The organism is Nocardia sp. NPDC051570, from assembly GCF_044454005.1.
GTDB lineage: Bacteria > Actinomycetota > Actinomycetes > Mycobacteriales > Mycobacteriaceae > Nocardia.
The window spans coordinates 1-56178 of sequence record NZ_JBITDI010000015.1; the positions used below are offsets into that span (position 1 = coordinate 1).

Annotated in this window: 54 protein-coding genes and 1 pseudogene (1 of these 55 only partly in view); 34 read left to right on the top strand and 21 right to left on the bottom strand. The window is 67.6% G+C overall.

Features of this window, described 5'->3' with window-relative positions; genetic code table 11:
- Positions 1 to 172 precede the first annotated feature (172 nt).
- Positions 173 to 1135 (top strand): NAD(P)H-dependent flavin oxidoreductase, encoded by a 963-nt coding sequence (locus tag ACIA76_RS31275; RefSeq protein ID WP_397157022.1) that lies wholly within the window; start codon positions 173 to 175, stop codon positions 1133 to 1135.
- Positions 1136 to 1274: 139 nt separating this feature from the next.
- Here the strand turns inward: ACIA76_RS31275 and ACIA76_RS31280 are convergent, their stop codons facing one another.
- Both ACIA76_RS31280 and ACIA76_RS31285 read right to left on the bottom strand, forming a co-directional pair.
- Positions 1275 to 1733 (bottom strand): SRPBCC family protein, encoded by a 459-nt coding sequence (locus tag ACIA76_RS31280; protein WP_397157024.1) that lies wholly within the window; start codon positions 1731 to 1733, stop codon positions 1275 to 1277.
- A gap of 3 nt (positions 1734 to 1736) precedes the next feature.
- Positions 1737 to 2075: an ArsR/SmtB family transcription factor gene (locus ACIA76_RS31285; RefSeq protein ID WP_397157026.1), complete on the bottom strand. Its 339-nt coding sequence runs from the start codon at positions 2073 to 2075 to the stop codon at positions 1737 to 1739.
- Between the two features lie 604 nt (positions 2076 to 2679).
- Here ACIA76_RS31285 and ACIA76_RS31290 point away from each other — a divergent pair.
- From ACIA76_RS31290 to ACIA76_RS31300, 3 genes are read left to right on the top strand one after another with little or no spacing between them, the layout of a single operon-like run.
- Positions 2680 to 3312, top strand: coding sequence for a TetR/AcrR family transcriptional regulator (locus tag ACIA76_RS31290; protein ID WP_397157028.1), 633 nt, complete (start codon positions 2680 to 2682; stop codon positions 3310 to 3312).
- 32 nt (positions 3313 to 3344) lie between these two features.
- Entirely contained in the window at positions 3345 to 4985 is a 1641-nt protein-coding gene (locus ACIA76_RS31295) for an NAD-binding protein (RefSeq protein WP_397157030.1), read from the top strand.
- A 13-nt stretch (positions 4986 to 4998) separates the two neighbouring features.
- On the top strand, positions 4999 to 5859 hold the full coding sequence (locus ACIA76_RS31300) for an alpha/beta fold hydrolase (RefSeq protein WP_397157032.1): 861 nt from the start codon (positions 4999 to 5001) through the stop codon (positions 5857 to 5859).
- Here ACIA76_RS31300 and ACIA76_RS31305 read toward each other — a convergent pair.
- Positions 5856 to 7907 (bottom strand): prolyl oligopeptidase family protein, encoded by a 2052-nt coding sequence (locus ACIA76_RS31305; protein WP_397157034.1) that lies wholly within the window; start codon positions 7905 to 7907, stop codon positions 5856 to 5858. The two genes, ACIA76_RS31300 and ACIA76_RS31305, sit on opposite strands and share 4 nt — an antisense overlap.
- Positions 7908 to 8000: 93 nt before the next feature.
- On the opposite strand from ACIA76_RS31305, the gene lpdA reads away from it, so the two are divergent.
- Positions 8001 to 9404, top strand: coding sequence for a dihydrolipoyl dehydrogenase (lpdA, locus tag ACIA76_RS31310; protein WP_397157036.1), 1404 nt, complete (start codon positions 8001 to 8003; stop codon positions 9402 to 9404).
- 97 nt (positions 9405 to 9501) lie between these two features.
- Here the strand turns inward: lpdA and ACIA76_RS31315 are convergent, their stop codons facing one another.
- Positions 9502 to 9900 carry a winged helix-turn-helix transcriptional regulator gene (locus ACIA76_RS31315; protein ID WP_397157038.1) on the bottom strand — a complete coding sequence of 133 codons (399 nt, stop codon included), beginning with the start codon at positions 9898 to 9900 and terminating at the stop codon, positions 9502 to 9504.
- A gap of 107 nt (positions 9901 to 10007) precedes the next feature.
- On the opposite strand from ACIA76_RS31315, the gene ACIA76_RS31320 reads away from it, so the two are divergent.
- A complete protein-coding gene (locus ACIA76_RS31320) occupies positions 10008 to 10865 on the top strand; it encodes an SDR family oxidoreductase (RefSeq protein ID WP_397157040.1) in 858 nt (285 codons plus the stop codon).
- A 55-nt stretch (positions 10866 to 10920) separates the two neighbouring features.
- On the opposite strand, the gene ACIA76_RS31325 is transcribed toward ACIA76_RS31320, so the two are convergent.
- The 3 genes from ACIA76_RS31325 to ramB all read right to left on the bottom strand — a co-directional run bounded on the left by ACIA76_RS31325 (position 10921) and on the right by ramB (position 14098).
- The gene (locus tag ACIA76_RS31325) at positions 10921 to 11793 is read right to left on the bottom strand and encodes an LLM class flavin-dependent oxidoreductase (RefSeq protein ID WP_397157042.1); all 873 of its coding nucleotides are present in this window, start codon (positions 11791 to 11793) and stop codon (positions 10921 to 10923) included.
- Between the two features lie 121 nt (positions 11794 to 11914).
- Positions 11915 to 12454, bottom strand: coding sequence for a carboxymuconolactone decarboxylase family protein (locus tag ACIA76_RS31330; protein WP_397157043.1), 540 nt, complete (start codon positions 12452 to 12454; stop codon positions 11915 to 11917).
- Between the two features lie 234 nt (positions 12455 to 12688).
- On the bottom strand, positions 12689 to 14098 hold the full coding sequence (ramB, locus tag ACIA76_RS31335; RefSeq protein WP_397157045.1) for an acetate metabolism transcriptional regulator RamB: 1410 nt from the start codon (positions 14096 to 14098) through the stop codon (positions 12689 to 12691).
- A gap of 93 nt (positions 14099 to 14191) precedes the next feature.
- Between ramB and ACIA76_RS31340 the strand changes: the two genes are divergently transcribed.
- The gene (locus ACIA76_RS31340) at positions 14192 to 15784 is read left to right on the top strand and encodes an ATP-dependent DNA ligase (protein WP_397157047.1); all 1593 of its coding nucleotides are present in this window, start codon (positions 14192 to 14194) and stop codon (positions 15782 to 15784) included.
- Positions 15785 to 15881: 97 nt separating this feature from the next.
- On the top strand, positions 15882 to 17132 hold the full coding sequence (locus ACIA76_RS31345; RefSeq protein WP_397157049.1) for a lipase family protein: 1251 nt from the start codon (positions 15882 to 15884) through the stop codon (positions 17130 to 17132).
- Positions 17133 to 17434: 302 nt separating this feature from the next.
- On the opposite strand, the gene ACIA76_RS31350 is transcribed toward ACIA76_RS31345, so the two are convergent.
- Positions 17435 to 17938: a DUF4254 domain-containing protein gene (locus ACIA76_RS31350; RefSeq protein ID WP_397157051.1), complete on the bottom strand. Its 504-nt coding sequence runs from the start codon at positions 17936 to 17938 to the stop codon at positions 17435 to 17437.
- 106 nt (positions 17939 to 18044) lie between these two features.
- On the opposite strand from ACIA76_RS31350, the gene ACIA76_RS31355 reads away from it, so the two are divergent.
- Positions 18045 to 18263: a ribbon-helix-helix domain-containing protein gene (locus tag ACIA76_RS31355; RefSeq protein WP_397157053.1), complete on the top strand. Its 219-nt coding sequence runs from the start codon at positions 18045 to 18047 to the stop codon at positions 18261 to 18263.
- 1 nt (position 18264) lies between these two features.
- Positions 18265 to 18612, top strand: coding sequence for a type II toxin-antitoxin system PemK/MazF family toxin (locus ACIA76_RS31360; protein WP_397157055.1), 348 nt, complete (start codon positions 18265 to 18267; stop codon positions 18610 to 18612).
- 67 nt (positions 18613 to 18679) lie between these two features.
- Here ACIA76_RS31360 and ACIA76_RS31365 read toward each other — a convergent pair whose 3' ends face one another.
- Genes ACIA76_RS31365 through ACIA76_RS31380 form a run of 4 tightly spaced genes read right to left on the bottom strand, consistent with a single transcriptional unit; the run spans position 18680 to position 22501 of the window.
- Complete coding sequence (locus ACIA76_RS31365) at positions 18680 to 19459, bottom strand: DeoR/GlpR family DNA-binding transcription regulator (protein ID WP_397157057.1); 780 nt, start codon at positions 19457 to 19459, stop codon at positions 18680 to 18682.
- The gene (locus tag ACIA76_RS31370) at positions 19456 to 20367 is read right to left on the bottom strand and encodes a carbohydrate ABC transporter permease (protein WP_397157059.1); all 912 of its coding nucleotides are present in this window, start codon (positions 20365 to 20367) and stop codon (positions 19456 to 19458) included. Before ACIA76_RS31370 ends, ACIA76_RS31365 begins: the two co-directional genes overlap by 4 nt.
- Positions 20364 to 21260, bottom strand: a complete 897-nt coding sequence (locus tag ACIA76_RS31375) for a carbohydrate ABC transporter permease (RefSeq protein WP_397157061.1) — start codon at positions 21258 to 21260, stop codon at positions 20364 to 20366. Before ACIA76_RS31375 ends, ACIA76_RS31370 begins: the two co-directional genes overlap by 4 nt.
- Positions 21257 to 22501 carry an extracellular solute-binding protein gene (locus ACIA76_RS31380; protein ID WP_397157063.1) on the bottom strand — a complete coding sequence of 415 codons (1245 nt, stop codon included), beginning with the start codon at positions 22499 to 22501 and terminating at the stop codon, positions 21257 to 21259. Before ACIA76_RS31380 ends, ACIA76_RS31375 begins: the two co-directional genes overlap by 4 nt.
- 118 nt (positions 22502 to 22619) lie before the next feature.
- On the opposite strand from ACIA76_RS31380, the gene ACIA76_RS31385 reads away from it, so the two are divergent.
- Genes ACIA76_RS31385 through ACIA76_RS31405 form a run of 5 tightly spaced genes read left to right on the top strand, consistent with a single transcriptional unit; the run spans position 22620 to position 27392 of the window.
- Positions 22620 to 23531 (top strand): SIS domain-containing protein, encoded by a 912-nt coding sequence (locus tag ACIA76_RS31385; protein WP_397157065.1) that lies wholly within the window; start codon positions 22620 to 22622, stop codon positions 23529 to 23531.
- 10 nt (positions 23532 to 23541) lie between these two features.
- Positions 23542 to 24468, top strand: a complete 927-nt coding sequence (locus ACIA76_RS31390; RefSeq protein WP_397157067.1) for an ROK family protein — start codon at positions 23542 to 23544, stop codon at positions 24466 to 24468.
- On the top strand, positions 24465 to 25628 hold the full coding sequence (locus tag ACIA76_RS31395; protein WP_397157069.1) for an N-acetylglucosamine-6-phosphate deacetylase: 1164 nt from the start codon (positions 24465 to 24467) through the stop codon (positions 25626 to 25628). Before ACIA76_RS31390 ends, ACIA76_RS31395 begins: the two co-directional genes overlap by 4 nt.
- Positions 25625 to 26554, top strand: a complete 930-nt coding sequence (locus ACIA76_RS31400) for a hexose kinase (RefSeq protein ID WP_397157071.1) — start codon at positions 25625 to 25627, stop codon at positions 26552 to 26554. Before ACIA76_RS31395 ends, ACIA76_RS31400 begins: the two co-directional genes overlap by 4 nt.
- 13 nt (positions 26555 to 26567) lie before the next feature.
- A complete protein-coding gene (locus ACIA76_RS31405; protein WP_397157073.1) occupies positions 26568 to 27392 on the top strand; it encodes a class II fructose-bisphosphate aldolase in 825 nt (274 codons plus the stop codon).
- On the opposite strand, the gene ACIA76_RS31410 is transcribed toward ACIA76_RS31405, so the two are convergent.
- Positions 27393 to 27626 (bottom strand): hypothetical protein, encoded by a 234-nt coding sequence (locus ACIA76_RS31410; protein ID WP_397157075.1) that lies wholly within the window; start codon positions 27624 to 27626, stop codon positions 27393 to 27395.
- 245 nt (positions 27627 to 27871) lie between these two features.
- Between ACIA76_RS31410 and ACIA76_RS31415 the strand changes: the two genes are divergently transcribed.
- From ACIA76_RS31415 to ACIA76_RS31435, 5 genes are all read left to right on the top strand, one after another.
- Complete coding sequence (locus tag ACIA76_RS31415) at positions 27872 to 28261, top strand: hypothetical protein (protein ID WP_397157077.1); 390 nt, start codon at positions 27872 to 27874, stop codon at positions 28259 to 28261.
- 66 nt (positions 28262 to 28327) lie between these two features.
- The gene (locus ACIA76_RS31420; RefSeq protein ID WP_397157079.1) at positions 28328 to 29146 is read left to right on the top strand and encodes an ABC transporter ATP-binding protein; all 819 of its coding nucleotides are present in this window, start codon (positions 28328 to 28330) and stop codon (positions 29144 to 29146) included.
- Positions 29143 to 29892: an ABC transporter permease gene (locus ACIA76_RS31425; protein WP_397157081.1), complete on the top strand. Its 750-nt coding sequence runs from the start codon at positions 29143 to 29145 to the stop codon at positions 29890 to 29892. The genes ACIA76_RS31420 and ACIA76_RS31425 overlap by 4 nt, the downstream gene beginning before the upstream one ends.
- Positions 29889 to 30677: an ABC transporter permease gene (locus ACIA76_RS31430; RefSeq protein ID WP_397157083.1), complete on the top strand. Its 789-nt coding sequence runs from the start codon at positions 29889 to 29891 to the stop codon at positions 30675 to 30677. The genes ACIA76_RS31425 and ACIA76_RS31430 overlap by 4 nt, the downstream gene beginning before the upstream one ends.
- 71 nt (positions 30678 to 30748) lie before the next feature.
- Positions 30749 to 31852 (top strand): ABC transporter substrate-binding protein, encoded by a 1104-nt coding sequence (locus ACIA76_RS31435; protein WP_397157085.1) that lies wholly within the window; start codon positions 30749 to 30751, stop codon positions 31850 to 31852.
- 1 nt (position 31853) lies between these two features.
- Here the strand turns inward: ACIA76_RS31435 and ACIA76_RS31440 are convergent, their stop codons facing one another.
- Together ACIA76_RS31440 and ACIA76_RS31445 are read right to left on the bottom strand one after the other, a co-directional pair.
- Complete coding sequence (locus ACIA76_RS31440) at positions 31854 to 32837, bottom strand: XdhC family protein (protein WP_397157087.1); 984 nt, start codon at positions 32835 to 32837, stop codon at positions 31854 to 31856.
- Positions 32838 to 32851: 14 nt separating this feature from the next.
- Complete coding sequence (locus tag ACIA76_RS31445; RefSeq protein ID WP_397157089.1) at positions 32852 to 33463, bottom strand: NTP transferase domain-containing protein; 612 nt, start codon at positions 33461 to 33463, stop codon at positions 32852 to 32854.
- 78 nt (positions 33464 to 33541) lie between these two features.
- On the opposite strand from ACIA76_RS31445, the gene uraD reads away from it, so the two are divergent.
- From uraD to ACIA76_RS31465, 4 genes are all read left to right on the top strand, one after another.
- Positions 33542 to 34054, top strand: coding sequence for a 2-oxo-4-hydroxy-4-carboxy-5-ureidoimidazoline decarboxylase (gene uraD / locus ACIA76_RS31450; protein ID WP_397157091.1), 513 nt, complete (start codon positions 33542 to 33544; stop codon positions 34052 to 34054).
- Positions 34051 to 34371, top strand: a complete 321-nt coding sequence (gene uraH, locus ACIA76_RS31455) for a hydroxyisourate hydrolase (protein ID WP_397157093.1) — start codon at positions 34051 to 34053, stop codon at positions 34369 to 34371. The genes uraD and uraH overlap by 4 nt, the downstream gene beginning before the upstream one ends.
- Positions 34372 to 34667: 296 nt before the next feature.
- Positions 34668 to 35489 (top strand): FAD binding domain-containing protein, encoded by an 822-nt coding sequence (locus ACIA76_RS31460; protein WP_397157095.1) that lies wholly within the window; start codon positions 34668 to 34670, stop codon positions 35487 to 35489.
- Positions 35486 to 38239, top strand: a complete 2754-nt coding sequence (locus ACIA76_RS31465; RefSeq protein ID WP_397157097.1) for a molybdopterin-dependent oxidoreductase — start codon at positions 35486 to 35488, stop codon at positions 38237 to 38239. The genes ACIA76_RS31460 and ACIA76_RS31465 overlap by 4 nt, the downstream gene beginning before the upstream one ends.
- Here the strand turns inward: ACIA76_RS31465 and ACIA76_RS31470 are convergent.
- The gene (locus tag ACIA76_RS31470; protein WP_397157099.1) at positions 38173 to 39312 is read right to left on the bottom strand and encodes a lipase family protein; all 1140 of its coding nucleotides are present in this window, start codon (positions 39310 to 39312) and stop codon (positions 38173 to 38175) included. The genes ACIA76_RS31465 and ACIA76_RS31470 overlap by 67 nt on opposite strands.
- A gap of 475 nt (positions 39313 to 39787) precedes the next feature.
- On the opposite strand from ACIA76_RS31470, the gene aceA reads away from it, so the two are divergent.
- The 5 genes from aceA to ACIA76_RS31495 all read left to right on the top strand — a co-directional run bounded on the left by aceA (position 39788) and on the right by ACIA76_RS31495 (position 45514).
- Positions 39788 to 41077, top strand: a complete 1290-nt coding sequence (gene aceA, locus ACIA76_RS31475) for an isocitrate lyase (protein ID WP_397157101.1) — start codon at positions 39788 to 39790, stop codon at positions 41075 to 41077.
- 350 nt (positions 41078 to 41427) lie between these two features.
- The gene (locus ACIA76_RS31480) at positions 41428 to 42297 is read left to right on the top strand and encodes a 3-hydroxybutyryl-CoA dehydrogenase (protein WP_397157103.1); all 870 of its coding nucleotides are present in this window, start codon (positions 41428 to 41430) and stop codon (positions 42295 to 42297) included.
- A 149-nt stretch (positions 42298 to 42446) separates the two neighbouring features.
- Complete coding sequence (metE, locus tag ACIA76_RS31485) at positions 42447 to 44774, top strand: 5-methyltetrahydropteroyltriglutamate--homocysteine S-methyltransferase (protein WP_397157105.1); 2328 nt, start codon at positions 42447 to 42449, stop codon at positions 44772 to 44774.
- 69 nt (positions 44775 to 44843) lie between these two features.
- Positions 44844 to 45083: a CopG family transcriptional regulator gene (locus ACIA76_RS31490; protein ID WP_397157107.1), complete on the top strand. Its 240-nt coding sequence runs from the start codon at positions 44844 to 44846 to the stop codon at positions 45081 to 45083.
- Entirely contained in the window at positions 45080 to 45514 is a 435-nt protein-coding gene (locus ACIA76_RS31495) for a type II toxin-antitoxin system VapC family toxin (RefSeq protein ID WP_397157109.1), read from the top strand. Before ACIA76_RS31490 ends, ACIA76_RS31495 begins: the two co-directional genes overlap by 4 nt.
- 17 nt (positions 45515 to 45531) lie before the next feature.
- Here the strand turns inward: ACIA76_RS31495 and ilvE are convergent, their stop codons facing one another.
- A complete protein-coding gene (gene ilvE, locus ACIA76_RS31500) occupies positions 45532 to 46470 on the bottom strand; it encodes a branched-chain-amino-acid transaminase (protein WP_397157111.1) in 939 nt (312 codons plus the stop codon).
- Positions 46467 to 47105, bottom strand: coding sequence for an O-methyltransferase (locus ACIA76_RS31505; protein ID WP_397157113.1), 639 nt, complete (start codon positions 47103 to 47105; stop codon positions 46467 to 46469). The genes ilvE and ACIA76_RS31505 overlap by 4 nt, the downstream gene beginning before the upstream one ends.
- A 316-nt stretch (positions 47106 to 47421) precedes the next feature.
- On the opposite strand from ACIA76_RS31505, the pseudogene ACIA76_RS31510 reads away from it, so the two are divergent.
- A pseudogene (locus ACIA76_RS31510) lies at positions 47422 to 47919 on the top strand (NAD(P)-dependent oxidoreductase); the annotation flags it as partial.
- A 62-nt stretch (positions 47920 to 47981) separates the two neighbouring features.
- Here ACIA76_RS31510 and ACIA76_RS31515 read toward each other — a convergent pair.
- From ACIA76_RS31515 to ACIA76_RS31525, 3 genes are read right to left on the bottom strand one after another with little or no spacing between them, the layout of a single operon-like run.
- Positions 47982 to 48923 carry a DMT family transporter gene (locus ACIA76_RS31515; protein WP_397157115.1) on the bottom strand — a complete coding sequence of 314 codons (942 nt, stop codon included), beginning with the start codon at positions 48921 to 48923 and terminating at the stop codon, positions 47982 to 47984.
- Positions 48920 to 49783, bottom strand: a complete 864-nt coding sequence (locus tag ACIA76_RS31520; RefSeq protein WP_397157117.1) for a TenA family transcriptional regulator — start codon at positions 49781 to 49783, stop codon at positions 48920 to 48922. The genes ACIA76_RS31515 and ACIA76_RS31520 overlap by 4 nt, the downstream gene beginning before the upstream one ends.
- A 9-nt stretch (positions 49784 to 49792) precedes the next feature.
- Positions 49793 to 50956: a Glu/Leu/Phe/Val dehydrogenase dimerization domain-containing protein gene (locus ACIA76_RS31525; protein ID WP_397157119.1), complete on the bottom strand. Its 1164-nt coding sequence runs from the start codon at positions 50954 to 50956 to the stop codon at positions 49793 to 49795.
- 233 nt (positions 50957 to 51189) lie between these two features.
- On the opposite strand from ACIA76_RS31525, the gene ACIA76_RS31530 reads away from it, so the two are divergent.
- The 4 genes from ACIA76_RS31530 to ACIA76_RS31545 all read left to right on the top strand — a co-directional run.
- The gene (locus ACIA76_RS31530) at positions 51190 to 52554 is read left to right on the top strand and encodes an FAD-binding oxidoreductase (protein ID WP_397157121.1); all 1365 of its coding nucleotides are present in this window, start codon (positions 51190 to 51192) and stop codon (positions 52552 to 52554) included.
- 101 nt (positions 52555 to 52655) lie between these two features.
- The gene (locus ACIA76_RS31535) at positions 52656 to 54203 is read left to right on the top strand and encodes a glycoside hydrolase family 172 protein (RefSeq protein WP_397157123.1); all 1548 of its coding nucleotides are present in this window, start codon (positions 52656 to 52658) and stop codon (positions 54201 to 54203) included.
- A gap of 15 nt (positions 54204 to 54218) precedes the next feature.
- Positions 54219 to 55163: a glycosyl hydrolase family 32 gene (locus tag ACIA76_RS31540; protein ID WP_397157125.1), complete on the top strand. Its 945-nt coding sequence runs from the start codon at positions 54219 to 54221 to the stop codon at positions 55161 to 55163.
- Positions 55164 to 55448: 285 nt separating this feature from the next.
- Positions 55449 to 56178: the 5' portion of an esterase/lipase family protein gene (locus tag ACIA76_RS31545; RefSeq protein ID WP_397157127.1), read on the top strand. 11 nt of this gene lie beyond the right edge of the window; the window shows 730 of its 741 coding nt (coding positions 1–730); its start codon is at positions 55449 to 55451; its stop codon lies beyond the right edge, outside the window.

The window sequence follows — 56178 nt, forward strand, 5'->3', positions numbered from 1 at the left end:
CATTCCGAACCCGGAAGCTAAGCCTGCCAGCGCCGATGGTACTGCACTCGCCAGGGTGTGGGAGAGTAGGACACCGCCGGAACATACATTCCCGAAAGGGCCCTGACACCAGTCAGGGCCCTTTCGCATTTCTCATGCCTATTGCGCACGAGGTCATGCCAAGCTCGTAGGCATGGCCTTGCAGACCTCGTTCACGAAGCTCATGTCCGTCCGGCACCCGATCGCCTCGGCACCGATGGGCGGTGAGGCGGGCGGAGCGCTCGCCGCCGCGGTATCCGACGGCGGCGGTCTGGGCCTCATCGGCGCGGGCCGCGGCGATCGCGAATGGCTCACACGGGAGGTCGGTATCGCGCGGCGGGCGACGACCGAGCCCTGGGGTATCGGATTCCTCGTCTGGGCAATCGATACGGATGCCGTGGCTCTGGCGCTGGAGTTCGAGCCCGCGGCGATCATGCTGTCGTTCGGCGATCCGACACCGTTCGCGCAGCGGGTCCGCGATTCGGGCGTCAAGCTGATCCTGCAGGTGACCGACTTGGACGAGGCCCGGCGCGCGCTCGACGTGGGCGCCGACATCATCGTCGCCCAGGGCGGCGACGCCGGCGGCCACTGCGGCGAGAACGGTATCGGCACACTGTCTTTCGTCCCGGCCGTGGTCGATCTGGTCGGTCCGACGCCGGTCCTCGCCGCGGGCGGGATCGCCGACGGCCGCGGCCTCGCCGCGGCCCTGACCCTGGGCGCGGCCGGCGCGCTCATCGGCACCCGTTTCCAGGCGACCCCGGAGGCGCTGGTGTCGCCCGAAATCGTCAAGGCCCTGCTCGACGCCGACGGCCAGGACACCGAGCGCAATCACACCCTCGACATCGCCCGCGGCGCCCCATGGCCACACCGCTACCCCGCCCGCACCCTTCGCAACGCCGTCCTCGACCGCTGGCGCGGACGAGACGACGAATTACGTTCGGACACAACGGCCCTCCAGGAGTACCGCGAGGCCGCCGCCCGCGGCGACCTGAACGTCCTCCCCGTCTGGGCGGGCCAAGCCGTCGGCCTGGTCGACTCCATCGAATCGGCCCGCGACATCGTCACCACGGTGACCACCGAGGCCGAACAAGCCCTCACCCGCGTCGCCCCACGGTAGAAAGTCATCCGGGGCACAGACGTTCGGAGATCTCGTGATCACAATCACGGGGCCACGGACCGCGACCTGGTGTCAGTTCACTGTGTGGCGTGTGGGGTTCGGTCGTGTGGGCCGCGGACCACTACCTGGTACCACAGGGTCACCGGGTGGTCGGGGCGGTCTCGAGTTCCTTTGCGAGGGCTGTCAATTGGTCGCCGGTGCCCTGTTCGCGCCAGGCGGGCTGTTCGTGGCCGTCCAGATAGGCGCCGTGTTCGGTCAGGACCAGGCGCGTACCCGCCTCGGTGGCAACGAATTCCACTGCGGTGAGGGAGACTGTGGCGACCGTGTCGCCCCAGTGCATCGTGGAGGTGTAGACGAGGCGCTCGTCGGGGACGATCTCCTGATAGATCGTCTCGAAGGTCATCTCGATACCGTCGTGGACGCCGCGGGCGGTTTCCCGGCCGCCGACGCGGAAGTCGAGTTCGTGCCGCGCGTTGCCGCCGGCGAACCAGCGGGCCTTGGTCGCCGGGTCCGACCAGGCGGCGAAGACCGTTGCGGGTGCGGCGGTGTACTCGCGCTCGAGGGTGAAGGTGGCGTGGGTGACGGTGTGATCGGACATGAGCTACTCCTCGTGATCGGTATGTTCGGCGAGGATCTCGCCGAGGGCGTCGAGGCGGTGTTCCCAACGGGTGCGCCGGGCACCCAGCCATTGTTCGGCGGGGCGCAGGGCCTCGGGCGCCAACTGGCAGGTGCGTACTCTCCCAACCTTTTCCGACCGCACCAGCCCGGCATCCTGCAGCACCTGCAGATGCTGGACCACCGCCGCCAACGACATCGTCAACGGTTCGGCCAGCGCGCTCACGCTCGCGGGGCCCGCGGTCAGTCGTTCGAGCAGGTGGCGCCGCGTGGGGTCGGCGAGTGCGCGGAAGACCTGGTCGAGATCTCCGGATTGGTTAAGCACATACTTAAGTATATGACCGCGGACCGGATGGTCAAGCGATGGCTTGACTATTGAGCCCATCCGGACCGGACGGTCGCGATTCCGTTTGGAAGGACTTGCCGCGTAGGGCGTTTCGCGTGTCGGGCCGAATGGCCCAGATTCGCAGGCCTGGACGGCGAACTGTTCGCTACTGCGGGCGGGGCGGCTGTCGAAGTCCGAACCGGGCCGCGGACGCGCGACCGCCCGCCTTCGGAGTGTCGCTCTTTGCGCATCGGCCTGTCGCCGCTCGCATCCGATTTACCGGCCGCTTTGTCGTATTCCCAGGTCTGGCCATATGTTCGGCATGCCGTATCAATCGGCCCGGGAGACGATTCACCAGGCGAAATATCATAACGCTGAGTATTTCCAAATAATAGTTAAAAAAATCCTCCAAAACCTCTTCCCTTGAACAGTTCCATCGACTATCGTCCGATTCGGCAAATCGCCAGTGACCTGCGGGCACAGTTTTCCGCCCGCACCCACGGTCAGGGAGACAACTTCCGGCTAACGCAGGAAAAGCCGGAGGTACAACCGATGAGCCCGATCTATGACGAGGGGATCGGGCCCTTCGGTAAAGTCTCGCGCAATGTCACAGGAAACGAACGCGGGCAGGATGTACGCCGGACAGCCCGTAGAAGACCGGCAGCGGCAGCGACGTGCGCGTTTTCTGGAGTCCGGATTGTCGGTGTTCAGCCGAGACGGCTATGCCAACAGCTCCGTCGGGGCCATTTGTAAAGATGCCGGACTCTCCTCACGACAGTTCTACGAGGAGTTCACCGGGCGCGAATCGCTGCTGCTCGAGCTCTATGAACACATCGACCGCGAATCGCGGGAAGCGGTATCGGCCGCATTGGCCGATCACACCGAACACAGCGCGGTGGAGGTCATCGACGCGGCCGTGCGGGCCTATGTCGAGGCCATCGGACGCGATCCGCGCCGGGCCCGGGTCGCCCTGGTCGAGGTGGTCGGTGCCGGACCGAAGGTCGAGAAGTTTCGCCTGGAGTTGCGCCGAGCCTGGGGATCGTTGCTGGCCAGCGCCGCGGAAGACGCTGCGCTACAGGGCGAGATCCCGCCCGGCGACTACGAGATGCGATCCATCGCGATCATCGGTGCGGTCAACTACGTCGTCGACGCGTGGAGCGGTTCGGAGCCGCGCCGGCCGCTCGACGACATCATCCGGGTGCTCCGCCGGGTGATCATCGGCGCCGTCAGCGCATAGCTGCCGCATCCGGTTCGCCTAGCATCGCTGCTATGCACGTCCACGAGGGGGACAGGGCGGCCCCCAGTTTCGTTGTCTGCGGGGATAATCCGCTCGTCTATCAGCTGGCGCTACAGCTGGTGACCCGGTTCGCGGACGCGATCGTGACGGTGGTCCTGCCCCACCGCGACGGTGGGTACGTGCCGCAGCTGGAGCGGTTGGAGCGGGTGCGGATCCAGTGCGCGGATCGGCTGGACGAGGAGACGCTGCGGCGGGCCGGGGTGGCGCAGGCCCGTGCGCTGGTGCTGGTGGATCAGGCGGATGTGGAGAACTTCCATGCCGCGCTGCGGGCGCACGAACTCAATGCGCGGATCCGGCTGGTGATCCGAATGTTCAACACCGGCCTGGGTTTTCGCATCCGCAGCCTGTTCGCCGACTGCGTGGTCCTGTCGATCTCGGAGATCGCCGCGCCGTCGTTCATCGCGGCGGCGCTCGGCGAGAAGACCCTGGACTATCTGCGCCTCGGCGAGCGGACGCTGTATGTCACCGGATCGTCGGACGCGCCGGCCGGGAAGATCGTCTGCGCGCTGACCGAGGAGACCGGGAACATCCGGTTGCTGCCGCCGGGTCGCGGCGGCGGGCGGGCCCTGGCGCTGGCGGATCGGGTCCTGAATCTGCCCAGCCGGCGCGGCCATTGGCTGCGGGTGGCCCGATATCTGATGCGCAACAACCTGGTTCGCCTGATGCTGGCGCTGCTGACGCTGATCGTCATCGTCTGCGCGCTGATGATGGTGATCGGAAATGCCTGGGGCGACGCGATCTACGAGACGCTGCTCGACGCCGCGGGGGCCGCGCAGCCCGAGCCCACCCGCTCGGGGATCTACAAGATATTGCAGGTCGGGGTCGTATTCATCGGGCTGGCGCTGACTCCGGTGGTCACGGCCATGGTGGTGGGCGGGGTGCTGCGCGCCCAGCTGTCCGAGCAGATCGGGCCGGATCCCGCGGATTTCACCGATCACGTCGTCGTCGCCGGGCTCGGCAATGTCGGCTCCCGCGTGATGGAGCAGCTGCGCGATCTCGGGGTGCGGGTGGTCGGGCTGGACTTCGACGAGAACGCCCGCGGTATCGCGCTGGCGCGCACGCTCGGGGTACCGGTGGTGGTCGGTCAGGCCACCTGGGAGGATTCGCTGCAGGCGGCCGGTGTCCAGCGCGCCCGGGCGTTGGTATTGCTGACCAGCAGCGATGCGGTGAATCTCGAGGCGGCGCTGCTGGGTCAGTCCTATCGCGACGATCTGCGGGTGGTACTGCGGTTATCCGATGACGATCTCGCCGAACGGGTCCAGAAGAGTCTCGGAAAGGCCGTGGTGCGCAGTGTGTTCCAGCTCGCGGCCGAGGGTTTCGCGGCGGCCGCGGCGCAGCAGCGGGTGATCGCGACGCTGTCGGTCAACGGCGACACGCTGATGGTCGCCGAAATCCCCGTCGAACCGGATTCGGCCCTGGTGGGCACGCCGATTCACGCCGCCGACCTGTCCGAACAGACCCGGGTCATCGCCCTGCAGCGCGCGGTGGGCGCGGAGCTCGAATGGCAGCCGGATCCGGAAACCGCGCTGGCCGTGGGCAATCAGCTGGTGGTGGTCGCGACCCGCACCGGCCTGCACGAATTGCTGTCGCGCAGCGTGGGGAGGCCGCAGTAGTAGCGTGCCGGTCATGGAGACTGTTCCGATTCAGGTGCCCGACGGCAGCACTGTGCCGGTGCGGTTGATTCCGGCGCGCGGCGCGCATCGCCATCCGATCACCCCGGACGCGCCCCGGGCGGTGGTCGTGATCATTCCGGGGTTGGGAGTACCGGGTGCGTACTACGAGCTGTTCGCCGATCATCTGGCCCGGCGTGGATTCGATGCCGCGATCGGTGAGTTGCGCGGAAACGGGGACAGCCGGCCCACGCCGAGTCCGGCCAGCGCCTACGGATATCAGGAGCTGGTGTCGGTGGACTTTCCGGCGATATTCGAGGTGGTGCGCGAGCGCTTCCCGGACAGCACGCCGATCCTGTTGGGGCACAGCATGGGCGGACAGCTGGGCGTGATGTACGCCGCCCGGATCCGGGGGCGCCTGGGCGGGCTGATCCTGATCGCCTCCGGCACGCCCTACTACCGCGGCTTCGGGGGCATTGCCCGCTCGGCCATGATGGCGATCCCGGCGGCCGTCTCGCTGACCGCGAATCTGGCCGGGTTCTGGCCCGGCGACCGTATCACCGCGGGCGGTTTCGGCCGCCAGTCCAAGGTGCTGATCTCCGATTGGGCGCGACTGGCCCGCACCGGCCGATTCGAACCGGCCGGTGCGGATATCGACTACGAGGAGCGCATCGGCAGGCTGAAGCTGCCGGTGCTGTCGATCACCGTCGCTGGCGACGATCTGGCCCCGCCCGGTTCGGCCGACCATCTGCTGGAGAAGCTGCCCAAAGCGCGCGTCAGCACCTGGCATCAGCCGGAGGCGTTGGGGCATAACGGCTGGATCGCCAGCCCCGCCTCCACGGTCGACCGGATCGAGCGGTGGATCAGGGACCGTTAGGGTTCCATCAGCATCTGGATGAAGAATTCGTAGATCAGGGTTGCCTGGAACGCCATCTGCTTGTTGTCCGCCGCGCCGCCGTGGCCGCCCTCGATGTTCTCGTGGTACCAGACCGTATGCCCCTGCTCCTCGAGCAGCGCGGCCATCTTGCGCGCATGTCCGGGATGGACGCGGTCGTCGCGGGTGGAGGTGGTCAGCAGGATCGGCGGATAGGACGCGTCGGCTCGGGCGTTCTGATACGGCGAATACTTCGCGATGTATTCCCACTCCTCCGGCTTGTCCGGATCGCCGTATTCGGCCATCCACGACGCCCCGGCCAGCAGTAGGTGGTAGCGCTTCATATCCAGCAGCGGTACCTGACACACGATGGCGCCGAACAACTCCGGATACCGGGTGAGCATCACGCCCATGAGCAGGCCGCCGTTGCTGCCGCCGACCGCGCCCAGCCGCGATGCGGTGGTGATGCCGCGGTCGACCAGATCGCGGGCGATGGCGGCGAAGTCCTCGTAGACCTTGTGCCGGTTGGCCTTCTGCACCTGCGTATGCCATTCGGGCCCGTATTCGCCGCCGCCGCGGATATTGGTCATCACCCAGGTGCCGCCGCGTTCGAGCCAGCCCATACCGGACGCGCCGCTGTAGGCGGGGGTGCGCGAGACCTCGAAACCGCCGTAGCCCGACATCACCGTCGGGCCGGGCCCGCCCTTGTGGTCGCGATGGCGAATCACGAAGTACGGCACCATCGTTCCGTCATCGGATCGGGCGAAGAACTGCTCGGTCTCGAGGCCGTCGGCGTCGAAGAATGCCGGTTCCTGTTTGAGCGGTTCGGACGATCCGCCCACCGAACTCGTCAGCAGGGTGGCGGGCGTGGTGAATCCGCTTGTGGTGAGCATGAATTCGTCGCCGCCCTCGAGGGGGTCGAGGTTCATGACGTTGGTGGTGGCCATGGGCGGGGTGTCGGCCAGCGGTTCGCGCACCCAGCTGCCCGTCCCCGGCCGGACGACATACAGTTTGGTCTGCACATCCTCGAGCGTGATGAGGATCAGATAGTTCTCGGTCCAGCCGTAGCCGTGCAGCGAGGTATGCGCGTCGGGGGTGAAGACGATCTCGAAATCCCGTGCGCCCGCGAGGAATTCCTCCAGATTCGCGGCCAGCAGCGCGCCCGCGGGATAGGTCTCGCCGCCCACCTCCCACGGCGTCTTCAGCCGCACCAGCAGCCAATCCTTGTACCAGGATTCCGAGGAGTCGCTCGGTACGTCGAGATGGCGCAGGCTGCCGTCGTCTTCGAGGAGATAGACCGATTCGTTGAAGAAGTCGGTGGCGCGGCCTACGTAGTGCCGCTCGTAGCCCGGCGTGCGGTCGTAGCCCGCCGACACCAGCACATCGCCCTGTTCGCCCTCGAATACCGTCTGCGCCTCGCTCAGTGGCGTGCCGCGCCGCCAGCGCTTGGCGATGCGGGCGTAGCCGGAGTCGGTGAGCGAACCGGGTCCGAAATCCGTTCCGACATAGACGGTGTCGGCATCGATCCAGCGGATCTGGGATTTGGCCTCGGGCAGATGGAATCCGCCGTCGGCCGGATCGCGGAATTGCTTGGTGGCCACATCGAATTCGCGGACCACCTTGGCGTCGGCGCCGCCGCGGGACAGGCTGATCAGCGCCAGCGACTGTTCCGGGCGCAGCACCGAGGCCCCGCCCCACACCCAGTTCTCGCCCTCGTCCTCGGCCAGCGCGTCGAGGTCGATGAGCACCTCCCACCGCGGATTGTCGTTGCGGTATTCGGCGAAGGTGGTTCGCCGCCACAGCCCCTTGGGGTGCGCGCCGTCGCGCCAGAAGTTGTACAGCCATGTGGCGCGCCGGGATGGATACGCGATGCGTGTGTCGGTGTCGAGCATGGCCAGAATGCGATGTTCCAGTTCGGAGAACCGGTCGGAAGTCGCAAACCGCTCAACCACCACGTCGTTATGCGCTCGCGCCCACTCGAGCGGCTGCTCACCGGTCACCTCCTCCAACCACAGATAGGGATCGGATCGCTGCTCTTCGACACCTGCCATGGTTGCCATTGTGGCTGAGGTTAGCGGCCTTCGGGGCCGCGAACCCGCGACGCCGGAGGCGGCGCAAAACAACACTGCGTTAGGCTCGAAGCCGTGACTTCCCACTACGATGTCGTCGTTCTCGGTGCTGGTCCCGGCGGGTATGTCGCCGCGATCCGCGCCGCTCAACTCGGCCTGCGAACAGCGATCGTCGAGCAGAAATACTGGGGTGGCGTATGCCTGAACGTCGGGTGCATTCCGTCCAAGGCGCTGCTGCGCAACGCGGAGCTGGCGCATATCTTCACCAAGGAAGCGAAGACGTTCGGTATCACCGGCGAGGCGAGCTTCGACTTCGGCGCCGCCTTCGATCGCAGCCGTAAGGTCGCCGACGGCCGCGTCAAGGGCGTGCACTTCCTGATGAAGAAGAACAAGATCGACGAGTACGACGGGAAGGGCACCTTCACCGACGCACATACGCTGTCGGTCGAGCTGTCCAAGGGCGGTACCGAGCAGATCACGTTCGACAATGTCATCATCGCCGCCGGCACCAATACCAAGCTGCTGCCGGGCACCTCGCTGTCGCAGAACGTGGTGACCTACGAAGAGCAGATCATGACCCGCGATCTGCCGGGCTCGATCCTCATCGTCGGCGCGGGCGCGATCGGCATGGAGTTCGGCTACGTCCTGAAGAACTACGGCGTCGATGTGCGCATCGTGGAGTTCCTGGACCGGGCGCTACCCAACGAGGACGCCGATGTGTCCAAGGAGATCACCAAGGCGTACAAGAAGCTGGGGATCACGATCACCACCGGCGCCGCGGTGCAGTCCATCGAGGACAACGGCTCCAAGGTCACCGTCAGCATCAAGGACAACAAGTCCGGCGCTGTCGAGACCGTCACGGTCGACAAGGTGCTGCAGGCCGTCGGCTTCGCGCCGCGGGTGGAGGGCTACGGCCTGGAGAACACCGGCGTGCGGCTGACCGATCGCGGCGCGATCGCCATCGATGACTACATGCGCACCAATGTGCCGCATATCTACGCCATCGGCGATGTCACCGCCAAGCTGCAGCTGGCCCATGTGGCCGAGGCGCAGGGCGTGGTCGCCGCCGAGACGATCGGCGGTGCGGAGACCCTGCCGCTGGGCGATTACCGGATGATGCCGCGCGCCACCTTCTGCCAGCCGCAGGTCGCCAGCTTCGGCCTCACCGAGGAGCAGGCGCGGGCCGAGGGTTATGACGTGAAGGTCGCCACCTTCCCGTTCACCGCCAACGGCAAGGCCCACGGCCTCGGCGATGCCCAGGGCTTCGTGAAGCTGATCTCCGACAACAAGTACGGCGAGCTGCTCGGCGGCCACCTCATCGGCCCCGACGTCTCCGAACTGCTGCCGGAGCTGACCCTGGCCCAGAAGTGGGACCTGACGGTCAACGAGCTGACCCGCAACGTGCACACCCATCCGACGCTGAGCGAGGCCCTGCAGGAGGCCTTCCATGGTCTGGCCGGGCACATGATCAACTTCTGATCCCGGCGCAAAGAGCGCGCCGGGAACAATGGGTCCGGAGCGCGCCGGGAACAAACAAGGGGAGCGCCCCGCACCGAGAACAGGTGCGGGGCGTTTGTCATTCGCGCTGGTAGGCGGCCTGGGCCTCGGTGATTGTGTCGAGATTGGTTTCCAGGGTGATGATCAGGGCCTCGAGATGTTCGGCGATGCGGGCGCCGAGGTCGGTGAGGGTGTATTCGACGCGCGGGGGGATGGTCTGGACGACCTCGCGGTGGATCATGCCGTCGCGCTCCAGGGCCTGCAGGGTTTGGGAGAGCATGCGCTCGCTGACGCCGTCGACGCGGCGGCGCAGGGCGCTGAACCGGTAGGGACCCTCGCGCAGGGCGACCAGGGCGAGGGTGCCCCAGCGACTCGCGACGTTCTGCAGAACCGGTCGCGATGTGCAGTTCTTGGCGAAAACATCGGCCTCCAGCGTCGGATCGGCGCTGTCGGCCGGCTGGACGTGCCGCATGCTCATGACGGTGATGCTACCTATCTGCCAGTAATGCCGGAATACCATGTACTAACTATTAGTTAGTGCTGTATGTTCCGTAGGCACTGTACGAATACTCACTGGAGGTAGTCATGACCGTCGCCGTCACCGCGGCCAGCGGGCAGCTGGGTCGTCTCGTTGTGGAGGCGCTGCTGCGCCGGGCGGCCGGGCCGGTCGTCGCGATTGTCCGCGATCCGGCGAAGGTGGCCGATCTGGCCGAGCGCGGCGTCGAGGTGCGGCAGGCGTCCTACGACGATGCCGAGGCGCTGGATCGGGCGCTGGCGGGGGTCGACCGGGTGCTGCTGATCTCCGGCAACGAATTCGGCAAGCGGCTCGACCAGCACACCACCGTGATCCGCGCGGCCGAGCGGGCGGGCGTGGAACTGCTCGCCTACACCAGCATTCCGCGGGCCACCGAGAATCCGACCCTTCTGGCGCAGGAGCATCGCGAGACCGAGGCCGTGCTCGCGAATTCGACTGTGTCGCATACCGTGCTGCGCAACAGCTGGTACTGGGAGAACTACGAGCACAGCGTGGTCCCGGCTGTCGAGTCCGGGACGCTGTACGGCGCGGGCGGCGAGGGCCGCATCGCGGGTGCGGCGCGCGCGGATTATGCCGAGGCCGCCGCGGTCGTGCTCACCACCGAGGGGCATGCCGGGCGGGTCTACGAGCTGGGCGGTGACGAACGGCTGACGTATGCCGAAGTGGCACAGCGGATTTCGGAGGCATCCGGTAAGCCGGTTCGGTATCAGGATGTCGCCGAGGGCGATTACGTGGCCGCGCTGCGGCAGGCGGGGCTGGACGCCGATTATGCGCGGGTGCTGGCGGATGCGGATGCGAAGGGTATCGCCGCCGGATTCCTGGATGTGTCCAGCGGCGATCTGGGCAAGCTCATCGGGCGGCCGACCACCCCGGCGGTCGAGGTGTTCGGGGCGGCACTCGCCGGATAAGACATGCCTGCGCAGGCGTTTCCGGCTCGAGGTCGGGAACGCCTGCGTCCGAGCGCTACGGCACCAGCGGGCGGACCTTCTCCGCGACGAATCGCACGAACCCCTCGAGATCCGGCTCGTCGGCGGTGGGCTGCAGGGCGACCGAATCCGCGCCGGCGTCGACCATGCGGGCGACCGCGTCGGCGACCGCCTGTGCGTCACCGGCCACACCGAGGCCCTCGATATCGGCGCGGCCCATCGCGCGCAGATCGGCCTCGAGGCGTTCGGCCGCGCCGGTGCCGGTCGCGGTGGCCAGGTTGATGACGACGTACGGCTTGTCGGCGCGCGCCGCGGCGGCCCGGCCCTCGCCCATGAGTTCGATTGCGCGCCTGGCCATATCGGGTGTGGTGCCCGAGGTCAGCACCGCACCGTCGGCCTTCTCGCCGACCAGGCGCAGGGTGCGCGGGCCGGTCGCGGCCGAGAGCAGCCGCGGCGCGGTGGCCGGGGGCCAGTCCAGGGCCACCTCGTCGAGTGTGACGTAGCGACCCTGGACGGTCACCCGTTCGCCCGACAGTAGGCGGCGCAGCCCGTCGAGGTATTCGCCCAGCAGCGTGACCGGTGAGTCGACACGGGCGCCGGCCTGACCCATCCACTCCTGAACACCGTGGCCCACGCCCCAGATCGCGCGGCCGGGGAACATCCGCTCCAGCGTGGCGATCTCCATGGCGGCCAGCGCGATATTGCGCAGCGGGACCGGGAGCACGCCCACGCCGATGCGGACCCGCTCGGTCCAGGCCAGCGCCGCCGCGGTGGTCGCGATGCCGCCCTCGAGGAAGCAGTCCTCCCAGATCCACAGCTCGTCGAGCCCGGATTCGTCTGCGACGCGCGCGATTTCGCGCAGCCGCTCCGGCGGATTCTGGGGACGGAAGGCGATTCCGAGGGTTGTCATGGGTACATCGTTACCAGGCGCCCCGGCGAAAAGCGCGCCGGGGACTGGGAGGGGACGCGCCGGGGACTGGGAGGGGACGCGCGGGGACTGGGAGGGGACGCGCCGGGGACTGGGAGGGGGATCAGTGATCGTTCTGAATGCGCAGCGTGGTGATGGTGCTGGCCAGTCCCTCGTATTGATTGACCAGCAGCACGATTTCGATCAGGCGGTGCTCGTCGTAGTGCGCGGCCAGCGCCGACCAGGTGGCATCGTCGAGATCGCGGGTCCGCACGAGCTGATCCACGGCGGTGAGCAGGGCCCGCTCCCGGTCCGACCAGCCGGGTGCGTCCGGGCCGGTGCGCAGCCGCTCCAGGATCTCCGGGGTGACGCCCGCCCGCTTGCCGAGCCGGATGTGGTGATCGGTCTCGTATTCGCATCCGCGCAGATGCGCCACCCGCAGGATGACCAGCTCGGTATCGAAGCGCCGTAGCTTTCCGCCCGGCATCAGCCGCCCCGAATAGTGCAGCCAGCCGCGGAACAGTCCGCCGGTCCGCCCGAGGGTGCTGAACAGATGGGCGTCCGCGGTGCCCGCCGCCCGCGAGATCACCTGCCAGACCACCCAGTTGATCGGACCCAGTTCCCGCAGCCGACCCGGCGCAATGCGTGGCTCCCTCGATATCATGCCCCACGCTAACAGTGCGCGGGTCCCTCGCGCAGTGGTGGGCGCGGGCCGGACCGGGGTGCCGCGAGATCCCGCCCCCTGCGCGTCATCTCGCGTACCCGTCGGTTCCCCTCGCCGGCCCGCCCTCGTAACGGCCAGTATTGCCAGCCGTATTCCTCCCGGGCGCAAGATTTGCGCCAACCGAGGAACGCTACCGGAGGCGGCCTGGATTCGGAAATCGTTGTGCCACAGGGTCTATCGCAGCACGTAGGGCGAGATCGAGCTGCGGTGCTCGCTGATGTCGAGCGATTTGCCCAGCGGCGGGAACGCGCGCTGCGGGCAGTTGGCGCGTTCGCAGACCCGGCAGCCCGCGCCGATGGGGGTGGCCGTGGGGTCGTTGAGGTCGAGGCCGTCGGCGTAGACGACCCGACTGGCATGGCGCAGTTCGCATCCCAGGCCGATGGCGAAGGTCTTACTCGGCTCGTTGTAGCGGGTAGCGCGGCGCTCGACGGTGCGGGCGATCCACAGATACTTGCGGCCGTCGGGCATCTGGGCGATCTGGGTCATGATGCGGCCCGGATAGGCGAAGGTCTCGTAGACGTTCCACAGCGGGCAGGTGCCGCCCGCGGAGGAGAAATGGAATCCGGTGGCGGACTGGCGCTTCGACATGTTGCCGGCGCGGTCGACGCGGACGAACGAGAACGGCACCCCGCGCAGCTTCGGCCGCTGTAGCGTCGAAAGCCGGTGGCACACAGTCTCATAACTCTGGGTGAAGAAGGCCGAGAGCCGCTCGATATCGTAGCGGAAGTCCTCGGCCACCTCGTGGAAGTAGGAGTACGGCAGTACGGTCGCGGCCGCGAAGTAGTTGGCCAGGCCCAGCCGCGCCAGCTTGCGGGTGTCCTCGGAGGCGAAATTCGCCTCCTCGGCCAGCTTATCGATCAGATCGCCGCATTCCAGATAGGCCAGTTCGGCCGCGAGCTTGAACGACCGCTGTCCACCGGACAGATAGGGCGCGATCTCGAGCCGCCGCTCGGTGGCGTCGAAGCGGTGCAGCACGCCGTCGCCGAGATCGATGCGCTCGACGATCTGCACACCGTGCGCGGTGGTCAGCCGCCGCGCGATCTCGCGGTTGAGATCGCCGCCGTGGAAACGCATGCGGGTCGCGAGTTCCTCTGCGGCGGTATCCAATTCGTGGATGTAGTTCTGCCGCTGATAGAAGAAGTCGCGGACCTCCTCGTGCGGGCGGGAGATCGCGCCGGAGCCGCTGCCGTCGGCGAAGCGGTCCTCGGTGGCGGCGGCCAGCTGGGCGGTCGTATTGCGGTAACGGCGGTGCATATTCACCATCGCCCGCGCCAGGCTCGGATGCGCGGAGACCATATCCGCGATCTCCTGGGCATCGGCCTCGATGCTCAGCTCCTGATCCATCACGACCTCCTGCAGTTCGGCGATGAGCCGGGTGTCGTCCTGCGAGGAGAAGAAGGTGGCGTCGACGCCGAAGATCTCGCTGATGCGCAGCAGCACCGGCACGGTGAGCGGGCGCACGTCGTGTTCGATCTGATTGAGGTAACTCGCCGAGATCTCCAGCTTCTTGGCGAGCGAGACCTGGCTCAGTCCTCGTTCGGTGCGCAGCTGGCGAAGCCGAGCCCCGACGTAAGTCTTGGCCATATGTCCAGTTTATGGACGATTTTGCAGGTTTGCCAACCGGTAATTAGCAGATCTGTTGCGCGATATGTCACACCCGAGCGTTACCGTCGATCCGTGTTGCTGTCCCGAGTCGTCGAGGCGTCGCAGGCCGTGCGGGCGAGCGCCTCGCGCAAGACGAAGATCGCCACGCTCGCGGAGCTGTTGGCGGAGGCAGGCTCCGACGAGCTCGCGCAGGTCGTCGCGTGGGTATCGGGGGAGTTGTCGCAGGGCCGCATCGGCACGGGCTGGCGCACGCTCATGGCCGTCGCGGTCGATCCGGCGCCCGAACCGACCCTGACCGTGGCGGCCGTCGACGCCACGTTCACCGAACTGGCCGCCACGGCCGGAGCGGGTTCCGCGGCCCGGCGCCGCGAGTCGCTGGTCGCGTTGCTGGGCGCGGCCACCGCCGCGGAGCGGGACTTCCTGATCCGCCTGCTGACCGGCGAGCTGCGCCAGGGCGCGCTGGCCGCGATCGTGGCCGAGGCCGTCGCGCGGTCCGCCCAGGTGCCGGTCGAGGCCGTGCGCCGGGCCTACATGCTGTCCGGGCAGCTGCCGGTGACGGCCGTGGCGGCGCTGACCGGCGGGGCCGCGGCGCTGGCCGAATTCCGGCTGGAGGTGGGCCGGCCGATCCAGCCGATGCTCGCCTCGCCCGGGGCGGCGCTGGACGAGGCGCTGGCGGAGTTCGGCGGCGAGGTGAGTGTGGAGCAGAAGATGGACGGTGCGCGAATTCAGGTGCACCGCAAGGGTTCCCGGGTATGGGTGTTCACCCGGACACTGCGCGATATCACCTCCGGCGTCCCCGAGCTGGTGCAATTGGTCCGGGAATTACCTTGTGACAGCGTCGTTCTCGACGGGGAGACGCTGGCGCTGACCGATGCGGGGCGGCCGCGGCCGTTTCAGGAGACGATGAGCCGCTTCGCCACCGACCCCACGATCGATCCCGCCCTGCGCCCGCCCGCGGCCACCTCCACCCGCGATCTGCTGCTGCATCCGTACTTCTTCGATTGCCTGTATCTGGACGGCGTCGATCTGCTCGACGCACCGCTCGCCGAGCGCCGGGTCGCGCTGACGAAAGTCGCTGGCGAGCACAGCATTCCGGCGCTCATCCGGCCCGATGCCGAGGCCGCGGCCGAATACTTCGACGGCGCGCTGGCGGCGGGGCACGAGGGCGTGATGATCAAATCGCTGTCCGCGCCGTATGCGGCGGGGCGACGCGGGCGGGCCTGGCAGAAGATCAAACCGGCCCATACGCTCGACCTCGTCGTGCTCGGCGCGGAATGGGGTTACGGCCGCCGCACCGGATATCTGTCGAATCTGCATCTGGGCGCCCGCGATCCGGAAGGCGGCGAGCCGATCATGGTCGGCAAGACCTTCAAGGGACTCACCGACGCGCTCCTGCAGTGGCAGACCGCCGAATTCCCACGCCATGAGCGCACCCGCGACGGGCAGGTGGTCTACCTGTTTCCGGAGTTGGTGGTCGAGATCGCCCTCGACGGTGTGCAGATCAGTCCCCGCTATCCGGGCGGGGTGGCGCTGCGCTTCGCCCGGGTGGTCCGCTATCGCCCCGATAAGGAACCCGCCGACGCCGACACCATCGATGCCGTGCGCGCCCTGCTGCCCGCCGGGATGGCCGCGGCAATCGACGCCACGCCGATTCGGGAAACTTGAACCGACCGTCTGGTATGAGAGGCTGTCGTCATCCCTGACCTGCCCTTTCGAGTGATTCGGCGGTCGGCCCAACGGACATTTCGGGAGTGATCTGAACGTGGCGGGTAGACGGCGGACCCTGGTGCGGCTGTGGGCGGTGACGGTTGTGGCGGCGGTGTCGGTATGCGTACCGGCGTTCGCACTGGCCGACGATCCGATCGAGGAATTCGTCGATCCGCCGCACGAACTCGCCTCGGTGCTGCCGACCCCGCTGTCCGATGCGTTCTACACGCCGCCGGCCGGTTTCGAGAATCGTCCGCCCGCAACGGTATTGCGGGCGCGATCGGTGCCGACCTGGTTCACCAGCCCGGTGCGGACGATCGAGATGCTGGTGCGCTCCACTGGCAGCAAGGGTGATCCGGTTCCCGTGGTGGCGACGCTGATCGTGCCGAAGGCGGCGTGGACCGGATCGGGGCCGCGGCCGCTGGTGTCCTATGACATTCCGATCTCCTCGCTCGGCCACTGGTGTTCGCCGTCGTACACCCTCGAGCGCGGCTTCTCCGCCGATCAGCTCTCGATTCAGCTGCTGCTGGACCGCAACTACGCGGTGATCGTGCCCGATCATCAGGGTCCGCGGGAGGCGTATGCGGCCGGTCTGATGGGCGGGCACGCGGTGCTCGACGCAGCCCGGGCCGCGGTGCGCCTGGGGGTGTCCGATCTGAAACCCGAAGCGCCGGTGGTGATCAGCGGTTACTCCGGCGGCGCCATCGCCACGGGCTGGGCGGCCCAGCTGGCTCCGAGCTATGCGCCCGAGCTGCATTTGGCCGGGGCGCTGGTCGGCGGGACCCCGGCCGATTACGACCTGTTGGTGAAGATCATGAACGGCCGGGAGGTGGGGTCCGGGATTTTCCTCGCCGCCACCTTGGGCCTGGCACGGGAGTATCCGGAGCTGCTGACCCTGCTCAACGACAACGGGTGGCGACTGGCCCATCTGTTCCGAGATCTGTGCTCGGGGCAGTTGGCCGCGGCGGGCGCGGTACCGGTGCGGGTCGAGCAGCTCACCGACGTGCCCGATCCGACCGAGCTGCCGATGGTGCGAAAGATCGTGGCGGACAACAAACTCGGCGGGATCGCGCCGCGGATTCCGATCATGGTCTATCACGGCCGCGACGAATTCTGGATTCCCTACCAGGGTGCCCGCAACCTTTACGACAGCTGGTGCGCCGGGGGCGCGCGGGTGCGGCTCGCACCCTATCCGGGGGAGCATTTCATCGTCGGCGCGCTGGCGATTCCCGCGGTGGCGAACTGGGTGGCCGATCTGCTCGACGGCACGCTCGTCCCCGGCGGATGTACCGTCGCCACGCCCTGAACCAGCGCTGACAGTACATTCACAGACTTGTCGCGGTGGGTCTCGAGGTTGGCGGCGCACGCTATGAATTGTCGGTTCGGCCGATACGGATCAACTGCCCTGATCCGTCCATCCCTGGCCTGCGGCGACGCCTTCCCTCGCGGCGTCGCCGTTCGGGTTTCCGGTCCCGGAAATTCAGCTACTTCTCAGCCGGAACCTGGCGAGAGTTCAGCTCGCAGGCGCACACTGGATAACGAGGACGCGAAGAACCACTTCACCGCTGCCGGCGGCGCAACCCCCTGCGCGTCGCCGGCAGCACCCTTTCAGTACTCGTACTCGTGATGGCCGTTGAGTTTCGGCAGCCGGCATCGGCCCGCGCTGACCTCGGTCGCCAGATCCGCATAGGCATTCGCCAACTCCGCCAGCCGCCGCCAGGCATCATCGGCCAGCCATGCGGGCGTGGCGGTCAGCGCCAGATAGGCCAGCGCCGAGAACTGGGCCAGCCGATCCACGACCGCACCCACCGTCTCGGTATGTAATCGCGCGCCTCCCGGCGCGGCCGGTAACTCCGCGGCGACCCACCGATCGATCTCGTGCACCAGCTGCGCCCGCTGCCGATCGATATCGGCGGTAGCGGTCACGGTCAGCCGAAGCTCATGTAATTCGGCCAGGCGGCAGGCGCAGCGCAGCACCAGGTGCTCACCGGGTTCGAGTCCCCGGCACGCCTGCAGCAGAAGGTCTTTCGGTGGGAGCAATGCCACGGCGGCCATATTGCACGGCCAATGTTTCTGATCGGCAACGGTCCACGCGTCAACGGTGGCGCCCACCCCACCCGATGACGGCGAGTCCTGGTAGCCACGCCGATCGGCACTTGATCGATTCGTTACCGCCACGGGTAGTATGGAAATTCCTACCGGGAGTAGCATTGGGGGTGTGAAGCTGAGTGTCAGTCTGCCTGAAGAGGATGTCGCCCTGCTCGACGAGGTGGTGCGGGAGCGCGGCCTGCCCTCCCGCTCTGCCGCACTGCAGGAGGCGATCCGCCTGCTTCGCGAGGCGGGGTTGTCGGATGCGTATGCCGCGGCGTGGGCCGAGTGGGAGACCTCCGGAGAGCGGGACCTCTGGGACGGTACTGCCGGCGACGGGTTGAGCTAGCGTGCGCCGAGGCGAGGTCCGGTTGGTCGATCTCGAACCGGTGCGCGGCGCGGAATCGAACAAGCGTCGCCCTGCGGTGATCGTGAGCAACGACCGGGCCAATGAGGCGGCTCAACTCCTCGGCCGCGGTGTCGTCACCGTCGTGCCGGTAACCAGCAACACCGCACGTGTCTATCCGTTCCAGGTGTTCTTGAGTAAGGAATTGCCCGGAATCAAGGTCGATTCCAAGGCGCAGGCCGAGCAGGTTCGCTCGATCGCTGTGGAACGGATCGGCACTGTGCTCGGTCAACTGCCGGAAGATGTAGTCGCAGCGATAGATCGAGCCCTGCGTCTACACCTGGACCTGTAGCCGCAGTAGCGAGGGCGATAGGGCGATCGAATGCTCATGCCGAGGTAGTGGGGGCTCGAGCGGCGGCTCAGACCAGCTCCACCCGAACCCCCGCCTCACGGATGGCGTTGACGGCCTCCGGGGCTGCGGCGGTGTCCATCACCAGGATGTCGATGTCCTCGATGGGACAGATCCGGGCCAGGGCGGTCTTCTCGAGTTTGTCGGCGGTGGCGACGGCGATGACTCGTTCCGCGCGGCGGACCATTTCGGCGTTTATACCGGATTCGTCCAGGTGGCGGCCCTGGGCGCCGCCCTCGGCGGTGATGGCGTTGACGCCGAGAATCAGAGTGTCCAAACGTAATTCGGCCATCGCGCGTTCGGCCAGGGGGCCGTGCAGTTCGTAGGATTCGCGGCGGGCCTGGCCGCCGATGCAGATGGTGCGCAGGTGGGGGCGCAGGACCATTTCGCCGGCGATGTTGAGCGCGTTGGTCACTATCGTCAGCTCGGCGGTGGCCAGGTCGGGGCGGCCGGCCAGGGCGCGGGCCACGGCCGTGGTGGTGGTGCCGCCGTTGAGGCCCACCACCTCGGTCGGGAGTACCAGGCTCGCAGCGTGTTCGGCGACGCGTTGTTTGGCGGCGTCGCCGCCGCGGTAGCGGGCGGGCAGCTCGTAGGCGACCGAGGTCGCCACGATGCCGCCGTGGGTGCGCGTGGCCAGCTGCTGATCGGCCAGCGCGGTGAAGTCGCGGCGGATGGTGGCGGGGGAGACGCCCAATCGCTCGGCCGCCTCCTCCACCGACAGCCGGCCGGTATCGGCCAGCAACTCCAGCAGCCGATTCCAGCGCTGGGACCGATCCGTCGCAGCGGTCATTTCACGCTTCCGGCGGTGAGACCTGCGACCAGGCGCTTCTCGATGAACGCGAACAGAATGACAACGGGCACGATGCCGACCGTAGAGATAGCGAAGACGTATTGCCAAGCCGTGTCGTACTGCCCGATGAACTTCGTCAAGGCCACCGACAGTGGCTGATTCTCCGGCGTGGTCAGGATCACCAGGCTCGCCGCGAATTCGTTCCAACAGGAGACGAACGCGAAGATGGTCGCGGTCACGATGCCGGGCCACACCAGCGGCAGGCTCACCCGGGTCAGGATCTGGATCCGGCTCAACCCGTCCAGCTGCGCCGCCTCCTCGATCTCCACCGGCACCGAGGCGAAGAAGCTGTGCAGGATCCACACCGCGAACGACAGATTGAACGCGGCATTCACCAGAATCATCGCCAGCCAGGTGTCGTTGATGCCGAGGGTGAAGAACTCCCGCAGCAGACCGGTCACCAGCACCACCGGCTGCAGCATCTGGGTCACCAGCACCAGCCCGAGGAAGGCGACCTTGCCCGGAAACTGCCGCCGCGCCGTGTAATACGCGGCCGGGATCGCCACCAGCAGCACGATCACCGTGGCACACACCGAGATCACCACGGTGCTCACCAGATTGAACGGCAGCGGTGTCTCGGGCGTGTTCCACATGGTGACGTAGTTGTCCGGCCGCCACTGCTGGGGAATGTAGGTCGGCGGAATCCGCAGGATCTCCGCGCGCGGCTTGAGCGATCCCAGCACCATCACGAGGTACGGAATCAGGAACACCGCGGCGAGTACGACGCCGACCAGCGTCAGATCCCACCGCCGCCGCACCTTTCGCGCCGTGACCGTCGAACCACTCGGTGGCACAACGATTTCCGTGGCCACCGCCCGTTCGACCATGACCGGATCGGATGCCGTCATCGCGCCTCCTCACGGGCCGATCGGGTGAATCGCACGTACACCACGATGATCACCGCGATCAGCACGAAGTTCAGCACGCTCATTGCCGCGGCCGTGGCGACCTGCTGATTCTGCCGAATCAGCTTGAAGGTCAACGTGGTCGTGGTGTCGGCGTCGAAGCCGGCGATGCTGCCGGTCAGCACCTGCAGAATCGGCAGCGAATTGAATACGTTGATGATGTTGATGATGGTGGCCACCGCGATCGCCGGGCGCAGCTGCGGCAGCGTCAGATGTCGATAGCGTTGCCAGGAGCTCGCCCCGTCGACCCGGCCGGCCTCCTCGATCTCGGCCGGAATCGCCTGCAGCCCAGCCAGAATCGTGTACGTGGTGAACGGCACCGAGACGAATACCGCGACGCCGATCGCCACCAGGAACGCCGGGCCCGCCTGTTTGGTGAAGCCGAAACCCCGGTCCAGCACGCCGATATCGACGAGGAACCGATTGGCGATGCCGACATCGGGATCGAGCATGTACTCGAAGATCGTCGTCGTCATCACGACCGACGCCGCCCACGGCACCAGGATCGCCATCCGCACCAGGGTGCGCCCCGGGAACTGCTTGTTCAGGAATTGCGCCAGCGCCGCGGAGAGCACCAGCGTGATGACCACGACCGCGATCACCCAGATCACGGTGTGCGCGAGGATGCTGCCCAATTCATCGATGGCGAACAGCTTGCGGAAGTTCCCCAGACCGGCCGGGCCGCGATCCTGCCCGTACGGGCTCAGATCGCGCGTGCTGGTCCACACCATGTACCCGGCCGGGAATACGACGACCCCGGCGATCAACACCAGCACCGGGCCGATCCACGGCAGCGCGCGCAACGCCGCCGTGGATCGGATCAGGGCGCCCCTCAACTCGCCGCCTGCTGAATCTTGCCCAGCACCGAGGCCGGATCGGCGCCCTGCGCGATGGTGCCGATCTGCTGGCGAATCGCGCCCTGGGCCGCGGCCCACTTCGGGTTGTTACTGGGGTAGAACTTGGCCACCGGCAGGGTCGCCGCGAAGGCCTTGGTGACCGGATCGTCGGCCAGGGCCTGCATGCCGGTGTTGGTGATCGGGATGAAGTGCTCGGACTTCACGAAGCCCGAGTAGACCTGCGGCGAATAGAAGTAGGTCAGGAACTTCTTGATCGCGGCCTGCTTCTTGCCGTCCTTCTTGAACGCCATCAGATGATCGGCGACGCCCAGGGTGACCGGGTCGCCGGATTTGGTGGGCGAGGGCGCGGTCGCGTACTTCAGGCCCGGATTCTTCTGCGCGATCTGTCCGATCGTGGGCGGCAGGCCCTCGATCATGCCGATCTTGCCCTGATAGAAGGCGTTGAGTGCGTCCGCGCGGTTGGTCGCGCCCGGATTCGGCTGGGTCGCACCGGATTGCGACATGGCCTTCATCGCCGCCACGCCCTCGCGGTTCTGCGGGGTGTCGACGGTGATCTTGTCGCCGTCGGACCAGTTGCCGCCCGCGCCGAAGGTCCAGATCGAGGTCTCACCCTGGGCCTCCTCGCTGCCCAGCGGCAGGCCGTAGCCCGAGATGTCACCGCCGAGCGCCTGGATCTTCTTGGCGACATCGGTCAGCTCGGCCCAGGTCTTGGGCGGGGCGGTGATGCCCGCGCGGCTGAACAGGTCGGTGTTGTAGAACAGCGTGCGCGTGGAGGCGAACAGCGGTAGCGCCCACTGGGTTCCGTTGATCGAGGCGTTCTTGGCGAAACCGGGCTGGATATCGCTGATCACCGACGGCTCGACGATATCGGTGGCCGGGTAGAGCTTGCCGTCGGTGGCGAAGCTCGAGTACGCGTCGATATTCAGGATGTCGGGCGTGGTGGAGGTGTTCTGCAGCTTGGTGCGCACCACGTCGTTGATCGAGTCCCAGGACTCCATCTGCAGGGTGACCTTGATGTCCGGGTTCTGCTTCTGGAAGTCGGAGATGATCTTGTCCCACTCCGACTTGGTGCTGTCGCTGTAGATCGGTGCCAGGAAGGACAGGGAGTTCGGGTCCGAGTCATCGGACTTGCTGCCGCCGAACCCACAGGAGGACACCGCCAACACCAAACCGGTGAGCAGCGCGAACGACGAAACTGCGCCGCGGAGTGGACGTTTCACTAGATAGGCCTTTCAATGAACAATCCGTTTCGTCAGAATCTAGCGCCTGGGTTGATCGAATGTGACCGTTTTCGTTGTTAAGTTGACATGAACGATCACCCGGTCGATCCTGGACTGCGTGCCGACCTCTGCTGAGCGAATCCCCGAAACCCATCTGGCCGCTGAGGTGGCCACCCAGCCCGACGACTGGGCGCGCGCCGCGTCGACCGCCGCCGAGCATGCCGCCCTGTTGCCGAAGCCGGGCGAGCGGGTGGCCGTAATCGGTTGCGGCACCTCGTATTTCATGTCCCATGCGATCGCCTACCTGCGCGAGTCCAGCGGTCAGGGGCTGACCGATGCCTGGCCCGCCAGCGATGTGCGCACCGGTCGCGAGTACGACCGTTACGTGGTGATCAGCCGCTCCGGCACGACCACCGAGGTGCTCGACGCCATGCGCGCGATCCCGCGCGAGACGCCGCGCACGATCATCTGTTCGAGCCCCGGCACCGCGGCGCTGGAGCTGGGCGATCCGATCCTCATCGACGAGGTCGACGAGCAGTCGGTGGTGCAGACCCGCTTCGCCACCACCACGCTCGCGATCCTGCGCTGGCATCTGGGCGAGGATCTGGGCCCGGCCATCGCGCAGGCCCGTGCGGTGCTCGCCGAGGATCTCGAAACCTCCGTCGCCGCAGTGCGTTACGCCGAGCAGATCAGTTTCGTGGGCCTGGGTTTCGCGGCCGCGCTGGCCGAGGAGGCGGGGCTGAAGCTGCGCGAATCCTGCCAGTCCTGGGCCGAGAGCTATCTGTCGACCGAATACCGGCACGGCCCGATCAGCATTGCCGCGCCCGGCCGCGCGGTATGGGCGTTCGGCGCGGTCGATCCCACCCTGGGCGACGACGTCAAGGCGACCGGTGCTCATTTCGAGCAGCGCGATATCGACCCGATGGCCGATCTGGTGCGCCTGCACCGGTTGTGCGTGCTGCGGTCGGCGGATCTGGGCCTGGATCCGGACCACCCCCGCAGCCTGAACCGGTCGGTAATCCTCGGATAAGGGGCGCATCGTGACCGCCGTGGATCCCGATGACCTGGTGCTCGCCGTCGACGTCGGCGGCACCACGATCAAGGCCGAGATCACCGATGCCGCCGGGGCGGTGCTGTCGACGGGTACCGTCGCCACGCCGCGCGCCGAGGCGGCCTTCGACGCCATGGGCGATCTCGGCGAGAAACTGCTCACCGAACTGCCTGCGGCGCACCGTGATCGGGTGGCGCGAGCAGCGGTGATCCTGCCCGGCATCGTGGATCCGGCGCGCGGTCTGGCCGTCTTCAGCAGCAATATCGGTTGGCGAGATGTCAAGGTGGGCAACCGGTTCAGTGACCGCTGGGGCTGCCCGGTGCTGATCGAGCACGATGTGACGGCCGGGGGCTGGGCCGAATGGCGGTACGGCGCGGGCCGCGGCCAGGACGACGTCTGTGTGGTCATCCTCGGCACCGGCATCAGCGGGACGCTCTCGGTGGACGGCCGCCTGGTGCGCGGCGCTGTCGGCCAGTCCGGGGAATACGGCCATATCCCGGTGCGTCATCGCGGCGGATTGCCCTGTCCCTGCGGCAGCATCGGCTGCGTGGAGACCGTCGCCTCCGGCGTCGCCATCGCGCGCGCCTACACCGCCCGTACCGGCCGCGAGATCGCCGGTGCGGAACAGGTATTCGCCGTCCTCGACACCGATCCCGATGCCCGCCACGTCGTCGACGATGCCGTGGACGCCCTGGCCGAGGGCCTGTTCGGCGTGATCCACGCCAGCTGCCCCGCCCTGATCGTGCTCGGCGGCGGCCTCGCGGCCGCGGGCGCGGTGCTCTCCGAAGCGCTGCAGAGCCGCTTCGACACCCTCTTACGGGTCGTCACGCCCCCGCGAGTCGTCCTGGGTGAGTTCGGCGCTCGCGCCGGACTGGTCGGCGCGGCCTATTACGCACGAGTGGGGGCGCTCGAATGAGGCCGGACGAGAGCGGGCTGTGGCTGCGCGGGCGGATCGTGACCGAGGCCGAGGTGATCGACGACGGTGTCGTCACCGTGCGCGGCGATCGGGTGATCGCCGTGGCATCGCTATCGGATTGGGCTGCGGCACATCCCGATTCGGAGGTTCCGGCACATCTGGGCACCGTCCTGCCCGGTCTGGTGGACATCCACAACCACGGCGGCTTCGGGCACCGGTTCGACACCACCGATCCGGCGGAGGCCCGGTCGGCGGCCGCCTATCACCACGCGCAGGGCTCGACCTCCGTCGTCGCGAGCGTGGTGACCGCCGCGCCCGACGATATGGTCGCGCAGGCCCGCGCGCTGTGGGAGGTCGCCGCCGATGCGACGATCGCGGGCATCCATGCCGAGGGGCCGTTCCTGTCCGCGGCGCGCTGTGGCGCACAGGATCCCGCATATCTGATCGATCCCGATCTCGGCCTGATCGAGCGCCTGCTGGCGGTCACCGACGGCTCCCTGCGCATGATGACCCTCGCCCCGGAGCGGACGGGCTTCGCCTCGGCCGCGAAGCTGCTCGCCGACAACGGGGTCGTGGTCGCGCTGGGGCATAGCGACGCGGCCTATGGCGAATTCCGGAACGCGTTGGCCCCCAACGGTTTCGCGACCGTGGTCACCCATCTCGCGAACGGTATGCCGCCGCTGCACCACCGCGCCCCGGGACCCGTCGCCGCGGGGTTGGTGGCCGCGGCGGAGCAGCGTGTGTACGTCGAACTCATCGGCGACGGCGTGCATTCCGAATCCGGCTTCGGCGCACTGGTTTTCGCGACCGCACGCCATCGCGTCGCGCTCATCACCGACGCGATGCAGGCGGCCGGGCTCCCCGACGGCGACTATCGACTCGGCCCGCAGCGAGTGCGAGTCGTCGACGGGGTGGCCCGGGTCGCGAGCGGTTCCATCGCGGGCGGCACGGCCACGTTGCTGCGCTGCCTGCGGTGGGCCGTGCGTGATTGCGGGGTGCCGTTGGCCGTGGCCGTCCGCGCCGCGACGGCCACCCCCGCCGCGGCCCTGGGCCTGGCCGATGTGGGCGATCTGCGGCCCGGCATGTTCGCCGATGCCATCGTGGTCGACGCCGAACTGGGGTTGCGCCGCGTGCTGCGTCGGGGACAGTGGTTGACGTGATCCTCACCGTGACCATGAACCCGGCCTACGACATGACCTACCGTGTCGAGCAGTTCGAACGCGGCCGGGTGCACCGGGTGCTCTCGGTCGAACAGCGCATCGGCGGCAAGGGCATCAATGTCGCCCGGGTGCTCAACCAGCTCGGACGCTATACGCGCGCAACGGGTTTCGCCGATTACGCGTTCGCGGCGGCGGCCGAGCTGGAACTGCCCGTCGATTTCGTCCATGCGCTGCCGTGGGTCCGCCGCACGCTGGTGATCAGCGAATCCGACGACGGCACCGCCACCTCGCTGTGGGAACCCGGCGCCCGCGTGAACGGTCCGTACGCCGTCGATCAGCTCATGGTCCGCGTGACCGGACTGCTCCCCGACACCAACGGCATGGTCGTCTCGGGCTCGCTGCCCGGCGGGGTCGGCCCGCAGGTGCCCGCCAAACTGGTCCGCGCCGCCCTCGCCGCGGGCGTCCCCACCATCTGCGATGTCGACGGCCGGGCCCTGGAGCTGGCCGCGGAGGTGCCGGGCGTGGTGCTCATGCCCAATGGCGAGGAGTTACACCGGCTGACCGGCATGACCCCCGAAACCCCCGAACAGACCGTCGCCGCCGTGCGCCCGCTGATCGACCGCGGCGTGCGCGCGGTGATCGCCACTCGCGGCGGGGCGGGCATGGTCGCGATCACCGCCGACGGCGCCTGGTCGGCGTCGCTGCCCGAGCCGATGACCGGAAATCCCACCGGCGCGGGCGATGCCGCGGCCGCCGCCGTGATCGCGGCCCTGGCCGCCGACCCGAAACCCGATTGGCCCGGGCTGCTCGTCGACGCGGTCGCCACCTCCGCCGCGGCCGTGGTCATTCCGGTCGCCGGCGAGATCGATCGTGCCGTGCGCACGCAGCTGACCCCCGACGTCGTCGTCACCGAGCTGAGCACCTAGGAGAGCACCCGGAATGACCCTGCTGCCCGTCCCCGAGCTGATCGCCGCGGCCCGCCCCGGCGGCCTGGCCGCGTTCAACGTGATCGCCCTCGAACATGCCGAGGCCATCGCGGCGGCGGCCGAGGCGGCGAAACGTCCTGCGATCCTGCAGATTTCGGAGAATACCGTCCGCTATCACGGCGGCCTGAAGCCGTTGGCGCGGGCGTGTCTGGCGATCGCCGAGGACAGTTCGGCGGCGCTGGCCGTCCACCTCGACCATGCGACCGAGCGCGCCCTGATCACCGCGGCGGTGCAGGTGGGCATCACCTCGGTCATGTACGACGGCTCCACCCTCGCCTACGCCGAAAACGTCGACAGCACAGCCGATATCGCGCGCTGGTGTCATGACCGCGACGTCTTCGTCGAGGCGGAGCTGGGCGAGGTCGGCGGCAAGGACGGCGCCCATGCGCCGGGCGCGCGCACCGATCCCGACGAGGCCGTGGCCTTCGTCGCGGCGACCGGTGTGGACGCGCTGGCCGTGGCGGTCGGATCCTCGCATGCCATGCATACCCGCGACGCCCGGCTCGACGACGAACTGATCGCCCGGCTGGCCGCGAAGGTGCCGGTGCCGCTCGTATTGCACGGCTCCTCCGGCGTGCCCGATGCGGGGCTGCGCTCGGCGATCGACTGCGGTATGACGAAGATCAACATCGCCACCCGGCTGAATGTCGTTCTGGGCGAGGCGATTCGCGGTGTGCTCGGCGCGGATGATCGGCTCTCGGATCCGCGGAGGTACCTGGGTCCCGGGCGTGCGGCCGTGCAGGGCGAGGTCGAGCGGTTTCTGCGGCTGCTCGCCTGACTAGGCGAAGACCACGCTGGCGACATACGCGGGCTGGGCCCGATCGCCGGGCCCGAGCGGTCGGGAACGCCCGTCACCGTCCTCGCATTCATGCAGCCAGGCGGTGGTATCGGTGTCGTTGACCACCTCGGCATCGATCCACATCTGCACGTTGTAGGCGATCGTGTCGACCGGATCGGTGAGTATCCGCCGATGGCCGTCCGCGTCGGTGTAACAGAACGCCCCGCGTGCCATGCTGTCGCCTTTCGGTCGGCGGTCGTCCGCGTCGGTGTGACAGCACGCCTCGAGTGCCATGCGCTCGCCTGTCGACCGGTGGCCGCCCGCGTCGGTGCAACGGCACACCCCGAGTGCCGTACTGTCTCCTTTTGATCGGAATTATCCCATGTCAAAGGCTGTTTCTGCGTAGATTTCGCAGTCGGTGGACAACTGTGACAGCGCGTTGCCGCGGTCGTTATCAGACCGCGCGGTACAGTCCGCGAATGGGACAAATGGTGTCCGACAGCGGGTCCGGAATCCACCGGATGCCGGGCCCGGTGCGCGCGGCGCAACTCATCGCCCTGGGCATGGCGGCCCTCGGCATCGCCTGCACGGCCTCGGCCGCCTGGCTGTTCGGCACCAGGCTCGCCATGATCACCGCGGTCGCCTTCGTGCCGAGCTGGCTGCTGGGAGTGCTGGCACTGGCCTTCGGTGCGGTGGGCAACACCCTCCGCATCGCGGCGATTCTGCTGGCCGGACTGGCCATGGTGTGGACCGTTCCCGCGATCACCGCAGGTCGCCCGCCGGGCTGGCTGGGCCCGATCGCCTCGCTGATCGTGATCGTGCTGTTGTTTCGCCGATCGGCCCGGCGATGGTTCGAGCCGGGCTGGTAACGCGGCCGAAATCTGGTGGGCCGATTCGCAATATCGGTGCAACCGGTTGCTCCTAGGGTGACGCGTATGAGCAGTACGGAGACCGCGGGCACGGGTATTCACATCAGCGGTCTGGTCAAGACATTCCGGGTCGGGCGGCGCGCGGTGCAGGCGCTGGATTCGGTCGAACTTCATACCGAACAGGGCGCGTTCCTGTCGTTGCTGGGGCCGTCGGGCTGCGGGAAGTCGACGGTGTTGCGCATTCTGGCCGGACTCGAGACGCCGACGGCGGGCACCGCCAGGATCGATGGGGCGAGTCCCGCCGACCTGCGGCGGCGGCACGAATTCGGCATCGCCTTCCAGGATTCGGCGCTATTGCCCTGGCGCAGTGTGGAATCCAATATCAAGTTGCCGCTGCAGGTCGCCGGGCTGCCTGTGGAGCCGAGGCTGATCGCGGATCTGATCACCCTGGTGGGGCTCGAGGGTTTCGAGAAGGCCAAACCGGCGCAGCTGAGCGGCGGTATGCGCCAACGGGTTTCGATCGCCCGCGCACTCGCGGTGAAGCCGACCGTGCTGCTGCTCGACGAGCCGTTCGGCGCGCTCGACGATATGACCAGGCAGCGGCTCAATCTGGAACTGTTGCGCATCTGGACCGAAAAGCCCGCCACCACACTGATGGTCACGCACGGCATCGCCGAGGCGGTCTTTCTCTCCGATGTGGTGGCGGTGATGAGCCCGCGTCCGGGCCGCGTGGTGGAGACGGTGACGATCGACCTGCCACGCCCGCGCACTCCCGAGATGATGCGCTCGCCGGAGTTCCACCGGCTGCACGACTATCTGTCGGAACTGCTGTTCGGCCGCAGCGGCCGCGGTGGCATCGAGGCCGCTGCGGAGGCGATCCGATGAAACGTCTCGGTGGCACGTTCGGCATCCTCGCGCTGATCGTGTTCTGGTGGATCATGGCCGATCTGCGCGTGGCGGGCGGCACGATTCCGAGCCCGTGGACGGTGGTGCACACCATGTATACCGACGGCTGGGCGCTCTACGGCCCGAACTTCCGGATCACGGCACTGGGTGCGTTGAAGGGTTTCGTCTGGGGTAACGGTCTGGCGATCGCGCTGGCCATCCTGGTGATGCTGGTCCCGCCCATCGAATCGCTGGCCACCCAGCTGGCGATCCTCAGCTACTGCACGCCGCTGCTGGCGCTGGGCCCGATCATCCTGGTGGTGTTCGGCGGTCGCACGCCGACGGTCTTCCTGGCGGCGATGTACTGCTTCTTCACCACCATGGTCGGCACGGTCGCCGGGCTGCGCTCGGCCGATCGCACCAGTCTGGATCTGGTGCGCGCCTACGGCGGCGGGCGCTGGCAGCAGCTGTGGCGGGTGCAGCTGTTCGCGGCGCTGCCGAATACGTTGGCGGCGTTGAAGATCGCCGCGCCCTCGGCGGTGCTCGGCGCCATCATCGGCGAATACCTCGGCGGCGTCGACAGCGGTATCGGGGTGGCGCTGACCGCCGCGCAGACCTCCTACAACGTGCCGCGCACGTGGGGTATGGCCCTGGCCGCCGCGGTATTGGCGGGGCTCGGCTATGCGGTGGTGGCGCTGGCGGCGCGGCTGGTCGCGCCCTGGACGGGTGCGGAGGCGCGGGCATGAACGCAGTGCGACGGGTCGGGAGATTCATTATCCCGCTGATCATTTCGCTGATATTGATGTTGGTGATCTGGTACGCGTTCCTGGAGTTGTTCCCGCAGGTGGGTCCGCGGGTGGGGCAGACACCCGGCGATGTGTGGACCTATCTGGTCACGAAAGACAGTGCGCGCCAGGCGATTCTGTCGGATCTGCGGATCACTCTGAAGGATGCGGCGATCGGCTTCGGCGTGGGCATGGTGGCCGCGCTGGTGATGGCGGCGCTGTTCGTCACGCTGCCCGCGGTGGAACAGTCGTTCATGCCGGTGGCGATGCTGCTGCGCTCGGTGCCGCTGGTGGCATTGACGCCGATCATCGTGCTCGTATTCGGGCGGGGGCTGTTCGGGGTGACCGTGCTCGCGGCGATCGTGGTGTTCTTCCCGGCGCTGGTGATGATCATGACCGGACTGCGGTCGGCCTCGACGCAGGCAATGGAACTCGTTGCGGCATATGGTGGTTCGCGATGGACGCGGCTGCGCATGGTGGCGGTTCCGGCCGCGCTGCCAGCGGTCTTCGCGGCGGCCCGGATCTCGGTGCCGGGGGCGTTGATCGGTGCGTTGCTGGGCGAATGGCTGGGCAGTGGAACGGGATTGGGGTCGAGCCTGATTCGCGCCATCCCCACCTTCCAGTACGACCGGCTGTGGGCCTCGATCGTGCTGGTCACGCTGGTATCGGTGCTGCTGTACGCGATCGTGGGCGTGATCGAGAATCTGGTGCTGGCCCGGTTCGGGCCCGATGCCGGGAGGGCTTGAGCGCCAGCGAAGTTAACAATCGATCCGGCGAAAGCAAAGTAAACGCAATCGACACGTCTTAGATTTCCCGCATGACACGCGTGACAGGCCATTCGCCGGCCCAGAAGCCTCCATCCCTGGACCGTCGGTCCTTCCTGCGCTTCTCGGCGCTGTCCGGGCTCGCGCTCGGCGGCGCCGGGCTGCTCGCGGCCTGCGGTAAGGAATCCTCGTCGGGTAATGCCAACGGCTCCACGGCCGACGGTTCCAAGTACGGCACGGTCGCCATCCAGCTGTCGTGGCTCAAGAACATCGAATTCGCGGGCGAATACTTCGCCGATGACAAGGGCTACTACCGCGACGCCGGATTCGGACATGTCAATCTCGTCGCGGGCGGCGCGGCCAGCACCTCCGTCGAGGCCGGGCTCGACACCGGCAAGATCTGGCTGGGCATGTCGGCGCCGCAGACCACCGCGCCCGCGGTGCAGGGCGGACTGCCGGCCAAGATCATCGGCACGACCTATCAGAAGAATCCGTTCTGCATCGTCAGTTCAGCCGCCAAGCCGATCATGTCGCCGGTCGAGATGAAACATCGCAAGATCGGGGTGCAGGATTCCAATCAGCTGATCTTCGAGGCGCTGCTGTCGGCGAACGGCCTGTCGCCCAGCGATGTTCAGATCGTGCCCGCCCAATTCGATCCCACGCCGCTGGCCAACGGTGAGGTCGACGGGTGGGTGAGCTATGTGACCAATGAGCCGATCACGTTGGCGGCCAAGGGTTTTCCGACATCGCATTTCCTGTTCGCCGATTACGGTCTGCCGCTCACCGCCGAAACGCTGACCGTGCGCCAGCAGACGATCGATAAGGAGCGCGACAAGCTGAAGGCCTTCCTGGCCGCGGAGATCAAGGGCTGGAAGGAGGCCGTGGCGAATCCGGCCGAGGGCGCCCGCCTCGCCGTCGAGGTCTACGGCAAGGATCAGCGTCTGGATCTCGGCGAACAGACCCAGGAGGCCAAGGCCCAGAACGATCTGATCGTCTCCGACGACACTCGGGCCAACGGCCTGTTCACCATGACCGACAAGCTCATCGCCGCCAATATCGAGGCGCTGGCCAAGGCCAAGATCACCATCAAGGCGGAGGAGCTGTTCGATATGTCGGTCCTGCACGAACTGTTCGCCGAGCATCCGGACCTGAAGTAGGTCAGGACACCCTGACCGCCGCGCGGGCGACCGACCGCGCGGCGAGGATCTCGGCGGCGACCGCGATGGCGGTCTCCACCGGCGTGCGGGCCCCGATATCGAGTCCGGCCGGGGCATGCAGCCGGGCGAGTGTGGCCGCGTCGAAGCCGCCCGCCCGCAGCGCCTCCACCCGATTGGCATGGGCGCCACGGGAACCCAGCGCCCCGAGATAGCCGAACTCCGGCAGTCGCAGCGCGACCGTGAGCAGCGGGATTTCGAACCTCGGATCCTGGGAGACCGCGACCATCGCCGTGCGGGAGGTGATCTCACCGGCGGCGGCCTGGGTGTTGAGGTAGCGATGCGGCCAATCCACCACCACCTCCGCGCCGGGGAAGGATGCGGTCGCGGCGAAGGTCTCGCGGGGATCGCAGACGGTGACGCGGTAGCCGAGCAGTCGCCCCTGCAGCGCCAGCGCGGCCGCGAAGGGATTGGCGCCGAAGATGATCAGCCGCGGCGGCGCGGTGAAGGAGGAGACGAACACATCCGACTCCGGCAGCGACACCATTTCGGTGTTGTGGCGGCGATCGGTCACCAGATGCTGGCCGATCACTTCGGGATCGGTATGCCACACCACGGTGAACACGGTGACCGGCTTGTAGATGGCCATATCCGCCGCGACGGCCGGGAATTCGGGAAAGTGCCGGCGCGAGAACGGTTCCACGAAGACGTCGATGGTGGCGCAGTCGGCGCCCACGTCCAATCCGGTCTTGGCATCGAATCGGCGCAGCTCGCGTCGCCCGGTGCGGGCGGCCTCGACCGCGGCCTCGAAGACCGCCGCCTCATAACATCCGTCGGAGACCGAGCCGAAGACGACGCCGTCGGAATCCACCAGCATCGTCGAACCGACCGGCAGCGGGGTGGGACCGAATGTGCGGACCAAGGTGGCCAGGCCACCCGTTCGGCCGCCGTGCCACACTCGCAATAGGTCATCGACGATGTCACGCATCACATAGCTCCAGGTCAGCGTGCGAGCCCGGATGGGTAGTCGTGATCACGACCCGTCGCCAAATCGTCGCACGTGACGGCCACGATATCGGTTCTCCCGTCCAGAAAGGTACGTGCGCCGGAATTTCCTTGCGCGGAATTGATCACTGCCGCCCAGTGGCGGTGAGCGAGTACAACGGGATGACCCGGGCGGTCGTGGAATACCGCCCGCGCCAGGCCGCTGGCCGCGGCCCGGGCGGCGGCCAGCACCCGGGCGACGACGTCGGCACCCACATCCGGGGTATCGACCGGCATGATGGCCGCGTAGTTCACGGTTTCCTCGACCGCGGCCAGGCCCGTGCGCAGCGATGCGGCCAGCCCCACGGCCCAGTCCGCCGCCCATACCGGGCGCACACCGTCGGGGATCGCGATGGCCGGGGCCTCGCTGACCAGCCATTGTCCGTCCGGGCCACGGCGGGCCGGACCGGTCGCGCCCAATACCACGTACAGCGGATCGCAGCCGCCCGCCCGCAGGGCCGCCACGGCCGTCCGCAGCCAGGCGCCGTCCTGCGCCAGCACCTTCGGGCGGCCGTAGCGGGTGCCCGCGCCGGCGGCGAGCAGCACCCCCGCGCAGCGTCCGTTGTCCATGGCCGCGAGGGTAACCGCGCGCGGTGATATTCGCCGTCCGAGTGGCAGGGCGCAAGGCCGTCGCCGATGCTGGAGGCGATGACGAACGACGAGATCGATCTGCGCGCCTTCGCCGCGTTGCCCGAGGCCGAGGCCGTCGACCTGCTGCTGACCTGCTGCTCGTCGCCCGTATGGGCGCAGGCCGTGGCCGAGCGTCGCCCCTTCGCGACCCGCGCCGCCCTCCTGGAAGCCGCCGACGAGGCCCTGGCCGGGATCTCGGAGGAGGAATTGGATCGTGCCCTGACCGGACATCCGCGCATCGGCGCGACCACCGGCAATCCGTCCTCGGCCCGCGAGCAGGCGGGCGTGGCCGACGCCACCGACGATATCCGCGCCGCGCTGGCCGCCTGGAACCGCGAATACGAGGCCCGATTCGGCCACGTCTATCTGGTCTGCGCCACCGGCCGCTCCGCCTCGGAACTCCTCGACATCCTGATGTCTCGCCTGCACAACGATCACCGCACCGAGCGCGGTATCGTGCGCGAGGAGCTGACCAAGATCAATCGGATCCGGCTGCGCCGTCTGGTGCGCAACCCGGCGGAGGCGTCATGAGCACCCTGAGCACCCATGTCCTGGATGCCGTCCGCGGCGCACCCGCCGCGGATATCGCGGTCACGCTATCCGCCTCGGACGGAACGGAATTGGCCGCCGCCATCACCGACGCCGACGGCCGCATCGCCGCCCTCGGAGCGGAACTGGGCCCGGGCATGTACCGACTGCGCTTCGCCACCGCCCAATACTTCGCCGCCCACCGGACCGAGGCTTTCTATCCCGAGGTCACCATCGCCTTCACCGTCGACGCGGACCGCCACTACCACGTGCCGCTGCTGCTATCGCCGTTCGCTTACTCCACGTACCGGGGTAGTTGATCCCGGCCAAAAGCGTGCCGGGAACTGGGGGAAGGGCGTGTGGGAACTGGGGGAAGGGCGTGCCGGGAACTGGGAAGGGCGTACCGGGAACTGGGGGAAGGGCGTGCCGGGAACTGGGGGAAGGGCGTACCGGGAACTGGGGAGGGCGTGCCGGGGAGCTGGGGTGGGTAACGCAGCGGCAACAAGGCAAGCCTGGGTGCAATCTCCTCGCAACCGGGGGGTCCTACTGTGGGATGGAGGTTGGTGCCGGGTGGTCTGTGGGCTGCGGCAGTATGGTGAGAGTTGGGGTGGTCGGCGTGGATTTGGATACGGTTCGCGAGGTTGTGGTGGCTCGTGAGCGGGCCGATCTGGCGGCGCTGACGGGGGATGCGGCCGTGCTGGCGGGTGGGACGTGGCTGTACTCCGAACCGCAGGAGCGGATCGGGCGGCTGGTGGATATCACGATGCTGGGCTGGCCTGCGCTTACCGTGACCGATGCGGAGCTGGAGATTGCCGCGACCTGCACTCTCGACGAGCTGGATACGGCCGTTCTGCCGCCGGAATGGTCTGCGGCGGAGCTGTTTCCGCAGGCCTGCCGGGCGCTGTTGGCATCACACAAGATTCGCCGGACCGCGACGGTCGGGGGCAATGTCTGCCTGGGGTTGCCGGCGGGCGCGGTGCTCGCCGCACTCACCGCGCTCGATGCCACCCTGTTGATCTGGGGCGAGGGCGGCCGTGATCGTCGAATCCCCGTGGCCCACTTCGTCCTCGGGCCCGGCCGCGTCGAGCTGCGACCCGGTGAGGTAGTCCGCTCGATCCACCTCACCTCCGCGAAGATGCGCTCGCGCACCGCATTTCGCAAGATCGCCCTCGCCCCGCTCGGCCGCTCCGGGTCCGTGGTGATGGGCCGCGCGGATATCGACGGCCGCTGTGCGATCACGGTGAGCGCCGCGACCATGCGCCCGGTCGTCCTCGAATTCGCCGATATGCCGACTCCTGGCGAACTCACCGCAACCATCATGGGCCTGGCGCGCGAGGTCTGGTACGACGATCCGCACGGCACCCCGGCCTGGCGTCGCCACGTCTCCACCGTGCTCGCCGGGGATGTGCTGGCCGACCTGCGCGAGGTGCGGTCGTGAGATTCGAACTCGACGGCCGTTCGATCGAGGCCCGGCCGCGCGCGGGTCAATGCCTGCGCACACTGCTGCGCGAACAGGGCGGATCGGCCGTGAAGAAGGGCTGCGATTCCGGCGACTGCGGGGCCTGCGCGGTCTTGGTCGACGGTGCGGCCGTGCACTCGTGCGTCTTTCCCGCACACCGCGTGGCCGATCGCGCGGTGACCACGGCCGCCGGACTCGGCACTCCCGACGATCCGCATCCGATCCAGCGGAGCTTCGTCGACAAGGGCGGTTTCCAGTGCGGATTCTGCACCGCCGGAATGGTCGTCACCGCGTGTGATCTGGAGCGAATGTGCTCCGGTACGCCACGGCCCGAGCAACTTCCGGACCTACTCAAGGGAAATCTCTGCCGCTGCACCGGATATCGCCCGATCGGCGAGGCCATCCGCGATGCGGAACCCGCCGCCGCCGAGGCCGGCCGTCCGTCGAGCATCGGCGCACCGGCGGGCCTTCGGATCGTCACGGGCACCGAACCCTTCACGATGGATATCCACCCGCCCGCGCCCACCGGCAACCCCGCCGATATTCCGACCTCGGCCCCACTGCATCTCGCGGTGCTGACAAGTCCGCATCCACACGCCCGGATCGTCTCGATCGATACCGCGGCGGCCGAGGCGATTCCGGGCGTGCACGCGGTGCTGACCTACGCCGACAGCCCCGCCACCCCCTTCTCCACCGCACGCCACGAGATGCGCGAGGACGATCCCGACGACACCGTGATCCTCGATCGAGTGGTGCGCTTCGCGGGCCAGCGCGTGGCCGCGGTCGTCGCCGATTCGCTCGATATCGCGCGCGCCGGATGCCGCGCGCTGCGCGTGGCATACGAGCCGTTGCCCGCCGTCTTCGAACCCGAGGCCGCCCTGAGGCCGCACGCACCGAAACTGCATGCCGATAAACCGGATTCGGGCCGCATCGCCGATCGCGCGCGCAATATCGTGGCCGAGGTGCACGGCCGGGCGGGCGATATCCAGGCCGGGCTCGCGGCGGCCGTCGAGGTGGTCCGTGGCGTCTGGCACACCCCGCGCGCTCAGCACGTCCACCTCGAGACGCACGGCAGCATCGGCTGGCTCGACGACAGCGGTCGGCTGGTGATCCGCACCAGCACCCAGGTGCCGTTCCTGGTGCGCGACGAGCTGTGTCACCTGTTCGATCTGCCGCGCGCGCGGGTGCGCGTCTTCGCCGCGCGGGTGGGTGGCGGTTTCGGCGCGAAACAGGAGATGCTGTCGGAAGATCTTGTGGCGCTGGCGGTGCTGCGCGTCGGTCGTCCCGTGCAGTACGAGTTCACCCGCTCCGACGAATTCGTCTCCGCCACCTGCCGCCATCCGATGCGGATCGAGGTGACCGCCGGCGCGGACGCCGAGGGCCGCCTGACCGCCCTGGCCGTCGATGTCCTCGCCGATGCGGGCGCCTACGGAAATCACAGTGGCGGAGTGCTTTTCCACGGCGTGAGCGAATCGATCGCCCTGTATCGCTGCGCGAACAAGCGCGTCGACGGTCGCTCGGTCTACACCAACAACGTCCCGTCGGGCGCATTCCGCGGCTACGGCCTGGGCCAGGTCGGCTTCGGTATCGAATCGGCCCTCGACGAGCTGGCCCGTCGAGTCGGTATGGACCCCTTCGACTTTCGCCGCCGCAATGTCATCGTCCCGGGCGACGCGCTGATCGGCGGACCGTGCGCGGACGATGACGATCTGGCCGTCGCGAGCTACGGCCTGGACCAATGCCTCGACCTCGCACAGCGGTCGCTGCACCGCGGCCGCGCCGAGGTGCGCGAGCAGGCGGGCTGGCGGATCGGCGAGGGTATGGCCGTCGCGATGATCGCCACCATCCCGCCGCGCGGACATCGCACCAGCGCGCACGCGGCCCTGCTGTCCGACGGCACCTACGAGATCCGCGTCGGCACAGCCGAATTCGGCAACGGAACCACCACCGTGCACGCCCAGCTCGCGGCCGAGGCCCTGCATACGGAGGTCTCGCGCATCCGCATCCGGCATGCCGACACCGACCTCACCGACCACGACACCGGCGCGTTCGGCTCCACCGGCATCGTGGTGGCGGGCAAGGCGGTCCATGCCGCGTGCGTCGAACTGCGCGCACTGCTGCTGTCCCGCGCCGCGGAGCTGACCGGTGGCGCCGACCAATTGCCCACACCCGCGGAACTGTTGTCCCGCGGGCCTTTACACGCGCGCGCCGACTACGACGGCAGTCAACGCTCGGTGGCATTCAACGTCCAGGCATTTCGCGTCGCGGTCGATCCCGGCACCGGCCAACTGCGTATCCTGCAGTCGGTGCATGCCGCCGACGCGGGTACCGTCCTCAATGACCGGCAGTGCCGCGGCCAGGTGGAAGGCGGTGTGGCCCAGGCGATCGGCGGTGCGCTGTATGAGGATATGCGCGTCGAGGACGGCATCGTCACCACGAAAACCCTGCGCCACTACCACATTCCGCAATACGCCGATCTGCCCCGCACCGAGGTCCACTTCGCCGACACCGCCGACGATTTCGGCCCGCTGGGCGCCAAGTCGATGAGCGAATCGCCCTACAACCCGGTCGCCCCGGCGCTGGCCAACGCCGTCCGCGATGCCCTCGGCGTCCGGCCGCACGAACTTCCGCTCACGGCCGACCGCCTCTGGGAACTGCTGCGCTATGCGAACAGATTCCGCACGAACGGCACCGAATCCACCAGCGAGGCGTTCACCGCCCCGCTGTGATCGGTCGGATAGGTCTTGAAGGTGAGCGGCTGCCCATTGCCCGCCAGCACCGCCGCGAAACGCAGCGTCTCGGGCGTGATCACATCGGTGTCGCGCAGGCCCTGACCCATGAACAATGGCTTGTCGTAACCCGATTCGGGCAGACCGAGATAGCGCTCGAGTATTCCGTGCAGATCCGGAATCTGTGTCAATGGCTTGGCGAACAGATTGCCGACCACCACATTTCGCGTGGCCACGTCTTCGGCGAGTGGCACCACGCATTCGTGCTGTGCCCGCGCCACCCATTCGCGGCCCGCATCGGTCAGATACGAGTCGATATTCAACTCGGGGTAGGTGGTGCGCAGGCCGTTGAGAATGAACAACACATAGGCGGTGCTGTCCGCGCCGAGTTTCACCGGCGGCATCCCGGGTCCGAGCGGAACCAGAATGTCCTCGATATAGGCGGGGACACCGGTGGCCACCGCGCCCCGGTAATCCAGTTCCGGCCCACCGAATTCGGTCGCGTAGCGGGCCGTGGTCACCGCGGCGCCGCCGCCCTGTGACTGCCCGACCACCACCCATTTCTTGGACAGCGAGCCGTACCGATCGCTCGCGGCGCGCACGGCGTCGACGACGTTGTGCGCCTCGACCACGCCGTTCAGATAGGGATGTTCGCCGGGCGTGCCGAGGCCCGCGTAATCGGCGGCGACGATCGCATAGCCCTGTTTCAACCAGGCGCCGAGATAGGCCCAGTCGCGCGCCACCTCCGCGGGCCCGCCCACGCTGTAGGCGCAGTCGTCGCCGAGTCCGACGGTGCCGTGCGCCCACGCGATGATCGGCCAGCCGCCCGCCGGCGGCGCACCGGGCGGGAAGTACACCGCGGCGCTGCCCAGCGTCGGCTGATCGCCGACGGTCGTGGTCGAGTACAGCAGCCGTTCGGAATCCACCGAACCCGGCAGCGTCGCGGCCGCCGACAGCGGTTCGACCGATTGCACCACGCCCGTCGCGGGCGCGGCCTGCGCGATCGGCAGACCCGCCAGGCCGGTGGCCGACGTGAGCGTGAGTGTGGCGGCGATCCACAGCTTCCGGAGCATTCTGATCCTTCCGAGACCTCGATCTTCGGTATCTCGCCCAGTCTTACAGCCGCACGCATGCCCCGGCCGCTCGTGGGTATCTCGAAGACCTGAAAGTGGTCCGGCCCACACCGAGGGCACTGCCCTCGCTTGTGAAGGTCGTCACAAGTGGAAATGGATGGCCGGGATGGTCCTGGGTGGTAACGATCATGCAAACAGTACGTGCGTTACGTTAAACTGCAGGTCAGACCTACTCGCGAGTATCTTCGAATCGCGCAATCAACGCGCTAATTTCGCAGAATTAGCAAAGCGCTCGGCAAAGCTAGCGGAGATTCGCAGTTGCAACAGGTAGACGGCACTTTTGGTCTGTGCAATCGTGTGGAAGTACACCCGAGGGCCCTAGCAAGCCTGCAAATTGCCGCTCCAGCAGAGTTCGGACATTCCGCCGAGTATCCGGACATGGGGCACCGACTAGACCGAAGAAGTGGAGTCAGAGATGTCGAAGACCGGCACCCCGAGGACCGCTGCGGAAATCCAGCAGGATTGGGACACCAACCCCCGTTGGAAGGGCGTTACCCGTAACTACACCGCCGAGCAGGTGTCGAAGCTGCAGGGCACCGTCGTCGAAGAGGCCACTCTCGCCCGTCGTGGTTCGGAGATCCTCTGGGATCTCGTGAACAACGAGGACTACATCAACTCCCTGGGCGCCCTCACCGGCAACCAGGCGGTCCAGCAGGTGCGCGCCGGCCTGAAGGCCATCTACCTGTCGGGTTGGCAGGTCGCCGGTGACGCGAACCTGTCCGGCCACACCTACCCGGACCAGTCGCTGTACCCGGCCAACTCGGTTCCGTCCGTGGTCCGCCGGATCAACAACGCGCTGCTGCGCGCCGACGAGATCGCCAAGGTCGAGGGCGACACCTCGGTCGCGAACTGGCTGGCCCCGATCGTCGCCGATGCCGAGGCCGGCTTCGGTGGCGCGCTGAACGCCTACGAGCTGCAGAAGGCCATGATCGTGGCCGGCGCCGCGGGCGTGCACTGGGAGGACCAGCTGGCCTCGGAGAAGAAGTGCGGCCACCTCGGTGGCAAGGTGCTGATCCCCACCCAGCAGCACATCCGCACCCTGACCTCCGCGCGCCTGGCCTCCGATGTCGCCGACGTGCCGTCGGTGATCATCGCCCGCACCGACGCCGAGGCCGCCACGCTGATCACCTCGGACGTGGACGAGCGTGACCGCGAGTTCCTGGACGGCACCCGCACCGCCGAGGGCTTCTTCGGTGTGAAGAACGGCATCGAGCCCTGCATCGCGCGTGCCAAGGCCTACGCGCCCTACTCCGACCTAATCTGGATGGAGACCGGCGTGCCGGATCTCGAGGTCGCGCGCAAGTTCGCCGAGTCCGTCCGTGGCGAGTTCCCGGACCAGCTGCTGGCCTACAACTGCTCGCCGTCCTTCAACTGGAAGGCGCACCTGGACGACGCGACCATCGCGAAGTTCCAGCGTGAACTCGGCGCGATGGGCTTCAAGTTCCAGTTCATCACCCTCGCCGGCTTCCACTCGCTCAACTACGGCATGTTCGACCTGGCCTACGGCTACGCCCGCGAGGGTATGACCGCCTTCGTCGACCTGCAGGAGCGCGAGTTCAAGGCCGCCGCCGAGCGTGGCTTCACCGCCATCAAGCACCAGCGTGAGGTCGGCGCCGGCTACTTCGACACCATCGCCACCACGGTCGACCCGAACACCTCGACCGCGGCGCTGAAGGGTTCCACCGAAGAGGGCCAGTTCCACTGAGGTTTTGGCGCCGCCTTCGGCGGCGCGGGTTTGCGGCCTCGTGACCCCGCCGTTCGGCACCCGGCGCTCGCGACTTCGTCGCATCGCGCCGGGCGCCGAATGGCGGGGCGGCCGCAAACCATCCCTGTGAGCCGAGGGCGTTGGTCGGGACCCAGTCCGCATCACCTGGGTCCCGATCTTCCTCCCGGGTCGCGAAAGCCCCTCTCGGACAAGCCAATAGCCGCCCTCTCCAGGGCGGACCTCGGCCCTTCCCGCTGAACAGCCCCGGCGGGAAGGGCATCCCTATAACGTTTCCCGTCGTAGGCGCGGGGAACACCCAGCCACCGACAGCCAGACACCAGGAGCGGGACGTGAGCAGCGAAAAGATTCAACGCGTCGGCATCATCGGCGCCGGACAGATGGGCGCCGGAATCGCGGAGGTGTGCGCGCGGGCGCATGTCGACGTGCTCGTGTTCGAACCCACCCGGGAGCTGGCCGCCGCCGGGCGCGCCCGCGTCCTGCGGTCGCTGGATCGTGGCGTCTCCTCCGGCAAGATCACCGAGCGCGAGCGGGAGCAGACGGCCTGGCGGCTGCGCTTCACCTCCGATCTCGGCGACTTCGCCGACCGCCAGCTGGTGGTCGAGGCCGTCGTGGAGAGCGAAGAGGTCAAGACCGCGATCTTCGCCGAGCTCGACAAGGTCGTGACCGATCCCGACGCCGTGCTGGCCTCCAACACCTCCTCGATTCCGATCATGAAGGTCGCGGTCTCCACCACCCAGCCCGAGCGGGTCGTGGGCATGCACTTCTTCAACCCGGTGCCGGTGCTGCCGCTGGTCGAGCTGGTGACCACGCTCAAGACCAGCGAGGCCGTCTCCAAGCGTGCCGAGGCCTTCGCCTCCGATGTGCTGGGCAAGCAGGTTGTGCGCTCGGCCGACCGCTCCGGCTTCGTCGTGAACGCGCTGCTGGTGCCGTACCTGCTGTCGGCCATCCGGATGGTCGAATCCGGTTTCGCCACAAAGGAAGACGTCGACAAGGCCATGGTGCTGGGCTGCGCCCACCCGATGGGCCCGCTGGCGCTGTCCGACCTGGTCGGCCTCGATACCGTCAAGTCCATCGCCGACTCCATGTACTCGGAGTTCAAGGAGCCGCTCTACTCGGCCCCGCCGCTGCTCATGCGCATGGTCGAGGCCGGGCTGCTGGGCAAGAAGACCGGCGCGGGCTTCTACCAGTACAACCGCTGAGGTGAGGTCCCGTACTCGTGGCCAGGGGGCCGCGAGTACCGGAACAAGGAGAACAGCGCGCCGTGAACCATGGCCGCGCTCACAGCACCGGGCATAAGCTGCGGAGAGGGTCGGGCTGATCCCCGCAGCTCGGAAGGAGTGTCCCGCTCATGGTCAACGTCGCTGACGGCTTCGGATCGAGCATCCTCGGATATCCGCGGATCGGACCGCACCGGGAACTCAAGCGCGCACTCGACGCGTACTGGCACGGCGGCATCTCCCGCGAGGAGCTGCTGCGCGTCGGCCGGGAGATCCAGGACGATCAGTTCGCCGAGCTGCATGCCGCGGGCCTGACCCAGGTCCCGGGCAACACCTTCTCCTTCTACGATCACATTCTCGACAACGCGCTGCTGTTCGGCGCGGTCCCCAACCGGTTCGAGCCGTATCGAGAAGGCTTGCACCCCTTGGATTTCTACTTCCTGATGGCGCGTGGTCGCCCGGACCTGCCGCCGCTGGAGCTGGTGCGCCTGTTCGGCACGAACTACCACTACCGCCAGCCGGAGCTGGACGCCGGCACCGAATTCTCCCTGCATCCCGAGGCCCTGCTCGACGAGTTCGACCGGGCCAAGGACAAGGGCATCGAGCTGCGCCCGGTCGTGCTGGGCCCGCTGTCGCTGCTGTTGCTGTCCAAGGCCGGGCAGACCCCGGGCGAGGACGATTTCGACCGACTGTCGTTGCTGGACAAGCTACTTCCGGTGTACGAGCAGCTGTTCGAGATCCTCGCCAAGCGCGGATCGACATGCGTGCAGTTGGACGAGCCCTGCTTCACCAGCGACCGCACCCCCGCCGAGCTGGCCGCGTTCGAGCGTGCCTACCAACGGCTTTCGACCGCGCCGCTGCGCCCGCGCATCCTGGTCACCGGTCAGTACGGCGACTTCGGCGAGGCCGTGCGGATTCTCGCGCAGACCGCCGTGGAGGCGATCGGGCTGGATCTGGCCAGCTACCGGGTGCGCCCGGAGGAGCTGGCCGAGATTCCGGGCATCAAGCGTAAGCGCCTGTACGCGGGCGTGATCGGCGGCACCAACGTGTGGCGCGCCGACCGCTCCGTCACCCTCACCTACCTCGGCGAGCTGGCGAAGGTGTGCCCGGATCTGGTGGTCGCCACCGGCACCACGCTGCTGCACGTGCCCTACGACCTGCTCGTCGAATACGAGATCGAGGGTCCGGTCGCCGATCGCCTCGCCTTCGCGAAACAGAAGGTGCTCGAGGTGGTTTCGCTGGCCAAGGCCCTGACCGAGGGCCTGGGCGGGTCCGGGGGCGTCGAGGCGGCGAAGTGGCGTAAGCGGCCCAGCGAGGTGCACTTCAAGCAGAAACACGCTGTGCGCCAACGGGTCTACGCCGTCACGGCGGATATGCGCGAGCGCGAGCCGTACGAGGTGCGCCGAGAGGCCCAGCGGCAGAAGCTGAATCTGCCCGCCGTGCCCGCGACCACGCTCGGTTCATTCCCGCAGACCGCCTCGATCCGCCAGGCCCGCTACGACCTCGGCGAGGGCAGGCTGTCCTACGAGGAGTACCGCAAGCGCATCGAGGCCGAGATCGAGTCGACGATCCGGCTGCAGGAGGACATCGGCCTGGATGTGCTCGTGCACGGCGAACACGAGCGCAACGATATGGTGCAGTACTTCGCCGAACTGCTCGACGGCTTCGCCACCACGCATTTCGGCTGGGTGCAGGTGTACGGCTCGCGCTGTGTGCGACCGCCGATCCTCTACGGCGATGTGGCTCGGCCGAAGCCGATGTCGGTCGAGTGGACCACTTACGCGCAGTCGCTCACCACCAAACCGGTGAAAGGCATTGTGACCGGCCCGGTCACGATGGTCGCGCGCTCGTTCGTGCGCCAGGATCAGCCGCTGTACGAGACGGCCGATCAAGTGGCGCTGGCGATTCGGGACGAGCTGACCGATCTGGAGAAGGCTGGCGTGGCCATCATCCAGGTCGACGAGCCCGCCGTGCGTGAGCTGCTGCCGCTGCGCCCGAGCGGCCGCCGCGAATACCTGCGCTGGGCGGTCAACGCGTTCCGCCTGGCCACCTCGGGCGTCAAGCCCGAGACCCAAATCCACACGCATATCGCCTATTCCAGCCGCGCGGAGATCGTGCGGGCCATCGAGGAGCTCGACGCCGACGTCACCGCGATTGTCGCCAGCCGCTCCATCGACTGGGTGCTCAACGCGCTGAAGGAGGATGCCGCCGAGGGCCACGGCCTCTCACACGGCGTGGGTCCCGGTATCTACGAAAGCCGTTCGGCCCGCATCCCCGATATCGACGAACTCGACGCGGCCCTCACCGCCGCCGCCGAGGCCGTCACCCCGGACCGCCTGTGGGCCAACCCCGACGGCGGCCTGAAGACCCGCCACTACTGGCAACTGGAACCATCGCTGCGCAATATGGTCGCCGCGGCCCGCCGTGTCCGCCGCCGCGCCGAACAGCCCGAATCCTGAGCCCCGTTGGGCCGAGCCGGTTGCCCGCTCGGCCCAACGGCTACCTGTACGTGTGTTACATGTAGGTACATGTCCAAGAGGCGTACGAACGTCTATGCCGACGCCGCCGATCTCGACCTCATCAAGGAGGCGGCGCGGCGGCGCGGAGTGCCCGAGGCCGAGATCATTCGGGAGGGTATACACCTGGCGGCGTTGGCCAATCGAGTCTGGGATGAACCCCTCGACTGGCCGACCTTCGCTGGAGGCGGGGCGGTCGCAGATTCGCAGACCGTCAGTGATGCCGTATCGGGCGGAGCGTCCGACGAGTGATCGTCGCCGACACCTCCGGGATCATCGCGGCATCCGATCGTGACGCACCCGAATCAGATGCGTATAAGGCCGTACTTCAGGATGCCGGAACGGTGATCGTCTCGCCCTTGGTCCTAGCCGAGGTCGATCATATGGCGAAGGTCCGTTTCGGTCCCGCCGCCCGGAAAACGATCATCGGCTTCATTGTCGCCCAGGCTCAGCGGATGCGGTTCCAGATACCGGAAACCGGTACGGCTCTGCTGAATACCGCGCTGGCCGTCCAGCAGCGGTATGCCGGACTGAATCTCGATTTGGCCGATGCCGTGAACGTCGTGCTGGCCGCCGAGTATCGGACCGATACGATCCTCACCCTGGACCGTCGCGATTTTCGTGCGATCACGCCGTTGACGCACAAGGCATTTCGCCTGCTGCCGGACGACCTCGACGGCTGAGGGCTTCACTCCGCAAGTCAGATTCCTTCGCCCCCTTGAATTTCGATATCGAGCCAGCCTCGTGTGTCGGGGGTGCGGCCCCGCGACAGTGCGGTGAAGCGTTCCTGGATCGCCGAGGTCACCGGGCCGAGTGTGCCGGTGCCGATCTTGTGGCCGTCGATCTCGGGGACGTGGAGTAGTTCGGAGGCTGTGCCGGTGGTGAATACCTCGTCGGCCTCGTAGAGGTCGTCGATCGTGAGGTCGCGCTCGGCTGCCTCGAGGCCCAGGTCGTCGCGGGCGATTGTCAGTACTGTGTCGCGGGTGATGCCCATGAGGATGGGGCGCGCGGGCGGAGGAGTGCAGACGATATCGCCGATGACGGCGAAGACGTTCTCGCCGGTGGACTCGGCGACCAGGCCGTTCTCATCGCAGAAGATCGCTTGGCCGTAGCCGCGGCGGCGGGCGTCACCGTATGCCGCCACCGAGAGGACGTAGTGCCCGCATGCCTTCGCTTTGTAGAACGAGGCCAGGGCCGCGGGCCGCGGGTAGGGCGAGATCGTCGCGGTGGTTCCGGCCGAGCGGTCGCGGTCGGAGTATCCCGTCCATCCGAAGGCGAGCATCGCGACGTGGGTGGTGTTGAGCCAGTGCGCGAAGATGACATTGGGCTCGCCCGAGTAGACGAGTGGGCGCAGGTAGGCGTCGGTGAGTTTGTTGACTCGTACCGCCTCGGCCCCGCCCGCGACCAGCTGTTCGAGGTCGTAGGGAACCTCCAGCCCGAGCGCCGCGCCCGACTCCAGCAGCCGTCGCATATGGTCGCGGCCACGGAACATCCGGACACTGCCGTCGTCGAGCCGATAGCAGCGGATCCCCTCGAAGACGCCGAAGCCGGTGTGCAGGGTGTGGGTCAGCAGATGCGTCCCGGTGGTCGACGGGACCAGCGATCCGTCCAGCCAGAACGACTCCGCGGGCTCGATCATGATCGGTCTCCCGTCCGCATGGTGATCTCGACACCGTCCCCCAGCGGCAGCGTCTGCGACCAGGCGCCGGGGACAGCGCGGACATGATCGACGTACCGCGCCATGACATCCCGGGTGGCCTGGGGCTCGAGGATGTTGTCGGCCACGACCACGCCGCCCTCGGCGACCCGTGTCCAGGCGAGATCGAAGTCGGGGATGTACAGGTCCTTCCAGTGGTCGATGATCACGACGTCGTAGGGCCCCGGCAACCGGGGCAGGGTTTCCGCGGCGGTGCCCTCGATCACCTCGACGTACGCGGCCAGCCCGGCGTCGGCCAGATTGGCTCGTGCCTGGGCGACCTTGCCCGCGTCCGGTTCGATGGAGTAGACCCGGCCGCCGGCGGCGCGGACCGCGTCGGCCAGCCAGATCGTCGAATAGCCCACCGAGCCACCGAGTTCCACGACGGTGGGTTTGGTGCGGGACCGCACCAGCACGGCGAGCAGGCGTCCGACGTCGGGACCGACGTCCAGCATGAGCTGCCCCGCGGCGGCCCTGGTGTGGCTCGGCCCCGCGTCATTGAGCCGATTCAGTTCGGCCCGTTCACTGTTCGATCGGTGTTCCAGGCGGGTGAGTACTCGTGACATCTCAGGTGTCATCAGTCATCCTCGGGTGATGCGAATAGGGGTCATGCACTCACGGCTCGGTGCCGAACTCGTTGCGCGCCTTGGCAATAGGCTGACCGACGCGCAGGTCGAACTGGTCGGGGGAGCGGATCCCCTCGATTACGAGATCCTGGTGGCGAACACGTTGCCGCCCGGCCTGTTCCGCCGGTGCCCGCGCCTGCGCTGGCTGCAGCTGACCAGCGCCGGCGCCGATCAGCTCGCCGTGGCCGGGCCGCCGCCCGAGGATCTGCTGGTGACAACCGCGGGCGACGTCCCGGCGCGGGCGGTCGCCGAATTCGTGCTCATGGGCATGCTGGCCCTTGCCAAGGATGCGCCGGGACTCGTTCGCGGACAACAGGAGCGCAGGTGGCAGCCCAACTACACCGCGCGCCTGCTCGCCGGGGAAACGCTGCTCCTGCTCGGCCTGGGCCGGGTCGGACGAGCGGTCGCCGTCCGGGCGCGCGCCTTCGGGATGCGGGTGGTGGCGGTGACCCGCACCGGCCGCGCCGACGATGCGGCCGATCTGGTGATCACTGCCGAGCATCTGCTCGAGGCCGCTCGGGAGTCGCTGTTCCTGGTGGCCGCCGTGCCGGGCACCGAAGAAACCGCGAACCTGATCTCCCACAAGGTACTTCGCGCACTCCCCGACGGCGCCTTCGTGATCAACGTGGCCCGTCCCGCCGTGCTCGACACCGAGGCCCTCCTCGCGGAGCTCGGTCGATTCGGCGGCGCCCTGCTCGATGTCCACCATGACGAACCCCTCCCTCCTACCAGCGGTCTGTGGGAGACCGACCGGCTCTGGATCACCCCCCACACCGCATTCGGCTATCCCGGCGAGGGGGCCGATCTGGCGGAGTTGATCCGCGACAACTACTCCCGGTTCTGCGCCGGCACTGCCTTGCGTAACCTTGTGCGCGACAACAGCGTTCGCGAGGGGCGCTCCGCCGTGGCCACCACGACACCGACGAGCGTCACGGCCGCACCCAGCAGCTGCCAGACCGACAGCGACTCCCCGAATATCGGTACGGCGAACGCCGCGCCCAACACCGGGACGAGATAGAGATACACATTGGTCCGCGCGACACCGATATGAGTGAAGCAGTAGTACCAGGCAATGATGTTGTAGACGAAGCCGATCAGGCCCCCGTACACCACTCCCAACCAGCTCGCCAAGGGCGCGTTCGCCAGATGCTCCGGATGCGCCAGCAGGCTCGGCGCGGCCAGCAGGACCAGCGGCACCGTTCCGAACAGACAGCCCCACGCCGCCACCGACGTCGGCGGCAGACGACGCATCGCCAGCTTGCTCGTGATGCCGTACACCGCGAAGATCAACACCGCGATCGTCATCAACACCTCGCCGCGCCAGTCCCCGGCGGATTGCGCCGCCGCCGCGTCGGGCGGCAGGATCTGCATCAGCCAGACGATGCCGAACCAGCCGACCGCGATCCCCGCGAACTGGCGCGTGGACACCCGCTCGCGCAGCACCAGCCAGGCGAGTATGAGCGACGCCACCGGAATGATCATCTCGATCAGCCCGGCCTCCGAGGCCGGGATCAGCGTCAACGCCTCGTAGAACAGCACGTTGTAGACGCAGATCCCGAGCACGCCGGTCACCGCCAACCACGGCAGATCACTGCGGACCGGCCGCGGCCAGCGCCCCATGAACGGCACCAGTACTGCCAGTGCCAGCAGGTAGCGCAGGGCGTTGGCCTCGGCCGGAGTGAATCCCTCGAGGGCGAACCGCCCCGCGATGAGATTGCCTGCCGCGGTGAGCGGGACCGACAGAAGCAACAGCTGGAGACGGATGGTCACTGGGTGAGTGTCTCCCAGGCGGGATTGCGCTTGAGGCAGATTTCCCGATACAGACCCCACTGATAGACCTTGCGGGCCTGGATCGATCGCCAGATCGCCAGCCGAATCCGTTGCTGCAGTTCGGCTCCGACCGCGTACTTACGCAGCAGGTTCGACGCCTCCTCCGCATGCTTGTCGTCGCCGCCGTAGTCCAGTTCGAGCCGCTCGTCGCCGGCGTGGATGCGGAAGACCTCGAGCGCCTCGTCATCGAGATCGAACTGCTCCCGCAGTGCCGCGGCGATCCGCCGGAACCGGCCCGGAATGGTCAACTCGATCGCGAAGCTGCCCGCCGCCAACCCCTCGAGCCAGTGGTAGTCACGGACCAGATGCTGGCGATACTCCACATAGAGCAGCGTCTCCGGATACGGCTCCGCGAACTCCAGCTCCTCGTCGGAGACGCCGAGCGCCCGGCCGAGCTGCCGCACGGTGACCGGGTGCTCCCGCGACGGGTTGAACTCACCCAGCTCCTCGGCGAGGTTGGCGCCCATGAATTGACGGGCGTCGTAGAAGTAGTAGGAGTTCGCGGCGATCTGTGCGATCACCGAAGGGAAGATGCGCGCGTCGATGTACCACTGCTTGACCCAGTCGCGCACGCCCTCGATCGGGATCTTCTTGGCGATGAGTTGTTCGTAGAACGGGCCGATATTGGCCGCGGCCGAGTTCATCACCTCGTTGGTGAGCTCCTTGACGAACTCGTCCGGGGGCAGTTCGGGGGGTAGCGGCTCGCTCAACCTGGTCTGCGGCTTACCGATCGGCGCGTGGTCGAGATTGGCATTGAGTTCGGCCTCATGTTCCGTGCGGGTGTCGCGGACGTTCGGCATGACTCGCTCCTAATCGTTCAGTAGGGATGGATGATTCGGTGTGGCGTTCTCCTGGGCCAGCCGTTCGGCGGCCTCGTGCGGAGTGATTCCGGTGGTGGTCCGCTCGGCCACCTCGCGACCGGCCGAGCGGATGCGGCGCGCGACCTCGGCGTGCAGGATCTCGGCGAAAACCTTCGCCGCCCGGGTCCGGTGCTCGGGTCCCGGCTGGGCCTCGGACGAGAGGGCATGCCGCGGAAGCCATTCGGTGAGGACGAGTCCGGTGGCGATGGCGCCCCCGGCATTGGCGACGATTCCGGGGATCACATCGACCTTGCGGGCCGCGAGGGCGGTCAGGGCGGACTCGGTGCAGGGTCCATTGGCCCCCTCGACCACCAGGCCGGCGCGGATGTGGTCGACGTTCGCGTCGGTCACCGCCCCCGCGACGGCCGCGAGCACCAGCACATCGGCCTCGGCGGCGATCACCGCGGCCGGGTCGTCGACGCACCGCACATCGGCGGGCAGCCGCGTCCGGTCCACGACGCCCGTGGCATCGGTGAGGGCGGTGATCTCGGCCAGCGGCAGGCCCTGCGGGCGACTCATCGTGCCGAGTCGGTCGGCGATGGCGACGATGAGATGTCCCCGCTCCGACAGATGTACGGCCGCACCGCGTCCCACGGAGCCGAAGCCGTGGATCGCGATCCTCCGCCGCTCCCCGGGTTCCGAATCCGTCGTTGTCGCAATGGCTTCGGCGACCCCGAACCCGGTGATCAGCGAACACTGATCCCACAGTTCGGCCCAGGAACAGGCCCCGCCGGGCAGTTTCACGTCGTAGTCCGCGGTGGAGAAGATGATGTGCCGGTCCCGATAGTTGATGCCCTGATCGCTGCCGAGGTAGATGCCGCCGTGCAGTAGCGGACGGACCGCCCGGCCGAAGGCCGCCAGCACCTCGTCGCGGCGGCTGCCGCGGGGCAGGCCGCTGACGATGCCGCCCTTCGCCCCGCCGATCGGTAGCCCGTGCAGCGCGAGCTTCAAGGTCATCTGCCGGGACAGCATCGCCAAGATCTGCGGGCTGACGTCGGGGGTCATGCGCAGACCGCCCATCGCTTTCCCGTCGATGAGGGAGTCGGTGACCACATACGCCGTGAGACCGGTCGCGGAGTCGTGGAGGGTGGTTGTCGATAGAGGTGGTGCCATCAGACCCCCTGATTGATACCTGCAATCGGATAGCCGATCGAAAACTGTTGCTCGACAACAAGATCAAGAACGAATCTCTGGTGACAAGATCGAAAGCCGTTGTACCACAACGGAAGAATAGCTACTGATGAAATCACGGTGATCTAATCTGTTGCCTAACAGCACTTTTCCACCGGAACTGGATTTCGTCAAGACTCGAACTATCTCCATTGTTCGCGCTAACGTGGACAGATATGGTGCCCTCCCGCGTCGACTCCCTGATCGCCTCGTTACCCGTGGGCGCGCGCGTCGCGACGGATCCCGACGTCGTGTCCGCCTATGCCGCCGATCGCACCCATGCCCCCGGCGGCAAGGCGATCGCGGTCGTCCACGCGCGCGACATCGCCGACGTGGCGGCGACGCTGACCTGGGCATCCAGGTACCGAGTCCCGGTCGTCCCCCGGGGCGCGGGCACCGGCCTGTCCGGCGGGGCCACCGCACCGGACGGTTCGGTCGTGCTTTCGCTCGCCGCCATGTCGGCGATCGCCGAGATCGATCCGGTCAACATGCTCGCCGTCGTCGAACCCGGAGTCATCAACGGCGACCTGAACCGCGCCGCACGCGCGCACGGGCTGATGTTCGCCCCCGACCCCGCGAGTTTCGAGATCTCCACGGTCGGCGGCAATATCGCGACCAATGCGGGCGGGCTGCGCTGTGTGAAGTACGGGGTGACCCGGGACGCGGTGCTCGGCCTGGAAGTGGTGCTCGCCGACGGCCGGACCATCCGGACCGGACGGCGCACCGTGAAAGGTGTCACCGGTTACGACCTCACCAGCCTGTTCACCGGATCCGAGGGCACCCTCGGCGTGATCACCTCGGCGACGGTACGACTGCGTCCGCTCCCGGCCGAGCCCCCGGCCACGGTGCTCGCCGTATTCCCGGATCAGCGCCAGGCCGCCGGCGCCGCCGCGTCGATCGTGTCGAATCGGCTCCGCCCCAGCCTGCTCGAGCTCATCGACCGAGCGACGTTGCGCGCCATCGACGATTGGAAGCGGACCGGATTCGGACTCGATGCGGGAGCCGTGCTCATCGCCCAGACCGACGACCCGCCGGACCGCGGCCAGCGGATCTCCGAACTCTGCCGTGCCGCGGGCGCCACCGAGACGGCGGTCTCCTCCGACGAGACCGAAGCCGATGCGCTGCTGGAGATCCGGCGGCTCGCCTATCCGGCCACGGAACGGCTCGGAGCGTGCCTGCCCGAGGACGTCTGCGTGCCCGTCTCCCGGTTGGGCGACATGATCGGCGCGGTCGAGGAGGCGGGTGCGCGGCACGGCGTATCGATCCTCACGGTGGCGCATGCCGGCGACGGCAATCTGCACCCGGTCTTCGTCTACGACCGCGGTCTGCCCGCACCTCCGCAGGCGGTGTGGGACGCGGCGGACGAGATATTCACGCGGGCACTCGCGATGGGCGGCACACTCACCGGCGAGCACGGGGTCGGGCTGATCAAGCGCCGCTGGCTCGGTCAGGAACTCGATCCGGAATCCCTCGCCGTGCAGCATGCCATCAAACGGGCCCTCGATCCGAGCGGAATTCTCAATCCCGGCAAGGCCATTTGAGAGCGAGTCGTCCCGGCCGGACAACCTGACGCACTACTCTGCCATCCGGTATCACCGCGGTGACGAATCTTGGATGGCGATTGTCCACAGGAGGTTTGGTCGTGCTCGATGGTCGGGGTAGATCGCTCGTACGCGCGGTGGTGTGGATGCTGGTGGGCGGGTTGGGGATTTCGGGGGCGGTGCTCGTTCGGCCCGCCGAGGGGCATGCGACGGAACCGCTTCCGGGGGTGATGGCCGGATGGGATACGTATCGGCAGCTGGATCGGCTGCCGTATCTGGGCATCGGCGCGCAGACGCTGCAGAGTTCCAGCTACGACCGCAGCGGCAATAACGACGACGGTGCGGGCGGATGCGTCGGCACCGGCGGCGCGGGATGTGTGGTCGCCGCGGATCAGGGCGCGGGCGAGATCGATTCGATCTGGTTCACCATCAACGAGGGCGATGTGTCCGTCCTGGGTGATCTTCGTATCGAGGTGGATGGGCGAACCGTGGTGAACGCGCCGCTGCAGTCGGTGGTCGACGGCAAGCTGGGCGCGCCGTTCGCGTTTCCCTTGGTGGCCAACGCGGATCAGTCGCCGGGCGGGGTCTACATCAAGGTGCCGATGCCCTATCGCGAGTCGATGCGGGTCAGCGTGCAGAACCAGGTGCAGTACTACCACGTCACCTATCGCCATTTCGTGACCGGGATCGGCCTGGCGACCTTCGATCCGGCCGATCCGGCCACCGATGTGCTGGCCATGCTGCGGTCGGCGGGCAGCCATGATCCGAAACCGCCCGCGCCGAATGCCCGGCGGGATCGCCGCACCGTCGCCGTGCCCGCGGGTTCGCGCACGACCATCGCCCAATCGTTCGGATCCGGCATGGTGTCGGCGCTGCGACTGCGCCTGCCGACCCGGGACGCGTTCACCGCGCTGCGGCTTCGAATCGCCTTCGACGGAAGGGAATCGGTCGATTCGCCGGTGGGCGAGTTCTTCGGGCTGGGCCGAGGCCCGGACGACGTCGCCCCGGTGCGTTCGCTGCTGTTCGCGGCGGATCCGCAACCGGGCGGCTGGGTGTCGGCCTGGTGGCCGATGCCGTTCGCGGGCAGCGTGTCGGTGAGTCTGGAGAATACCGGCGGCGACCCGATCGATGGCCTCGAGACCGAGGTGGTCACCGATTCGGATCCGCAGTGGGCCTCGGCCCTGGCCTTCGGTGCCGCGGGTCATTTCACCACTCGATCGAATGCGGGACCGACTGTGCCCGGCCGGGATTGGCTGTTCGCCGACGAGGTCGGGCACGGCAAGTTCGTGGGGGTCAGCCACACGATGAACGGCCACCGGCCGGATTACCTCGAGGGGAACGAGAGGGTCTATGTCGACGGGTCGCCGTCCCCGCAGATACCCGGCACCGGCACCGAGGATTTCTACGAGGGCGGTTGGTATTTCGGCGGATCCTTCGGTGCCGCGCGCAACTTCAGCCTGCCGCTCACCGGGGCGTCCACCGAGCGCACGACGGCGTCGGGCTGCGAGGGCTATTGCGTGACCGCCTACCGATTGATGCTCGCCGAATCCGTCGACTACCTGACCCGGCTGCGTTTCGGCATCGAACACGGGCCCGTGCACGACAACGAACAGGCCGATTACAGCTCCACCGCCTTTCTCTACAACTAGCGGAAAGAGGTTCGAGTGCGGGTTCTCCTGGCGGCCTTGCTGATAACCGTCGGCATATCCACGAGCAATACTCCCGCCATCGCGGATACCGCGCCCCGGCCGGAACGAGTATCGGCGGGGACCTTCACCGAGGTGTACGACCCGAGCGAGGGTGAGGCCAAGCAGTGGTACATCAACGATCACACCTTCGTCTTCGACAAGTCCGAGGGTCTCTGGCACATGTTCGGGAGCACTCATACCGAACCCGCCGCGCCCTACGGTGAAACGACGCTCGCGCACGCGACCGCGAAGCAGCTGAGCGGACCGTGGACCAGACGGCCCGCGGCATTGACGGTCGATCGCCGATACGACCGCGTCTACGGTGAAACCCATTTGTGGGCACCACATGTCATATTCAATGACGGCACGTATTACATGTTCTACTCGGGCGGCGGGCCGGTCGGCAGCATGTCGGCGATCAGCCTCGCGACCTCGACCGATCTCGAGAATTGGACCCGCGACCCGGCCGGTCCGCTCTTCCGGGATGGTTATGACGCCCGCGATCCCATGGTCGCCCGCGTCGACGGCGGCTGGGTGATGTACTACACCGCGACCTCGCTGCCGATCGGCGGCAACCATATCGTCGCCTATCGGACCAGCGACGACCTGCGGCATTGGAGTGAGCGCAGTATCGCGTTCACCGATCCGTCGGTGGGCAATGCGGGCGGCCCCACGGAATCGCCGTTCGTCATCCAGCATGACGGCCTGTGGTATCTGTTCATCGGCCCGCGCGAGGATTATGTGGGCACCGATGTCTTCTCCAGCGATAGCCCATGGCATTTCGATACCGGAGCGCGGGCCGGTCATATCGATGCCCATGCGGCCGAGGTCATCGAGGACAACGGCCGATACTGGGTCAGTTCCGCGGGCTGGGGACAGGGCGGGGTCTCCATCGCGCCGCTGAGGTGGCATGCGGACTGACTTCTGAATCGGCCCAGGCGTTTCGAGCGCCGCCTGCGCGAGTTTTCACCGGTTTACGCCTAGCATCGGCTAACGAATCGTTACTTCTCTTCGGCATGGAAGGGATGGTCGATGCGGTCGCTGGTGGTATTCGTTGTCGCACTATGTTGTTGCACGGTGGTCACGGTCGGCGAGGCATCGGCGGATCCGGTCGAGTCGATGGAACACCCTGCGGATGGAAGCTCTTCCCCACCTGGGGCTAATGACTGGCAATGCGCACCTCGGGCACTGCATCCGGAACCGGTCGTGCTCGTGCACGGCACCTGGGGTAATCAGAACTCCTGGGATGTGCTCGCGCCCGAACTGCGCTCGTCGGGATATTGCGTCTATTCGCTCAACTACGGTCGCGACACCTCCAGCATCTGGGGCGACCGCCCGGGCGTCTACGGCACCGGCGATATTCGCGCCTCCGCGAAGGAACTCGCCGTATTCGTGGAAAAGGTTCGCGCCGCGACGAATTCGGCCCGGGTCGATATCGTGGCGCATTCGCAGGGCGGCGTCGTCGCCCGGCAGTATCTGCGCTTCGAGGGCGGGGCGAATCCGGCCGTACCCGAGGAGAACAAGGTGCGCAACGCGGTGCTGATCGCGGCGACCAATCACGGCACCACCGCTCTGGATATGGGCCGCGTCGTCCATCTGGGCAGTTCCGACGGGCCGATCGATCGAATGGTCGGCGCGGTCCTCGGCACCGCCGCCGCCCAGCAGGTCATCGGCAGCGAATTCCTGCATCGTCTCAATGCCGGTGGTGATACCGAACCGGGTGTGCACTATACGGTGATCGCCACCCGGGTCGACGAGGTCTCCACGCCACCGGAATCCGCATTCATGCGTCCCGGCCCGGGTGCGGTCGTGGAAAACCTGTGGGTGCAATCGTTCTGCTCGACCGATAACACCGATCACGGCCGACTACCGCAGTCGCCCACCGTCATTCGCCTGGTCAAACACGCCCTCGATCCCTCCTATCAGGAGCTGTCTT

What these genes read in the sequence shown, in the direction of transcription:
- ACIA76_RS31275 (WP_397157022.1), top strand. Translation starts at nt 173, where the DNA reads ATGGCCTTGCAGACCTCGTTCACGAAGCTCATGTCCGTCCGGCACCCG.
- ACIA76_RS31280 (WP_397157024.1), bottom strand. Translation starts at nt 1,733, where the DNA reads ATGTCCGATCACACCGTCACCCACGCCACCTTCACCCTCGAGCGCGAG.
- ACIA76_RS31290 (WP_397157028.1), top strand. Translation starts at nt 2,680, where the DNA reads ATGTCACAGGAAACGAACGCGGGCAGGATGTACGCCGGACAGCCCGTA.
- ACIA76_RS31295 (WP_397157030.1), top strand. Translation starts at nt 3,345, where the DNA reads ATGCACGTCCACGAGGGGGACAGGGCGGCCCCCAGTTTCGTTGTCTGC.
- ACIA76_RS31300 (WP_397157032.1), top strand. Translation starts at nt 4,999, where the DNA reads ATGGAGACTGTTCCGATTCAGGTGCCCGACGGCAGCACTGTGCCGGTG.
- ACIA76_RS31305 (WP_397157034.1), bottom strand. Translation starts at nt 7,907, where the DNA reads ATGGCAGGTGTCGAAGAGCAGCGATCCGATCCCTATCTGTGGTTGGAG.
- ACIA76_RS31315 (WP_397157038.1), bottom strand. Translation starts at nt 9,900, where the DNA reads ATGAGCATGCGGCACGTCCAGCCGGCCGACAGCGCCGATCCGACGCTG.
- ACIA76_RS31320 (WP_397157040.1), top strand. Translation starts at nt 10,008, where the DNA reads ATGACCGTCGCCGTCACCGCGGCCAGCGGGCAGCTGGGTCGTCTCGTT.
- ACIA76_RS31325 (WP_397157042.1), bottom strand. Translation starts at nt 11,793, where the DNA reads ATGACAACCCTCGGAATCGCCTTCCGTCCCCAGAATCCGCCGGAGCGG.
- ACIA76_RS31330 (WP_397157043.1), bottom strand. Translation starts at nt 12,454, where the DNA reads ATGATATCGAGGGAGCCACGCATTGCGCCGGGTCGGCTGCGGGAACTG.
- ramB (WP_397157045.1), bottom strand. Translation starts at nt 14,098, where the DNA reads ATGGCCAAGACTTACGTCGGGGCTCGGCTTCGCCAGCTGCGCACCGAA.
- ACIA76_RS31365 (WP_397157057.1), bottom strand. Translation starts at nt 19,459, where the DNA reads ATGACCGCTGCGACGGATCGGTCCCAGCGCTGGAATCGGCTGCTGGAG.
- ACIA76_RS31370 (WP_397157059.1), bottom strand. Translation starts at nt 20,367, where the DNA reads ATGACGGCATCCGATCCGGTCATGGTCGAACGGGCGGTGGCCACGGAA.
- ACIA76_RS31395 (WP_397157069.1), top strand. Translation starts at nt 24,465, where the DNA reads ATGAGGCCGGACGAGAGCGGGCTGTGGCTGCGCGGGCGGATCGTGACC.
- ACIA76_RS31405 (WP_397157073.1), top strand. Translation starts at nt 26,568, where the DNA reads ATGACCCTGCTGCCCGTCCCCGAGCTGATCGCCGCGGCCCGCCCCGGC.
- ACIA76_RS31410 (WP_397157075.1), bottom strand. Translation starts at nt 27,626, where the DNA reads ATGGCACGCGGGGCGTTCTGTTACACCGACGCGGACGGCCATCGGCGG.
- ACIA76_RS31415 (WP_397157077.1), top strand. Translation starts at nt 27,872, where the DNA reads ATGGGACAAATGGTGTCCGACAGCGGGTCCGGAATCCACCGGATGCCG.
- ACIA76_RS31420 (WP_397157079.1), top strand. Translation starts at nt 28,328, where the DNA reads ATGAGCAGTACGGAGACCGCGGGCACGGGTATTCACATCAGCGGTCTG.
- ACIA76_RS31425 (WP_397157081.1), top strand. Translation starts at nt 29,143, where the DNA reads ATGAAACGTCTCGGTGGCACGTTCGGCATCCTCGCGCTGATCGTGTTC.
- ACIA76_RS31430 (WP_397157083.1), top strand. Translation starts at nt 29,889, where the DNA reads ATGAACGCAGTGCGACGGGTCGGGAGATTCATTATCCCGCTGATCATT.
- ACIA76_RS31435 (WP_397157085.1), top strand. Translation starts at nt 30,749, where the DNA reads ATGACACGCGTGACAGGCCATTCGCCGGCCCAGAAGCCTCCATCCCTG.
- ACIA76_RS31440 (WP_397157087.1), bottom strand. Translation starts at nt 32,837, where the DNA reads ATGCGTGACATCGTCGATGACCTATTGCGAGTGTGGCACGGCGGCCGA.
- ACIA76_RS31445 (WP_397157089.1), bottom strand. Translation starts at nt 33,463, where the DNA reads ATGGACAACGGACGCTGCGCGGGGGTGCTGCTCGCCGCCGGCGCGGGC.
- uraD (WP_397157091.1), top strand. Translation starts at nt 33,542, where the DNA reads ATGACGAACGACGAGATCGATCTGCGCGCCTTCGCCGCGTTGCCCGAG.
- uraH (WP_397157093.1), top strand. Translation starts at nt 34,051, where the DNA reads ATGAGCACCCTGAGCACCCATGTCCTGGATGCCGTCCGCGGCGCACCC.
- ACIA76_RS31470 (WP_397157099.1), bottom strand. Translation starts at nt 39,312, where the DNA reads ATGCTCCGGAAGCTGTGGATCGCCGCCACACTCACGCTCACGTCGGCC.
- aceA (WP_397157101.1), top strand. Translation starts at nt 39,788, where the DNA reads ATGTCGAAGACCGGCACCCCGAGGACCGCTGCGGAAATCCAGCAGGAT.
- metE (WP_397157105.1), top strand. Translation starts at nt 42,447, where the DNA reads ATGGTCAACGTCGCTGACGGCTTCGGATCGAGCATCCTCGGATATCCG.
- ACIA76_RS31490 (WP_397157107.1), top strand. Translation starts at nt 44,844, where the DNA reads ATGTCCAAGAGGCGTACGAACGTCTATGCCGACGCCGCCGATCTCGAC.
- ilvE (WP_397157111.1), bottom strand. Translation starts at nt 46,470, where the DNA reads ATGATCGAGCCCGCGGAGTCGTTCTGGCTGGACGGATCGCTGGTCCCG.
- ACIA76_RS31505 (WP_397157113.1), bottom strand. Translation starts at nt 47,105, where the DNA reads ATGACACCTGAGATGTCACGAGTACTCACCCGCCTGGAACACCGATCG.
- ACIA76_RS31520 (WP_397157117.1), bottom strand. Translation starts at nt 49,783, where the DNA reads ATGCCGAACGTCCGCGACACCCGCACGGAACATGAGGCCGAACTCAAT.
- ACIA76_RS31525 (WP_397157119.1), bottom strand. Translation starts at nt 50,956, where the DNA reads ATGGCACCACCTCTATCGACAACCACCCTCCACGACTCCGCGACCGGT.
- ACIA76_RS31530 (WP_397157121.1), top strand. Translation starts at nt 51,190, where the DNA reads ATGGTGCCCTCCCGCGTCGACTCCCTGATCGCCTCGTTACCCGTGGGC.